This is a genomic window from Psychrobacter sp. CX97 (assembly GCF_057396285.1).
The window spans coordinates 288357-346027 of the sequence record NZ_JBXYJE010000001.1; the positions used below are offsets into that span (position 1 = coordinate 288357).

Annotated in this window: 45 protein-coding genes and 1 pseudogene (2 of these 46 cut by a window edge); 28 read left to right on the forward strand and 18 right to left on the reverse strand. The window is 40.1% G+C overall.

Going from position 1 to position 57671, the window contains the following annotated elements; translation table 11 throughout:
- From AC2SLL_RS01130 to AC2SLL_RS01145, 4 genes are all read left to right on the forward strand, one after another.
- On the forward strand, positions 1 to 1061 hold the 3' portion of the coding sequence (locus AC2SLL_RS01130) for a vWA domain-containing protein (RefSeq protein WP_486529827.1). Its footprint begins 193 nt before the window's first position; 1061 of the gene's 1254 nt are visible here — the last part of the coding sequence; its start codon lies off the left edge, out of view; it ends in the stop codon at positions 1059 to 1061.
- A 323-nt stretch (positions 1062 to 1384) separates the two neighbouring features.
- Entirely contained in the window at positions 1385 to 1747 is a 363-nt protein-coding gene (locus tag AC2SLL_RS01135; protein WP_486529828.1) for a septum formation family protein, read from the forward strand.
- A 201-nt stretch (positions 1748 to 1948) separates the two neighbouring features.
- On the forward strand, positions 1949 to 3115 hold the full coding sequence (nspC, locus tag AC2SLL_RS01140; RefSeq protein ID WP_486529829.1) for a carboxynorspermidine decarboxylase: 1167 nt from the start codon (positions 1949 to 1951) through the stop codon (positions 3113 to 3115).
- A 310-nt stretch (positions 3116 to 3425) separates the two neighbouring features.
- Positions 3426 to 4697: a saccharopine dehydrogenase family protein gene (locus AC2SLL_RS01145; protein WP_486529830.1), complete on the forward strand. Its 1272-nt coding sequence runs from the start codon at positions 3426 to 3428 to the stop codon at positions 4695 to 4697.
- A gap of 163 nt (positions 4698 to 4860) precedes the next feature.
- Here the strand turns inward: AC2SLL_RS01145 and AC2SLL_RS01150 are convergent, their stop codons facing one another.
- From AC2SLL_RS01150 to metG, 6 genes are all read right to left on the reverse strand, one after another.
- The gene (locus AC2SLL_RS01150; protein WP_486529831.1) at positions 4861 to 5655 is read right to left on the reverse strand and encodes an ABC transporter ATP-binding protein; all 795 of its coding nucleotides are present in this window, start codon (positions 5653 to 5655) and stop codon (positions 4861 to 4863) included.
- A gap of 155 nt (positions 5656 to 5810) precedes the next feature.
- Positions 5811 to 6707 carry an ABC transporter permease gene (locus AC2SLL_RS01155; RefSeq protein WP_486529832.1) on the reverse strand — a complete coding sequence of 299 codons (897 nt, stop codon included), beginning with the start codon at positions 6705 to 6707 and terminating at the stop codon, positions 5811 to 5813.
- 532 nt (positions 6708 to 7239) lie between these two features.
- Entirely contained in the window at positions 7240 to 8274 is a 1035-nt protein-coding gene (locus AC2SLL_RS01160) for an ABC transporter substrate-binding protein (protein WP_486529833.1), read from the reverse strand.
- Between the two features lie 185 nt (positions 8275 to 8459).
- Positions 8460 to 9500 carry an ABC transporter substrate-binding protein gene (locus AC2SLL_RS01165; protein WP_486529834.1) on the reverse strand — a complete coding sequence of 347 codons (1041 nt, stop codon included), beginning with the start codon at positions 9498 to 9500 and terminating at the stop codon, positions 8460 to 8462.
- Positions 9501 to 9630: 130 nt separating this feature from the next.
- Entirely contained in the window at positions 9631 to 10623 is a 993-nt protein-coding gene (locus AC2SLL_RS01170; protein ID WP_486529911.1) for an ABC transporter substrate-binding protein, read from the reverse strand.
- Between the two features lie 350 nt (positions 10624 to 10973).
- Positions 10974 to 13085, reverse strand: a complete 2112-nt coding sequence (gene metG, locus AC2SLL_RS01175) for a methionine--tRNA ligase (RefSeq protein ID WP_486529835.1) — start codon at positions 13083 to 13085, stop codon at positions 10974 to 10976.
- A gap of 380 nt (positions 13086 to 13465) precedes the next feature.
- Here metG and AC2SLL_RS01180 point away from each other — a divergent pair, with 380 nt between their 5' ends.
- The 3 genes from AC2SLL_RS01180 (at position 13466) to AC2SLL_RS01190 (ending at position 16378) form a co-directional block, all read left to right on the forward strand.
- Positions 13466 to 14806 carry a short-chain fatty acid transporter gene (locus AC2SLL_RS01180; protein WP_486529836.1) on the forward strand — a complete coding sequence of 447 codons (1341 nt, stop codon included), beginning with the start codon at positions 13466 to 13468 and terminating at the stop codon, positions 14804 to 14806.
- Between the two features lie 147 nt (positions 14807 to 14953).
- Positions 14954 to 15655 (forward strand): CoA transferase subunit A, encoded by a 702-nt coding sequence (locus AC2SLL_RS01185; RefSeq protein WP_486529837.1) that lies wholly within the window; start codon positions 14954 to 14956, stop codon positions 15653 to 15655.
- A gap of 78 nt (positions 15656 to 15733) precedes the next feature.
- Positions 15734 to 16378: a CoA transferase subunit B gene (locus AC2SLL_RS01190; protein WP_486529838.1), complete on the forward strand. Its 645-nt coding sequence runs from the start codon at positions 15734 to 15736 to the stop codon at positions 16376 to 16378.
- A gap of 339 nt (positions 16379 to 16717) precedes the next feature.
- Here AC2SLL_RS01190 and AC2SLL_RS01195 read toward each other — a convergent pair whose 3' ends face one another.
- A complete protein-coding gene (locus AC2SLL_RS01195) occupies positions 16718 to 17047 on the reverse strand; it encodes a DUF2310 family Zn-ribbon-containing protein (RefSeq protein ID WP_486529839.1) in 330 nt (109 codons plus the stop codon).
- Between the two features lie 233 nt (positions 17048 to 17280).
- On the opposite strand from AC2SLL_RS01195, the gene apbC reads away from it, so the two are divergent.
- From apbC to AC2SLL_RS01275, 16 genes are all read left to right on the forward strand, one after another.
- Entirely contained in the window at positions 17281 to 18558 is a 1278-nt protein-coding gene (gene apbC, locus AC2SLL_RS01200; protein WP_486529840.1) for an iron-sulfur cluster carrier protein ApbC, read from the forward strand.
- 292 nt (positions 18559 to 18850) lie between these two features.
- Positions 18851 to 19426: a dCTP deaminase gene (gene dcd, locus AC2SLL_RS01205; protein WP_486529841.1), complete on the forward strand. Its 576-nt coding sequence runs from the start codon at positions 18851 to 18853 to the stop codon at positions 19424 to 19426.
- Positions 19427 to 19734: 308 nt separating this feature from the next.
- Positions 19735 to 20373, forward strand: a complete 639-nt coding sequence (ndhC, locus tag AC2SLL_RS01210) for an NADH-quinone oxidoreductase subunit A (RefSeq protein WP_486529842.1) — start codon at positions 19735 to 19737, stop codon at positions 20371 to 20373.
- 10 nt (positions 20374 to 20383) lie between these two features.
- Positions 20384 to 21052, forward strand: a complete 669-nt coding sequence (locus AC2SLL_RS01215) for a NuoB/complex I 20 kDa subunit family protein (protein ID WP_486529843.1) — start codon at positions 20384 to 20386, stop codon at positions 21050 to 21052.
- Between the two features lie 187 nt (positions 21053 to 21239).
- Positions 21240 to 23021 (forward strand): NADH-quinone oxidoreductase subunit C/D, encoded by a 1782-nt coding sequence (nuoC, locus tag AC2SLL_RS01220; RefSeq protein ID WP_486529844.1) that lies wholly within the window; start codon positions 21240 to 21242, stop codon positions 23019 to 23021.
- 96 nt (positions 23022 to 23117) lie between these two features.
- Entirely contained in the window at positions 23118 to 23627 is a 510-nt protein-coding gene (gene nuoE, locus AC2SLL_RS01225; RefSeq protein ID WP_486529845.1) for an NADH-quinone oxidoreductase subunit NuoE, read from the forward strand.
- Between the two features lie 44 nt (positions 23628 to 23671).
- Entirely contained in the window at positions 23672 to 25270 is a 1599-nt protein-coding gene (gene nuoF, locus AC2SLL_RS01230; protein WP_486529912.1) for an NADH-quinone oxidoreductase subunit NuoF, read from the forward strand.
- Positions 25271 to 25286: 16 nt separating this feature from the next.
- On the forward strand, positions 25287 to 28373 hold the full coding sequence (gene nuoG, locus AC2SLL_RS01235) for an NADH-quinone oxidoreductase subunit NuoG (protein WP_486529846.1): 3087 nt from the start codon (positions 25287 to 25289) through the stop codon (positions 28371 to 28373).
- A 1-nt stretch (position 28374) separates the two neighbouring features.
- A complete protein-coding gene (gene nuoH, locus AC2SLL_RS01240; protein ID WP_486529847.1) occupies positions 28375 to 29433 on the forward strand; it encodes an NADH-quinone oxidoreductase subunit NuoH in 1059 nt (352 codons plus the stop codon).
- 149 nt (positions 29434 to 29582) lie between these two features.
- Positions 29583 to 30131 carry an NADH-quinone oxidoreductase subunit NuoI gene (gene nuoI, locus AC2SLL_RS01245; protein ID WP_486529848.1) on the forward strand — a complete coding sequence of 183 codons (549 nt, stop codon included), beginning with the start codon at positions 29583 to 29585 and terminating at the stop codon, positions 30129 to 30131.
- Positions 30128 to 30853 carry an NADH-quinone oxidoreductase subunit J gene (nuoJ, locus tag AC2SLL_RS01250; RefSeq protein ID WP_486529849.1) on the forward strand — a complete coding sequence of 242 codons (726 nt, stop codon included), beginning with the start codon at positions 30128 to 30130 and terminating at the stop codon, positions 30851 to 30853. The genes nuoI and nuoJ overlap by 4 nt, the downstream gene beginning before the upstream one ends.
- Before the next feature lie 134 nt (positions 30854 to 30987).
- Positions 30988 to 31341: an NADH-quinone oxidoreductase subunit NuoK gene (gene nuoK, locus AC2SLL_RS01255; protein WP_486529913.1), complete on the forward strand. Its 354-nt coding sequence runs from the start codon at positions 30988 to 30990 to the stop codon at positions 31339 to 31341.
- A gap of 4 nt (positions 31342 to 31345) precedes the next feature.
- Positions 31346 to 33220 (forward strand): NADH-quinone oxidoreductase subunit L, encoded by a 1875-nt coding sequence (nuoL, locus tag AC2SLL_RS01260; protein WP_486529850.1) that lies wholly within the window; start codon positions 31346 to 31348, stop codon positions 33218 to 33220.
- A 1-nt stretch (position 33221) separates the two neighbouring features.
- A complete protein-coding gene (gene nuoM, locus AC2SLL_RS01265; protein WP_486529851.1) occupies positions 33222 to 34967 on the forward strand; it encodes an NADH-quinone oxidoreductase subunit M in 1746 nt (581 codons plus the stop codon).
- Positions 34967 to 36442 carry an NADH-quinone oxidoreductase subunit N gene (locus AC2SLL_RS01270; RefSeq protein ID WP_486529852.1) on the forward strand — a complete coding sequence of 492 codons (1476 nt, stop codon included), beginning with the start codon at positions 34967 to 34969 and terminating at the stop codon, positions 36440 to 36442. Before nuoM ends, AC2SLL_RS01270 begins: the two co-directional genes overlap by 1 nt.
- 147 nt (positions 36443 to 36589) lie before the next feature.
- Positions 36590 to 37501 carry a ferredoxin--NADP reductase gene (locus tag AC2SLL_RS01275; protein ID WP_486529853.1) on the forward strand — a complete coding sequence of 304 codons (912 nt, stop codon included), beginning with the start codon at positions 36590 to 36592 and terminating at the stop codon, positions 37499 to 37501.
- A gap of 186 nt (positions 37502 to 37687) precedes the next feature.
- Here the strand turns inward: AC2SLL_RS01275 and AC2SLL_RS01280 are convergent, their stop codons facing one another.
- From AC2SLL_RS01280 to dnaQ, 7 genes and pseudogenes are all read right to left on the reverse strand, one after another.
- Complete coding sequence (locus AC2SLL_RS01280; protein WP_486529854.1) at positions 37688 to 38032, reverse strand: hypothetical protein; 345 nt, start codon at positions 38030 to 38032, stop codon at positions 37688 to 37690.
- A gap of 65 nt (positions 38033 to 38097) precedes the next feature.
- Positions 38098 to 38457: a DUF3144 domain-containing protein gene (locus tag AC2SLL_RS01285; protein WP_486529855.1), complete on the reverse strand. Its 360-nt coding sequence runs from the start codon at positions 38455 to 38457 to the stop codon at positions 38098 to 38100.
- A 98-nt stretch (positions 38458 to 38555) separates the two neighbouring features.
- On the reverse strand, positions 38556 to 39722 hold the full coding sequence (metK, locus tag AC2SLL_RS01290; RefSeq protein ID WP_486529856.1) for a methionine adenosyltransferase: 1167 nt from the start codon (positions 39720 to 39722) through the stop codon (positions 38556 to 38558).
- Positions 39723 to 40277: 555 nt separating this feature from the next.
- Positions 40278 to 40973 carry an endonuclease III gene (gene nth, locus AC2SLL_RS01295; RefSeq protein WP_486529857.1) on the reverse strand — a complete coding sequence of 232 codons (696 nt, stop codon included), beginning with the start codon at positions 40971 to 40973 and terminating at the stop codon, positions 40278 to 40280.
- Between the two features lie 173 nt (positions 40974 to 41146).
- Complete coding sequence (locus AC2SLL_RS01300; RefSeq protein ID WP_486529858.1) at positions 41147 to 41974, reverse strand: RnfABCDGE type electron transport complex subunit B; 828 nt, start codon at positions 41972 to 41974, stop codon at positions 41147 to 41149.
- Positions 41975 to 42168: 194 nt separating this feature from the next.
- Complete coding sequence (locus AC2SLL_RS01305; protein ID WP_486529859.1) at positions 42169 to 43851, reverse strand: hypothetical protein; 1683 nt, start codon at positions 43849 to 43851, stop codon at positions 42169 to 42171.
- A 202-nt stretch (positions 43852 to 44053) separates the two neighbouring features.
- Positions 44054 to 45738: pseudogene (dnaQ, locus tag AC2SLL_RS01310) on the reverse strand (DNA polymerase III subunit epsilon); the annotation flags it as partial.
- 375 nt (positions 45739 to 46113) lie between these two features.
- Here dnaQ and AC2SLL_RS01315 point away from each other — a divergent pair.
- Both AC2SLL_RS01315 and AC2SLL_RS01320 read left to right on the forward strand, forming a co-directional pair.
- Positions 46114 to 46674 (forward strand): hypothetical protein, encoded by a 561-nt coding sequence (locus AC2SLL_RS01315; protein ID WP_486529860.1) that lies wholly within the window; start codon positions 46114 to 46116, stop codon positions 46672 to 46674.
- 18 nt (positions 46675 to 46692) lie between these two features.
- A complete protein-coding gene (locus tag AC2SLL_RS01320; RefSeq protein WP_486529861.1) occupies positions 46693 to 46998 on the forward strand; it encodes a hypothetical protein in 306 nt (101 codons plus the stop codon).
- A 259-nt stretch (positions 46999 to 47257) separates the two neighbouring features.
- On the opposite strand, the gene AC2SLL_RS01325 is transcribed toward AC2SLL_RS01320, so the two are convergent.
- The 4 genes from AC2SLL_RS01325 to AC2SLL_RS01340 all read right to left on the reverse strand — a co-directional run bounded on the left by AC2SLL_RS01325 (position 47258) and on the right by AC2SLL_RS01340 (position 55198).
- Positions 47258 to 49093, reverse strand: a complete 1836-nt coding sequence (locus AC2SLL_RS01325) for an efflux transporter outer membrane subunit (protein WP_486529862.1) — start codon at positions 49091 to 49093, stop codon at positions 47258 to 47260.
- Positions 49093 to 52332 carry an efflux RND transporter permease subunit gene (locus tag AC2SLL_RS01330; protein WP_486529863.1) on the reverse strand — a complete coding sequence of 1080 codons (3240 nt, stop codon included), beginning with the start codon at positions 52330 to 52332 and terminating at the stop codon, positions 49093 to 49095. The genes AC2SLL_RS01325 and AC2SLL_RS01330 overlap by 1 nt, the downstream gene beginning before the upstream one ends.
- A gap of 29 nt (positions 52333 to 52361) precedes the next feature.
- A complete protein-coding gene (locus tag AC2SLL_RS01335; protein ID WP_486529864.1) occupies positions 52362 to 53807 on the reverse strand; it encodes an efflux RND transporter periplasmic adaptor subunit in 1446 nt (481 codons plus the stop codon).
- Positions 53808 to 54163: 356 nt separating this feature from the next.
- Positions 54164 to 55198, reverse strand: coding sequence for a polyprenyl synthetase family protein (locus AC2SLL_RS01340; protein WP_486529865.1), 1035 nt, complete (start codon positions 55196 to 55198; stop codon positions 54164 to 54166).
- A gap of 623 nt (positions 55199 to 55821) precedes the next feature.
- On the opposite strand from AC2SLL_RS01340, the gene rplU reads away from it, so the two are divergent.
- The 3 genes from rplU to lolA all read left to right on the forward strand — a co-directional run.
- Complete coding sequence (gene rplU / locus AC2SLL_RS01345) at positions 55822 to 56133, forward strand: 50S ribosomal protein L21 (RefSeq protein ID WP_486529866.1); 312 nt, start codon at positions 55822 to 55824, stop codon at positions 56131 to 56133.
- A 123-nt stretch (positions 56134 to 56256) separates the two neighbouring features.
- Positions 56257 to 56514 (forward strand): 50S ribosomal protein L27, encoded by a 258-nt coding sequence (gene rpmA, locus AC2SLL_RS01350; protein ID WP_486529867.1) that lies wholly within the window; start codon positions 56257 to 56259, stop codon positions 56512 to 56514.
- 514 nt (positions 56515 to 57028) lie between these two features.
- On the forward strand, positions 57029 to 57671 hold the 5' portion of the coding sequence (gene lolA / locus AC2SLL_RS01355; RefSeq protein WP_486529868.1) for an outer membrane lipoprotein periplasmic chaperone LolA. The gene runs 80 nt beyond the window's last position; only the first 643 of its 723 coding nucleotides appear in the window; the start codon lies at positions 57029 to 57031; the stop codon falls past the right edge of the window.

The window sequence follows — 57671 nt, forward strand, 5'->3', positions numbered from 1 at the left end:
TGATTAAGCTGTGTATGGTCAAAGATGAGCGCCATTTTGATAAATTTGACCGTGCTATGGCCGATTACTTTGATGGTGTGGATAGCTTAGATATTGACGAACTAATGGCTAAGCTTACCGATGTGCCAAAAGAATGGCTCGATTTAAAGCTTGATCCTAAGAATTTAACCGAAGAACAGCGTCGGCTGCTAAAAAAATATGGCTCATTAGAAGAGCTAATGAAGGCTCTTGAGGAACGCTTAAAAGAACAAAAAAAACGACATCAAGGGGGGAGTAAGTGGGTTGGCACTGGAGGAAGCTCACCGTTTGGGGCATATGGTGATCATCCAGAAGGGGTACGAGTTGGCGGTGAATCCCGCAAACGCAGTGCAGTCAAAGTATGGGAGCAGCGTAAGTATCGAGATTTAGATGATGATAAGCAGTTGGGCACCCGCCAGTTGCAAATGGCGTTGCGTAACTTACGCCAGTTCGCACGTACGGGAAGTGCTGACGAGCTTGATATTAAAGAAACCATCAAGCGTACTGCCAAAAAAGGCGTGCTCGACATTCATATGCAGCCAGAACGACGTAACCGAGTTAAGGTGCTGATGCTATTTGATGTTGGGGGTAGTATGGATGCGCATATTGAAGCTTTAGAAAAACTGTTCTCGGCTGCAAAAAATGAATTTAAAACTTTAGAGTTCTTCTACTTCCATAACTGTTTATATGATTATGTATGGAAAAATAATCAACGTCGTCATGCTGAACGCACCCCAACCATGGAGCTACTACAGAAATACGGTAGAGAATATAGAGTCATCTTTGTCGGTGATGCCTCAATGTCGCCTTATGAACTATTTTCGGTAGGCGGTAGTGTTGAATATATGAATTCAGAACCTGGAGTCATTTGGTTAAAGCGGGTTGTTGAGCACTTTGATAAGGTGGCTTGGCTAAATCCAGAGGACAAAACCTATTGGCATTATACACATACCATTGGCGAGATTGACAAGTTGATGGACGGTCATATGTATCCGATGACGCTGCATGGGGTAGAAGAGATGACAGGTTATTTGGCAAGGTAGTATCAGCTTAAAGCCTTGTCTATTCTCTTTAAAAGTATGCATGGTATTTAATTTAAATATATCGGCCACTTTACCCATTATAAATAAGACATAAGTTATTAGTAACACCAACTTATCAGTAAAATAGAGTAAGGAATTAAAGTTGGAGAAATCTAAAAGGATTCAAGGCGTGCAGTATATGTCGTCTTTTTTTATTATCTCATTAATATTAGTAGGGGCACTGACAGGCTGCTCACAAGAGAATGGTTCTCAGACTCAAAAAGCTGAGGAATCGTTATTTTAAAAATGAAGTAGGTTACCACATTAATAGCCTAAAGATCGGTATGTGTTTTGATGATGCTAGCGAAGAAGACACCATTACTGATGAGAATCAGAATATTGCCGCTAATAACTTTCCTATCCTTGCATGTAATGCCCCACATGATAATGAGGTGTACTATATTTATAACTTGCCAGAAGCAGAGGACTATAACGAAACTGAGGCGCTAATTGAGCGTATGCTGGATGTGTGTGAAGATAAGTTTAAAGGCTATATTGGTAAATCCTATCAAGATTCTTATTACGAGATGTCAGTATTAACACCAACGATAAAAAGCTGGCAAGAGGATGATAGAGAAGCGGTTTGCTATGCTTTTCATCCCGAGGATAAGAAACTTTATAACTCTTTAAAAGATATCAATGAGTAAGTATAGACTTTCTCAAGATTGTTTAAATATTAGTAATCCCCAAATAGTATCGAAGAGGTTTTAGAAGAGCCTCTTATCAAATTAGGGTCGAACTTAGATTAGCCGTTTAAATTAGACAGCCGATATTATGTCTATTACGAGGCTCTATTCCAATTGGCCTTATTAACGGTTTTCATTCCTTTTGTTTTTTTAGGAAAAAATATGCTAAATACCCCTTATTATCAAATTGATATTACTGATTTAAAGCAAAACTTAGCAATCGTTAAGCGTCTTTGCGACCTCTCTGGCGCCAAAGCGTTATTAGCACTGAAATGTTTTGCCACTTGGGGTGTATTTGATGAGATGAAGCCCTACTTGCATGGCACAACCTCATCATCTCTAAATGAAGTGCGATTGGGTAAAGAAGAGTTTGGTAACGTTGTTCATGAAGATGGCAGTGTTGAGAAAAAAGAGACTCATGCATACAGTGTTGCCTATAGTGCCGATGAAATTGATGAAGTGTTAACCTACGCGGATAAAATTATTTTCAACTCTTTTAATCAGCTCCATGCCTTTAAAGATAAAGCTAAAGCTCAGGGCGTCCCTGTAGGTCTACGCATTAACCCTAAAACAAGCAATTCGTCATTCATAATTGCAGATCCTGCTCGGCCTTTTAGTCGTTTAGGTGAGCATGATATCAATAAAATTAAACCTGTAGTTCCCGAGATTACTGGTGTCATGATTCATAATAACTGTGAAAATGAAAGTTTTGAAGCGTTTAATGCGAGCCTTGATGATATTGAAAACAAGTTCGGTGCTCTCTTCCACGAGCTGCAATGGGTCAGCTTAGGTGGGGGCATACACTTTATCGCGCCTGACTATCCGTTAGAAAAGTTGGCAGATAGGCTGAAAAGCTTTAGCGAGAAATACGGTGTGCAAGTGTATTTAGAACCAGGTGAAGCCTGTATTCACAATGCTGCCAAGCTGGTTACCACTGTCGTAGATACCCTGCATAATGGTAAGCCACTTGCAGTCGTTGATGCGTCTATTGAAGCGCATATGCTTGATTTATTAATTTACCGTGAGACTGCACCTTTGGTTGAGGTCAATGAACAGGCTTGTGATATTGCTTCAACAGAGACAGATTCTAGTACCATTATATATGGTAAGTCTTGCTTGGCCGGCGATATATTTGGCGAATATGCCTTAGATACGCCATTAAGCATCGGTGACACCGTTGCATTCGGTAATGCGGCAGGTTACACCATGGTAAAAAAGAATTGGTTTAATGGCGTGGCAATGCCTTCTATTGTAATCTGCAATGAGCAAGGTAATCTTAAAGTACAAAAAACCTTTGGCTATGATGACTTTAAAGCCAGTCTGTCTTAACAGAACGGATAAAGTAAATTACCCGTTTATTGTTTAATACACTTTAAACAACAAAAACTATTAGGATTGACTTACACAAAGCTTACTATAAATGTCATGATAGATACCAGATTGGTTAAAAATTGAATATTAGCTAATTTGCAGTCGCATTATTGTGTATTTGACATTATAATGCTGCGTTTTTAAATTTCGGGTGCGTGGGTTTTCCTATTTCTTCCTTTTTAATTCACGCACATCATTCACGGCGTCAACTCGTACCCTTTATATTAACTGACTAAGGTATGTTGACCCACTAAGGAGGATTTCCAGATTGACTTCTAATACAACCAAAACCCCCAAGCGTAATGTACTCATAATCGGTGCTGGCGGAGTGGCTCAAGTCGTTGCACACAAATGTGCTATGCATAATGATGTACTAGGTAAGTTGCATATTGCCTCACGCACCAAATCAAAATGTGATGAGATTGCAGCCAGCGTGATAGAGAAGGGTAGTTTCAAACAAGAAGCTATCTTACATACTCACGAAGTAGATGCCATGGATTCAGACGCTGTTGCAACCTTAATCAAGGACACTGGCGTACAAATCGTGATTAATGTTGGTTCCGCATTCGTCAATATGACCGTGCTTGAAGCCTGTATCAATACTGGTACCGCCTATATCGATACCGCCATTCATGAAGACCCTCGCAAAATATGTGAGACACCGCCATGGTATGGTAACTACGAATGGAAACGCAAAGAGCGTTGTGCCGAAAACAATATTACCGCCATTCTTGGCGCAGGCTTTGATCCCGGTGTGGTTAATGCCTATGCGCGAGTCGGCTATGACATGATGGACAAAGGCTCGGTAACTGATATCGATATTATTGACATTAACGCCGGCAGTCATGGCAAATACTTCGCCACTAACTTTGATCCAGAGATCAACTTTCGTGAATTTACCGGAACGGTATACTCTTGGCAAAACAGCCAATGGCAATCCAACAAAATGTTTGAAGTAAAACGCACCGACGATTTACCCGTGGTGGGCGAGCAAAACAGTTACCTTAGTGGCCATGACGAAATTCACTCATTATCTGCTAACCTCGACGTACCCAACATACGTTTTTGGATGGGTTTTGGCGAGCATTACATCAATGTATTTACAGTATTACAAAACCTTGGCTTGTTATCTGAACAGCCTGTCATGACTGCTGAAGGTCAAGAAGTCGTACCGCTGAAAGTTGTCAAAGCAGTATTACCTGACCCAAGCTCCTTGGCACCTGACTACACAGGCAAGACCTGCATTGGCGATAAAGTCAAAGGTAAGATTAATGGAGTCGATAGTGAAGTCTTTATCTACAATGTCTCTGACCACAAGGACGCATACAACGAAGTTGGTAGCCAAGGTATTTCATACACTGCTGGCGTGCCCCCTGTTGCTGCCGCCATGCTTATCGCGACTGGCGAGTGGGATATCGGTCATATGGCAAATGTTGAAGAGCTGGACGTCAAACCTTTCATTAATTTATTAAACGATATTGGCCTGCCAACCCGTATTCAAGATAATAAAGGGGATAGAGCTTTACAGTTCGAACTATAAAATTTATTTTTATCAGTAACAAGCAAGCCTAACTGAATTAAACTGCACCCCATAAGTTGGACACAACTTATGGGGTGCAGTTCATTATTGAAGGGGTTATTTGACTATAAAATTTACTCAACAATAGGCTTTTGCATATTAAGCGTATATCAAGTAGTGAGAGTTAACTCAAAATTAAACTGTCATCTTCAACTTTTTCGCCTCGGGTTTGCTCAAACATGTCCAGTAAATCGTGCACGGTCATACCTTTACGTTCATTACCTGCTACATCTAATACCACTTGTCCTTGATGCAGCATCACTGTGCGGTCGCCATGGGTTAAAGCCTGTTGCATCGAATGCGTTACCATCATAGTGGTCAAATTATTATCAGTGACAATCTTGTCAGTAAGCTCTAACACGAAAGCGGCAGTCTTAGGATCGAGAGCAGCCGTATGCTCATCCAGTAATAAAATTTTTGAGGGTTGTAGCGATGCCATAAGCAAGCTTACCGCTTGGCGCTGACCCCCTGAAAGCAATCCCATTCTATCCGACAAACGGTTTTCTAACCCCAGTTTTAAGATAGATAACTTTTCACGGAATAACTCACGGTTATTATTGTTAAGGGCGAATTGCAAGCCACGTTTTCCGCCACGTTTATAAGCCAACGCTAGATTTTCTTCAATGGTTAAAGCTTCACATGTGCCTGCCATAGGGTCTTGGAAAACTCGGGCCACCCAGTGTGCTCTTTGGTGAGCCGTTTTTCTAGTGACATCAAGACCGTTCAGCAATATAGAGCCACTGTCTACACGTGTTGTACCGCTAACTGCGTTCAAAAACGTTGATTTACCTGCACCATTCGTCCCAATGACTGTGACAAACTCACCTTCGGCGATATTCAAGCTGATGCCACGAAGGGCAGGGTTTTCGATTGGTGTACCTGGGTTGAATGTTAACCTAAGATCATTGGCTTCCATCATAGGACGCTATCCTTTTAATTTAGAGGCTTTTTTAGTAATGTTGCTAACCACTTGGTACTAATAACAATAATACTAAAATATAAACTCTGAATTTAATGTGTGATTATTGGTGTATAGTCAAAGTATTCATAATACGATTAATCGGTTTGGTTAAATTACGTGCGTTTACCACGCATTAACTTTGACTTAATTGAGGGTAATTGCAGGGCAATAACCACCAATAGGGCAGTGATTAAATTTAAATCTTGTGACCCAAAACCAATGCTACGCAGTAAATCACTAGACAAAGCTACCTGAATAAATAACTTATAAATAACTGCCCCTAAAATAACCGCAAAAGTAATTAACCAAATGCGCTTTGCAGGAATAATAGTTTCTCCAATAATTACCGCTGCTAAACCAATAACAATCGTACCGATTCCAATAGAGATATCTGCTCCACCTTGAGTTTGTACAAACAAAGCACCACCTAAAGCAATGAGGGCGTTTGATATTGCCATACCGACAACCGTCATGACCGAAGTATTAATACCTTGTGCTTGTGCCATGCGCAGGTTAGATCCCGTAGCGCGCATTGATAAACCAGACTCAGTACTAAAGAACCAATCTAAGAATAACTTGGCTACTATAACCACCCCGCCGATAATTACGCAGCGCACCCAATAGCCATTTTCATTGGTAACAAAGGGGCTGAAGACAGTTTCCTCTCCTAGCAATGGCAAGTTTGGCGCACCCATGATACGTAAGTTAACTGAGTACAGCGCAACCATTACTAAAATACTAGCAAGCAGCTGCAAAATGCCAAGTTTCACATGTAGCCAAGCCGTTACTATACCAGCAAGCGCACCAGCAATCATACCCAAGCCGCAGGCAATCCATGGATCAATACCCGAGACAATAGAAATACCGGCAACAGCTCCCCCTAACGGAAAGCTACCATCCGCAGTAAGGTCAGGGAAATCAAGAGTACGAAACGAAATGAGTACGCCAAGGGCTATTAAGGCGTAGATAAGACCACTTTCGAGAGCCCCAAAAAAAGCAATGAGAGACATAATATATAATGACACCGCTTAGGGTTTAACCAGTTGTCTAATAGAGTTGTATAATAAATTTACTGACTGGCATAGAAGCTGGTTAAAGTAGATTTAACAGATTAAATGATCTGCGCTTAAAATAAACCAATGAATATTATCGCAACGAAATTTTTCAATTGTCGTCATAGTAATCATGAACCTATACCAAAGATTAGCTATTAAGTCTAAATAACTATAAGTCTTAATAACTATAAGTCTTAATAACTATAAGTCTAAATAACTATAAGTCTAAATAACTATAAGTCTAAATAACTATGCTATTAAACAATAGGTATCATATTGGTTTAAGGTGTTGAGCTTAAGAATATCCAGTAATTCATATATTTCTCGCAATATTGCTAAACCTAAAGATTTACCTAAGGCATATATAAAATTACAAAATAAATATTTTACAGATAAAAGAAGATTTAATAAACAATTAAAGCATATGATGAGGCCTTTGTACTTTTATATAAATGAGGACTCATCTGATATCTATAAAAACATTAGGCTATTCAATAATCTTGTCGGCTCTATCAATGACTGACTGTGGTAATTTAAACCCTTGTTCAGCAGCATGATTAGGGCTTACAAATAAACTTAAGTTTTCAGGAATGTAAGTAGGAATACTACCTGGACTTTCCCCATTTAAGATACGGCTGACAATCTTGCCTGTCTCACGTCCTAAATCGACATAGTTAACACCTAATGCAGCGGCAGCACCACGCGATACAGAATCAGTATCTTGTGCAATGATGGGTATTTTACTTTCGGTGGCGACTTGCGAAAGCGACTCAAAAGCAGAAACCACACCATTGTCATTAGACACATAAATCATATCCACTTTATCAGCTAAGCTAAGAGCAGCTTGATGAATCTCATTACTGCGCTGTGCAGGAGCGTCATGGATAGTGATGCCCATCGGCTCTAAGCGCTCTTTTAAGTTTTTGAGGATAACAGTTGAATTAACTTCACCTGGGCTATATACATACCCTACATCTTTCAAACTAGGAATAATCTCTTTCATAAGCGCAATTTGTGGCTCATAGGGCATCGCATTTGTTGCGCCAGTAACATTGGTCCCTGAGGCTTCTAAGCTCGGGACAAGTTTAGCGGTAACAGGGTCAGTTACGGCACTAAATACAATAGGAATAGTATTGGTTGCCGAGGCCATTGATTGAGCGGAAGGGGTGGAAATAGCAACAATTACATCTGGTGCTTCGCCAATATATTGTTTTGAAATCTGACCAGCAGTAGCTGGGCTACCTTGTGCACTTTGAAACCTTATTTCTAAGTTCTCTCCTTCTACAAATCCTTGATCTTTAAGCTCTGCTATGACACCTTCACGAACGGCATCAAGAGCGGGGTGTTCAACAATAGCAGTGATGGCCACCTCTTTGATATCGGCATCTTCACTCACTGATGTTTTGGTATCTGTTTTGGATTCAGTAGAGTCTGTGGAGGGTTGCTGATTACATCCAGCTAACATGGCAGTTAATAATCCACCGCACATTAAGGTTTTAACAAATCCATTTGTCATAATCATTAATATAATCCTAAAAAAATATAATCCTAAAAAATTCAATAAATATTTTAGGAAGTATATGACATCTATCAAATACTTCCAAATAAAAAAAGCCTAGGTCATTTTGTAAGTGCATATCGTACTTAGCGATTAAAAAAATCAGCATTACTCGAGGCTTAATTGAATAATCACTTAAAGAAACTTTCTTATTCGATGACTTCTTTAGCGCTATCTATAAGGTCTTTTGGCAATTCTATACCGACTTCATTTGCATTGGCTTTACTAACATATAAATCCAATGACTTTGCCGTATAAACTGGAATGTCTCCCGCTTTCTCGCCATTTAAAATACGGCTAACAATGGCACCAGTTTCACGACCAAGGTCATGATAGTTGACGCCCAATGCAGCAATAGCACCACGCTCAACGGAGCCTGTGTCAGAAGCAATCAAAGGTATCTTACTTTCGCGGGCCACTTGATAAAGTGACTCATATGCAGAAACTACATTGTTGTCTGTAGAGGTGTAAATGACATCTACTTTATCAGCGATACTACGTGCTGCCATAGCGATGTCATTACTTTTTTGAGCGGGGGCTGAATGTATAGTAATACCCATTGGGGTCAGCTTTTCAGTGAGGTTTTTGAGTACTATGGTCGAGTTGACTTCACCTGGGCTATAAACATAACCGACATTTTTTAAGTCTGGAATAATCTGTTTCATCAAATCAATTTGTGGTTCGTATGGTAGGGCATCAGATGCGCCAGTTACGTTTGTACCAGACCCCTCTAAACTGTTTACGAGTTTGGCTTCAATAGGATCGGTTACGGCAGAAAACACTAATGGAATAGAGGTGGTAGAGGCTGCAACTGACTGAGCAGAAGGCGTTGCAATAGCCACAATAACATCAGGTTCATCACCAACAAATTGTTTGGCAATCTGACCAGCAGTGGCAGTATTGCCTTGAGCACTTTGGAAATTAACCTTTAAGTTCTTACCTTCTATATAACCGTCTTCGGTCAATTTTTCAATAACACCTTTACGCACTGCATCTAAGGCAGGGTGTTCAACAATCGCGGTAATTGCGACTTCTTTCACGTCAGTATCAGCAACGACGGTAGTGTCTGCATTTGAAGTTGTATCATTCGATTGTTCAGTATTATTTGCTGGCTGATTGCATCCCGCTAAAATTGCGGTAGCGACTCCGCCCCACATAAGGGTTTTGACAAAGCGATTTGGATTGAACATGGGTTGATCTCCTAAGTAAATAGCCAATAATTTAGAATATAAATTATTGGCGTTTGTATAAATTTGAAGTCATCCTGACCTCAAAAAAGTTGCTGATTAAAGAATATCAGATTTTTAGTAAATTGGTAGTTTATTTATCATCAACATTAATCGCTTCTTTAAATAATGACTCGTCAAGCTGAATTCCTTGTTGGGCTGCATGTTTGGGACTAATATAAAGTGTTAACTTATTCATAACCGCTGGTTTAATCTCAGATGTCGCTTCGCCGTTTAATACACGATATACCATATTACCTGTCACTCTACCAAAGTCATAGTCATTAACACCAAGGGCAGCTGTAGCACCTCGCATAACACTAAATTCATCTGATGTAATAATCGGTATATCTAGCTCATTAGCGGCAGAAGCCATAGACTCAAAAGCGGATATAACATTGTTGTCAAGTGAGGTGTATATTACGTCTGCACGCCCATCTAAACTGCGGGTTGCCATGGCAACATCAGTAGGACGGTTGGCAGCAACGTCAAGAATTTTAAGTCCACGTGCAGGCGCTGCTTCTTGTAGTTGCTTTAACACAGCAACTGAGTTTGCTTCCCCAGGGCTATATACATAGCCAATAGTCTTGGCGTCTGGTACTATTTTTTGAACCAGATCTAAAGGTGGATCTATGGGAAACTGACTCGATAGACCTGTCACATTCGGTTGAATCGGCACATTGTTTTTATCAATTAGCTTAGCTGCTACGGGGTCAGAAATAGCGGTGTAAATCACAGGTATTGTGGTTGTCGATGCAACAACAGACTGTGCTGAGGGCGTTGATATTGCCACTATAGCATCGGGCACATCGCCCGCAAATTGTTTGGCGATTTGTCCAGCAGTTGCGGTATTACCTTGTGCACTTTGGAAGTTAACCTTTAAGTTTTTACCTTCAGCGTATCCCTTATCTGCAAGTTGTTCAATAATGCCGCGGCGTATTTCATCTAATGATGGGTGTTCAACAATTTGAGTAATGGCAACGGTCTTTGATTTTTGACTATTATTTACACTTGCTGCAGATACTTCAGCCGCTGTATTTTCTGCTTTGTCTGAACACCCAGTGAGTCCGGCCACCCCTAATCCCATGCTAATCGCTAAGAGACTTTGACAAATTTTTTTAAAGGAGGGTTTTTTAGTCGTTGAGCCAAGTTTTGATAGGTTAGATGTTGTGAACATAGATTGGCGGGAATTTAATAGCATATAAAACTCACTAAATTATTTAAAGTTGAAAGGTTTGAATTTTTAAATTTTTGAAAGAGATAGAGTTAAGATCTAAGGGTATTAGGATACAATCATGTACTAGTATAGTAGAACATAAGTTTGAATATTTTACAATAAAAAATCGGTGCTTATTTTCTAAACACCGATTGAATTTAAAGGATCTAATCTAAATAGGCCAGCTCTTAAAAACGCCTGTGCAATATGTGATCTGTGAGTTAAGCGAGCTTATTACCTACTTGACACGCCTCAGGTAGAGTGATGACCACTAAGCCAGTTTTAGGGTCGCCCGATGATAAAATCATACCTTCTGATATGCCAAATTTCATTTTGCGTGGTGCAAGGTTCGTCACACAAATCACTTTTTTATCAGTCAACTGCTCAGGCTCATAAAACTGCCGAATGCCACTAAACACATTGATTGGCTTATCTCTGCCAATATCTAACGTAAATTGTAGCAATTTGTCTGCGCCTTCAACATAGTTACACTCAAGCACTTGAGCCACGGTCATCTCAACTTTCATAAAGTCATTGAAGTCGAGGAATTTCCCTTCAGTTGAAGCTGCATTGACTTTAGATTTAGCACTGTTGTTCGACTGAGCACTGCTATCGGACTTAACAGTATTTTGAGGATCAATAGCTGCCAAGTCCTGCTTTGACTCTTCAACCATAGCATCAATTTGTGCTTGCTCAATACGTTGCATAAGGGGTTTGAACTTATTAATTTTGTGGTCTAACAACAACTCATTACGGCTTTCAAAGCTTAAGTCCTCGATATTTAAGAAAGCTTTGGCGTTATTCGTTAGCTCTGGCAAAACAGGCGCTAAGTAAACCATTAATTGGCGGAATACATTTATCGCCACTGAGCAGACGTCTTGAACCTCTTGTTCTTTACCTTCTTCTTTTGCCATTGCCCAAGGTTTTTTGCTATCAATGTATTCGTTTGCCTTATCCGCACACTGCATAATTAGGCGCATGGCGCGGCTGAACTCTCTATTTTCATAAGCAGTGGCAATCTCTTCGCCTGTGCGCATCACATCATTTAATAGCTCAGGCTCAGCACAGGTTTCAGACAACATGCCGTCATATTTTTTGACAATAAAACCTGCACTACGGCTAGCGATATTGACCACTTTACCAACCATATCAGAATTAACTTTTTGCATAAAATCAGCAAAATCTAGGTTCATGTCTTCTACTTTATCCGATAGCTTTGTCGCGAAGTAATAGCGCAAGTATTCAGGGTGGAGATGTTTATCAAAGGTTTCAGCTTGAATGAAAGTACCGCGTGACTTACTCATTTTTTCGCCGTTGACCATGAGGAAACCGTGTGCAAATACGCCTGTTGGGGTGCGGTATTCAGCACCTGCTAACATAGCTGGCCAAAATAAAGCATGGAAGTAGACAATGTCCTTACCAATAAAATGGTATAACTCAGTCTTATGCTGATTTTCTGCTAACCAATAATCATCAAAGTCGAGTTCTGGGTATAGTGGGTCTGTAGAACCCCGACGCTGTTTGCAAAGATTTTTGAAGCTAGCCATATAACCGATAGGTGCATCTAGCCAGACATAAAAATATTTATCAGGTTCATCGTCTGGTGTATCAGGAATTTTAAAACCGAAATAGGGTCCATCTCGTGAAATGTCCCAGCTTGCTAAGCCTGCTTCAAACCATTCTTGCAGTTTGTTTGATACCGAGGATTGAAGTCGACCTTCGTCTTTAGTCCATTGTTGTAAGAAGGTTTCAAACTCTGGCAAGTTGAAGAAATAGTGTTTAGATGTCTTTAAGACTGGGGTAGCGCCAGATAAGGTAGAGTACGGATTTTTAAGTTCAGTGGCATTGTAAGTCGTGCCACAAACTTCACAGTTATCGCCATATTGGTCTTTGGCACTACATTTAGGACATTCACCTTTGACAAAACGATCGGCTAAGAATAACCCTTTTTCTGGGTCAAATAGTTGTTCAACATCTTTGGTTGAGATGTGACCTTCGGCATTTAAACGGCGATAAATTAATTCAGAGAACTCTTTGTTTTCATCCGAATGCGTCGTGTGGTAATTATCGTATTCAATTAAAAACTTAGCAAAGTCAGATTCATGCGAGTTTTTAACTTCTGCTATGAGCTGTTCAGGAGTAATCCCTTTTTCTTCAGCTTTAAGCATTATGCTTGTCCCATGCGCGTCATCCGCACAAACATAAGTTACCTGATGGCCCTGTGCTTTCATTGCTCTGACCCAAATATCAGTTTGAATATGTTCTAGAAGATGACCTAAGTGGATATTGCCATTGGCATAGGGAAGGGCACTGGTAACAAGAATATGACGCACAAAACCACCTATAAAGTTTATTGATTTTAGAAAGACTGTTAAGAGAATTGTCTGAGTTTATAATGTGCGACTATGATACCGCAAAAGGCATAAAAATGGGAATTTACCTACCGATGTTTAATAGGATATATCACTATAGAGTTTTAGCGATTTAAACAGTGCTGCGATTAATTAAGATATTTAAACAAGTTGAAAAAGTTGTAATCATTGACAGCTTGTTTAATTAATGGCTTGCAGATTAAAGACATTTATAACTTAAAACCAAGCTTAATATGACCCTAGTATTCTAAAATTTACTTTTTTAAGCTACCATAAGGGCTTTGTTCTTATAACTTAATGTAGTGCTGGAACAAACAATAAGTTTAACATGGAGGTTTCTTATGTTTCAGATAATCACTAATGCCAGTGTACAATTGGTTAACCGGTACCTTCCTTCACCCTTTGTATTTTCTATTTTCTTAACTTTAATTGCTTTTATTGCTGGTATCACGTTAACTGGTCAAGACCTATTGACTATGGCAGGTCATTGGGGAGATGGTCTGTGGTCATTACATGGTTTTGCAATGCAAATGGCCTTAATTTTAGTAACGGGTTACGCTTTTGCCAATGCCCCTATTATTCAGCGATTGTTAGACCGTATTGCTGGGCAAGTTACGTCGCCCTCAACGGCAATCGTCATTTCAACGCTCGTGGGTCTTGCAGGTTCATGGATTAACTGGGGTTTTGGGCTAGTAGTTGGAGCGATTTTTGCTAAGTCATTGGCCAGAAAAGTGCCAAATGTCGATTATCCACTATTGGTTGCCGCTGCATATTCTGGTTTTTTGATTTGGCATGGCGGCTTCTCTGGCTCTATACCTTTGACATTGAGCTCAGGTGGCGAAAACTTACAAACATTGTCAGGCGGTATATTGACGGAGGCGGTGCCTTTATCGCAAACGATATTTGCCTCATACAATTTAATTATACTTGCTGCTTTAATCATTGTTCTGCCACTGCTAAATCGATTCATGCATCCCAAAAACCCTACTACAGTTGATCCTGCTTTAATAAAAGTTAAGGCATATATCCCCCCTGAAAAGATTACTCTGGCACAAAAGATTGACGACAGTCGTATCATTGCGCTTTTGTTGTTGGCCATGGGAGTGCTGTATTACATCAATTACTTCGCAAATAACGGATTTAACTTAGGCTTAAATATTGTTATCGGACTATTTTTATTTATTGGATTATTAGCGCATGGCACATTAGAGCGTTATTATCGTGCCGTGAAATCGGGAATAGGAGGCATCGCAGGGATTGTATTACTGTTTCCATTTTATAGCGGTATCATGGGGATTATGACGGGCGCTAATGCAGAAGGGGTGTCGATTAGTACTCTAGTTACTGAGTTTTTTGTCAATAATGCCACCGCAGATAGCTTTCCTATATTTGCATTTTTGAGTGCAGGCTTGGTTAATATTTTCGTCCCATCGGGTGGGGGACAGTTCGCAGTTCAAGGTCCAGTCATGATTCCCGCTGGGGTAGCTCTAAATGTTAGCCCAAGCGTTACGGCAATGGCTATTTCATGGGGAGATGCGTGGACTAATATGATTCAACCGTTTTGGGCACTACCATTATTAGGTATTGCGGGTCTAGATGCTCGGGCTATTATGGGATATTGTCTGATTGTACTGGCTGTCTCAGGTGTGATCATTGCGGGTGCTTTTTGGTTATTGGTGTAGTGTAATTACTCTCATAATAATCTATGATAGATATATTGTAGATTATTTAGAACGTTATGACATGAATATATGACTGCTGACACTATTATTATGTCAATAACGCATTCAAGTTTAATAATGTATGTTGATTCAACCAAGGAGAGAAAAATGAGTCAATCAAAAGTATATGATAGCGCCGAATCAGCACTGAAAGACATCATCCAGGATGGACAAACTTTGGCTATCGGTGGATTTGGCCTATGTGGTATTCCTGAAGCCCTCATCTTTGCCCTTAGAGACACTGGGGCAAAAGAGCTGACCTGTATTAGTAATAATGCAGGCGTAGATGATTTTGGTCTTGGGCTACTGTTGCAAACCCGTCAAATTAAGAAAATGATTTCATCTTATGTTGGCGAAAATAAAGAGTTCGAACGCCAGTTTTTAGGTGGGGAACTTGAAGTGGAGCTTACTCCGCAAGGTACATTGGCAGAAAAACTGCGTGCCGGTGGTGCGGGTATTCCAGCATTTTATACGGCAACTGGTGTGGGCACGCAGGTCGCTGAAGGTAAAGAAACCCGTGATTTTGAGGGGCGTACTTATGTACTGGAACATTCACTTACTGCTGATGTCGCTCTTGTTAAAGCGCAAAAAGCGGACAAAGCCGGCAACTTGATTTTTAATAAAACGGCGCGAAATTTTAACCCAGACTGTGCCATGGCCGGCAAGATTACGGTAGCAGAAGTGGAAGAAATAGTGGAAATCGGCGAGCTTGATGCCGATGAGATTCATTTGCCGGGAATTTTCGTTCAACGGGTTATTTTAAATAGTCATCCTGAAAAGCGTATTGAAAAAATTACGACAAAGCAATAGTGATAATAAAAGAATAACAGTAGCGTCTTAAGAGGTTTAAATACATAGCGTTTTAAATATTTAGGAAGGAGTAACATCATGGCATGGACAAGAGAGCAAATGGCCCAACGGGCGGCACAAGAATTACAAGATGGATATTATGTCAATCTAGGTATCGGACTTCCCACATTGGTTGCCAACTATATCCCAGAGGGGATGAATGTTTGGTTACAGTCGGAAAATGGATTGCTAGGCATTGGTGAGTTTCCTACCGAAGACAAGGTTGACCCTGACTTAATCAATGCGGGTAAGCAAACCGTAACCGCTAAGCCGGGCGCAAGTTTTTTTGGGAGTTCTGATTCCTTTGCCATGATCCGCGGTGGTCATGTCAATTTGGCTATTCTTGGAGCAATGGAAGTCTCTGAAACGGGAGATTTAGCCAACTGGATGATACCCGGCAAGATGGTCAAAGGCATGGGCGGTGCAATGGATTTGGTAGCGGGTGTCCAGCGTGTCATTGTGTTGATGGAGCAAATTAACAAGCATGGCGAACCAAAAATATTGGCTGAATGTCAGTTGCCTCTGACAGGTAAGCAAGTCGTCGATCGTATCATTACTGAGATGGCTGTATTGGATGTCGCAGACACGGGTGATGGAAGGCTGGGGCTTAAACTAGTAGAGCTTGCAGACGGCGTGAGCTTTGAAGAGCTACAAAAACATACACCAGTGCCTATTATCCAATAGTTCTACCCCGTTATCTTTGAGTGTAAAGATCAAAACTTGAGTGTTTTTGGTAGCTAGGCGATGGTTCCTGTAATGCAAAATAGCTACTATATATATGTATGAGCTACTATGTATAAATAGCTATAGCTAATTCAATGTTATGATTGCTAAATGAGCCGACAAGTATGCTTAAAATAAACTTGTCCTGTGCTTGACTCCAGTAAAACACTCTCGACAATTTCGAGGCGGTTCACGGTTGGTTAAGGATGATTGGGGTATTATTTTTATCTCTATGCTTGATAGGTTTTATAAGCTTACCACAAAGTATTTATTATACGGTTAGTCCTCGCTTTCATCCGACTAATTTTGGCTCAACTCACTTACCAAGCGACTATCATCGCTTTTAAAATCGATATAGCGATAGGTATTGGTAGGCAATAGCCAATCCTGCCCTGTGAGCGGACATTTTTGTGCCATATCTTCTGCCTGTGTCCAATTACGGTAATTCATCAAAAAATAATAAGTGGGTACACCTGTGCTTTGTTCAATGATACGGCACAATTCTCGACCTATTTTGCTATGTTCAGAATTGGGATTTTGCATTTGTTCTAAGGCAAAGGATTCACTTACTGGTTGAGAACCAAGCCATAAACGGTATAACGCTTCAGCCTGACAATACCATGACCACACATTATCATAACATCGTGATGGAATGGGATAGCCTTAGTGCCTCTATTACTAATTAAAGGTTGTTAATACAGAGTCTAAGATTTCAAATGAATTGCGTTGTTTTGAGCGCACGGTTTAGGCTTTATAATAACTCAATGATATTAAAGTGGTTTTTTTTATTATGTCTTGTTGGTTATACTGGCTGTTAGGTGCATCTAATTGCCAGTTTACAAACGTCATGTCAAGGGGCATCAATGTTTAACTTTATAACAAAGTCCAAAAATAAAAATAACAGCCTGCATAGGGACTCTCAGCCAACTGATGAGTTGCAATCTGCTGTTGAAAAGGTCTTAAGTAGCTATAACTCTGGTAGTCCATTTAAGAGCAGTAATCAAAACATTGAGCTGACAAAATTTAGCCACCAAGCCAATTCAGTTACGGTTGATTTGCGATTGCCAGCGGAGGTTAATCCAGAAGAGTTGCAACGCTTACTTGGTTTGGAATTACAGACATTTGGTATAAATGAAGTGAATCTTAATGTCAGTTTACCACCTCAATCTTCCCATAAAAATGTTCACTCAAGTAATGCATTGTCCACTTCATTTGTCTCTTCTAGTAAAGGCAGTGGCAAAGCACTGCCAAAAACGATTGAGGTAACAGCGAGTAAGGCAGGTGAGTCTAATGAACCGCCCATTACCAAACGTGCCCCTACACAAGAAAGCTTACAGCCGCATCCTCGTATAAAACATATTATTGTGGTTGCTTCAGGTAAAGGCGGGGTGGGCAAATCAACCACGACGGTTAATATTGCTTTAGCCCTGCAAAAACTGGGTAATCGAGTTGGCGTATTAGATGCTGATATTTATGGCCCCTCTATGCCCAGTATGCTTGGCGTTGAAGGCGTAAAACCGCAGCTTGAAAATGAACAGTTTGTGCCCGTTGACGCACACGGTTTAGCAATGCTGTCTATCGGTAGTTTATTGGAGGATGATAATACGCCAGTGGCATGGCGCGGGCCTAAGGCAACTGGTGCGCTAATGCAGTTGTTTAATCAGACCAATTGGCCAATGCTGGACTATTTAGTCATTGATATGCCACCGGGCACGGGTGATATTCAATTGACGCTAGCCCAGCGTATACCTGTAACGGGTGCGATAATTGTGACTACGCCACAGCATATAGCCTTGATGGATGCGCAAAAAGGTATTGAGATGTTTCATAAAACCAGTATCCCTGTTATTGGTGTGGTTGAAAACATGGCATTACATACCTGTTCTAACTGTGGGTATACGGATGCTATTTTTGGTGAAGGTGGCGGCGAGATGATAGCCGAAGAATATCAGGTACCTTTATTAGGTCAGTTGCCACTAGTAAGTGGTATACGTGCTCAAGCTGATAAAGGTGAGCCGAGTGTCATTGCCAATAATGGGGCAGGCGATGACTATGCAAGCTTCTATATTGAAATTGCAAAAAGAATTGAAACCAATATTGCAAAGTTTGCCAAAAAACGGGATGACGGACGTATTTTTTAACTGAGTTCTATTATTCTAAATGCTATTACTAATACATAATCACTGTCTAAATGATACCCAAGAAGCCCTACAGAAGCGCTTGAGAAATATGATAAAACAATATAAGTAGATAACCCTGTAAATTTCAAATGGAATTACTTATAATCACCGCTACTTGTTTTACTCGACTTAGTCTTATTTAACTCAGTCTGATTTAGCTTGGTTTATCATAACTTAGTGTGTTTTAACTTGGTTATGTTAGTTAAGTAACGTTCGAGTAAAAAATAATATCTTTAAATATTAAGGGTTTCGTATGTCGATAAAGTCTGACCGTTGGATTCGTAAAATGGCCGAAGAACATGGCATGATCCAGCCATTTGAGTCAGGTCAAGTGCGTTTTAATGAGGCCGGCGAAAAGCTGGTCAGTTATGGTACATCAAGCTATGGCTATGACGTACGATGTGCGCGTGAATTCAAAGTATTTACCAATGTGCATTCAGCGATTGTTGATCCCAAAAACTTTGATGAAAATAGCTTTATCGATATTGTGGGAGATGAGTGTATTATTCCACCGAACTCTTTTGCTCTTGCCCGTACAGTTGAATATTTTAAAATTCCAAGAGATGTGTTAACCATCTGCCTCGGTAAGTCAACATACGCTCGCTGCGGAATCATTGTTAATGTAACGCCGCTTGAGCCTGAATGGGAGGGTCACGTCACGTTAGAGTTTAGTAACACAACAACTCTGCCGGCGCGTATTTATGCAGGAGAAGGCGTTGCACAAATGCTTTTTTTCCAATCAGACGCTGATGATATATGTGAAACAAGCTATAAAGATCGAGGTGGTAAGTATCAGGGTCAAAAAGGGGTTACGTTACCACGAACATAGAGTTACTGTTAAATAAATGATATAATACCGATTCCAAATGTATCAGTATGTTAAAGTTTCTCAGTTTATCCTAGTGCTAACTCAACTGCTAAGAAACATAATATCGTTAACCTCGAGAGTTGTTGTGTTATTTGTCCTTATAAATAATGAACTTTAAGTTCAGTTTTAATTTAGATTTTAGTTTAAAAAATAAGTATAGTAGCTTTTTCAATTTCGCCAGCCAATATATTTTCTTAGCATTAAATGAGTGACCTGCTTTCGCTGTGGCTCATACATAAGTTGATATTAGCGAGTGAGGAGATTCATCAATGACGTCCGCCTTTAACTGGTCAGCATTAGCTTTTATCCTAGCTGCCATTGGTTTGGTGTTATTTATGCTCGTTGTACCACGATTATTGGGTGGTCGGTCACAAGGTGCAGAAAAAGAAGAAGTCTTTGAGTCGGGTGTTGTCGGAGCTGGCAATGCCCGAATTCGTATGTCTGCTAAATTTTATCTGGTGGCCATTTTTTTCGTTATCTTTGATTTAGAAGCCCTGTACCTATTTGCCTATTCTGTATCTGTCAGAGAGGTTGGCTGGGTTGGCTATGCTACTGTGGTTGTCTTTGTCGTTGAGCTATTAATTGGTCTGATTTACGCATTAGGTATTGGAGCTTTAAATTGGGCGCCTGCTGATAAGCGTCGTAGAAAAGAGCGTTTAACAGCCCCTCCTTTAGGTTTTAACTTGGCTGATATTACTAAGTTTGATGGTATAGAAGAGCTACATACTGATCCAACAGGTAAAGTACCTGCCCAATCTTCTGGTCAAGTTAATGTATCGAATGACATTGCGATAAATAAGCGCCATTTAGCTAATATTGACCATATTAATACCACAGGTACTGTTACCTCAGTAGATTTTGCTAACCAGACTCATACCACTTTACCTTCTGCTAAATCATCTTCCTAAGGGTTATATCATGAAATATACACTAACCCGAGCCAACCCCGATGCTGATAAGTTTCCAGCGCAAACCCGTACTACTGTCAGTGACCCCATTGAAGATGAGGTCAATCGTAATGTATTTATGGGTAAGCTTGAAGATATGGTGCATGCTTCAGCGAACTGGGGTCGTAAGCACTCGCTTTGGCCGTTTAACTTTGGTACGTCTTGCTGTTATGTAGAATATGCCACTACTTTGACGGCTGTTCATGACTTATCGAGATTTGGTGCAGAGGTTATTCGTGCTTCGCCCCGCCAAGCAGATGTGATGATTGTTGCTGGCACCTGTTTTGTCAAAATGGCACCCGTTATTCAGCGTTTATATGAACAGATGCTTGAGCCGAAATGGGTTATTTCCATGGGTGCTTGTGCCAACTCGGGTGGTATGTATGATATTTACTCAGTGGTACAAGGCGTAGACAAAATTATTCCAGTTGATGTATATGTGCCCGGTTGTCCTCCGCGTCCAGAAGCCCTTATACAGGGTCTAATGTTACTGCAAGACTCCATCACTAAGGAGCGCCGCCCATTAGGTGCATTTGTCAACGACAAAGGTATTTATCAGCCACAAATGCAGCCTGAACGTGATCGCAAGCAGGCGGATCGCATTGCAGTGAAAAACTTGCGTAGCCCAGATAGTATTTAATAGGTATGGTATTCATTGATCAGGTTTTAGTTTTAATATTATTAGAGGTGAGGTAATAAGTTTAAATCGATATTTTGACTGTTTTGCGTTACCTATAACCCGTGTATTATTAATAATAACTTAACAGTTGCAGTGTCATTATGTAATGTCATTAAAAGTTTTAAAAACTCTGAGGTAAGCGGTAACCATGGCAACGGTAGAAGATAAAAATAAATCAGAAAATATAAATCAGACTCAGTTACCCGTAATACGCGAGCTTGGGCATAAGTTTTCTGGTAAATTTGTGCAGCAACATACGGTCGAAGCAATGCCGACTATTTGGGTGGCACGTGAAGACTTACTCGATGTATTGTTGTTCTTACGTATGCTGCCAAAGCCTTATGTGATGCTTTTGGATTTATCAGCGATAGATGAACGTTTACGTCAGCATCGTGATGGCCTTCCTGACAGTGACTTTACTGTGTTTTATCATTTGATTTCACTTGAACGTAATAGTGATATTCGCGTTAAAGTTGCTTTATCTGAGGATGACTTAAAAGTTCCTACGGCTACTAAGATATGGCCCAATGCAAATTGGTACGAGCGTGAAGTATGGGATATGTTTGGTATCGTATTCGATGATCATCCTCATTTAACGCGTATCCTACTACCAAAATATTGGGAAGGACATCCACTTCGTAAAGAGTATCACGCACGTGCGACCGAATTTACACCCTATTTTCTAAATGCTGCTAAGCAACAATTCGAACAAGAGAATCTAAGATTTGTCCCAGAAGAGTGGGGGATGAAACGCTCAGGGCGAGATGAGGACTTTATGTTCTTAAACTTAGGCCCAAACCATCCTTCAGCTCATGGTGCATTCCGCCTAGTATTGCAGCTGGATGGTGAAGAGATTATTGATTGCATTCCAGATATTGGCTATCACCACCGCGGCGCTGAAAAGATGGCGGAGCGCCAAACATGGCATTCATTTATCCCATACACTGATCGCATCGACTATCTTGGTGGGGTTATGAATGAGTTGCCCTATGTTATGGCTGTTGAACAAATGGCCGGTATTAGCGTGCCAGATCGAGCACAGACCATTCGGGTAATGATGAGTGAGTTTTTTCGTATTACCAACAATTTGCTCTATTTTGGTACTTTTATTCAAGATGCAGGTGGTATGACGCCCGTCTTTTATATGTTTACCGACCGCCAAAAAGCTTATGATGTCATTGAAGCCGTTACTGGCTATCGGATGCATCCAGCTTGGTTCCGAATTGGGGGTACTGCTGCTGATCTGCCTCGTGGTTGGAATCGATTAGTACGTGAGTTTTTAGACTGGATGCCCAAGCGTTTAGATGAGTATGTTAAAGCAGCCATGAAAAATTCTGTGCTCAAAGGGCGTACCCAGAATGTAGCCCAATACGATGCCAAACAAGCGCTTGCTTGGGGTGTGACAGGGGCAGGGCTCAGGGCAACAGGCATTGACTTTGATTTGCGTAAAGCGCGCCCTTATATGGGTTATGAGAATTATGATTTTGAAGTTCCCGTTTTTTATAATGGCGATGCTTATGACAGATGCTTGGTTAAGATTGAAGAAATCCGTCAGTCATTACGTATTATCCGTCAATGTATGGAGAACATGCCGTCAGGGCCTTATAAAGCGGATCATCCCTTAACTGTGCCACCCCCAAAAGATCGTACTCTAAACGATATTGAGACATTAATTAATCATTTTATCTCAGTATCTTGGGGTCCTGTTATGCCCGCTGGTGAATCTTCTATGATGGTTGAAGCTACTAAAGGCATTAATAGCTATTATGTAACCTCTGACCGCGCGACCATGAGTTACCGTACTCGCATTCGCACCCCTACATTTGCCCATTTACAACAAATGCCATCAGTTATTAACGGTAGCTTGGTATCAGATTTAATTATTTATTTGGCGTCCATTGATATTGTGATGGCAGATACGGATAGATAAGCTTTTAGCACTAAAATTGATATCGTCTAAGCATTAAATTGTCCGCTGATACTATTAAGCAATTATTAAGCAATTATTAAGTAAAGGATTGGCACTGTGAAAATCGTGACCGATAAAGCACCAACAGTTGACGTAGCAAGCATTTTAACTGCACAAGAGATTGAGGGAATACATGAGTACATTCATCATTATCCTCAGGCCCGTGCAGCATCACTTGATGCTCTAAAACTGGTTCAAAAACGTAATGGCTGGGTAAATGATGCTCAGGTTAATGCAATTGCAAATCTATTAGATGTGCCAGTGACTGATATTGAGGGTGTGGCCACTTTCTTTAATCGCATTTATCGCTCTCCTGTGGGGCGTCATGTCATTTTAGTATGCGACTCAGTGGCTTGCTATCTAACAGGTTATGAGGCGCTCGCAGTTGAGCTGAAGTCACAATTGGGTATAGAGTTTGGTCAAACTACGCCAGATGGACGATTTACGCTATTGCCAATTTGCTGTTTAGGGAATTGTGATAAGGGTCCTGCTGTGTTAATTGATGAAGATACTTTTGGGCCTGTTGAACCTGATGATGTTGCTGAGCTATTGGAGTATTACTTATGAGTACTGATAGCATGACCCCTAATATGACATCCATTTCTGATGTTATGAGTAAGGCATCTGTGACAGATACAGGTCATAGAAAGCTAACCATTGCTGAGCAATTCGCTAAGCGTAAATCGGGTAAAGCCCCGAGCCAGCTTAATGAGCAACGTATTCCCATATATGGCGACAAAGAGAAAGCTACAATTGACACAAAGCCTTTAACGTGGCGATTGGCTCATCACGATGCCATTTTAGATTTGGAAACCTATCAATCGTTGCAAGGATTTGAAGGTCTAAAAAACGCCTTAAATAAGCCTGCAAAAGATGTGGGGAATATGATTAAAGCGGCTAACGTGCGTGGTCGAGGCGGTGCAGGTTTTAACGCAGGTTTAAAATGGTCATTCATGACCCCACCAGATGGGGGAGCGAGATACCTAATTTGTAATGCCGATGAGATGGAGCCGGGCACGTTTAAAGATCGCCTATTAATGGAGCGTCTCCCTTTTCAATTGATTGAAGGTATGCTTATTACCGCACATGCTATCGGCGCAACGGATGGTTACATTTTTATCCGCGGCGAATATATTATTGCCGCTGAACGATTAATGAAGGCTATTGATGAGTGTCTTGCGAACAACTTACTTGGCTCTGATATTTTAGGTAGTGACTTTAGTTTTAATCTACACGTCCATACAGGTGCAGGTCGCTATATTTGTGGAGAAGAAACGGCACTGATTAACTGTCTTGAAGGCCGCCGAGCCAACCCACGTACTAAGCCGCCTTTTCCACAAGTATCGGGTGCTTGGGGTAGACCCACTGTTGTCAATAACGTAGAAACCCTAAGTAATATGCCTGCAATTATGGTCAATGGTGTGGATTGGTATCAGTCTTTGCCAAATGAAAAGGGCAACAGTGAAACACCGGGTACCAAGCTATTTGGCTGCTCGGGGTTGGTCAATGACCCCGGTCTATGGGAATTACCATTTGGCTATACTGCACGAGAAATCATTGAAGATTTTGCTGGGGGTATGAAAGAGGGTAAGCGTCTAAAAGCTTGGCTGCCAGGAGGTGCATCCACTGATTTTCTGACTCCTGAGCATTTAGATACGCCAATGGACTTCGATCCTATTCAAAAAGCGGGTAGCCGTATGGGAACTGGGCTAATAATGGTAGTCGATGAGTCTCAAGACATGGTGTCACTGCAAAGAAATCTACAAATATTTTTCCAACGAGAATCTTGTGGCTGGTGTACGCCATGTCGTGATGGTTTACCATGGGGTGTAAAACTGATCTCAGCAATCGAAAATGGTCAGGGTCAAAAAGGTGATGTGGAAAAGCTTGAAGGCTTAACTCGTGACTTATGGTTAGGAAAGACTTTCTGCGCGCATGCACCAGGTGCTATGGAACCATTGATGAGTGCGCTTAAGTATTTTCGCCATGAATTTGATAATAAAATTATTACCAAGGTGCCCACCGAAGCTGATATTGAAACCTCACAGTGGGCAGAGTCAGAAATAAAAAAAGTGATGTCAGATGTGGTTAAAAACAAGCTTTCAAGTAGTGCAGGTGCAATCACTAAGAAAGATCTAAATGATGCCACAAAGTCAGGTTCAGAGGATGCGAAAAATAATGCACCTTCTAATCCTAGCGACGTGAAGTAGAGGAGTGTAAATAGGCATGGCGGTCATTCATATTGACGGTAAGCAGGTCGAAGTTAATGGAGCAGACAACCTTTTAGAGGCATGCCTGTCATTAGGTATCGATGTGCCTTATTTCTGCTATCACCCCGCATTGGGTTCTGTCGGTTCTTGCCGCCAATGTGCTGTAAAGCAGTTTCAAAATGCTGAAGATGCGAAATCTGGGCGTGGGCGTTTGGTCATGTCTTGTATGGTTGCACCAACAGATGATATGTATATTTCTGTAGATGACAGTGAGGCCAAGGCATTTCGTCAATCTATTGTCGAATTCTTAATGACTAATCATCCGCATGACTGTCCTACTTGTGAAGAGGGTGGACATTGTCATTTGCAAGATATGACCTATATGTCAGGTCATCATAAGCGTCGTTACCGATTTACCAAACGTACGCATCACAATCAAGAGCTAGGTCCTTTTATTGCCCACGAGATGAATCGCTGTATCGCTTGTTATCGCTGTGTACGTTACTACAAAGATTATGCAGGTGGTGAGGATTTAGGCGTTTATAGTTCTAACAACCGCGTTTATTTTGGTCGTGACAAAGATGGCCAGTTTGAAAGTGAGTTTTCTGGGAATTTGACAGAAGTATGCCCAACAGGTGTATTTACTGATAAAACACACTCTGATAGATACAATCGTAAGTGGGATATGCAATATGCCCCAAGCATTTGTCATGGCTGCTCAGTGGGTTGCAATATCTCGGCAGGTGAACGATATGGCGAATTGCGTCGCATCGAAAATCGTTATAACGGCGAGGTAAATCGTTATTTTTTATGTGATTTAGGTCGTTTTTCCTATGGTTATGTCAACCGTGAAGATCGCCCAGTAAACCCTATTGAATATATTAACAATAAGCGAGTTAAGATAAATGTAGATTACGCTTTAGATGAAGCCGTTAAGCGTATTAAAGGCAAAAAAATTATCGGTATTGGCTCATCAAGAGCAAGCTTAGAGACCAATTATTCATTAAAAAAACTTGTAGGGTATGAGAATTTTTCTACTGGATTAAACAGTCATCAACAACAGTTAGTCGATAAGTGTATTGAAGTTTTAAACACACAAGGGATTCATAATCCTAGTCTCGCTGAAATTGAAAGTTATGATGCCGTATTTATATTGGGTGAAGATATCACTCAAATTAGCCCCAGAGTGGCATTAGCTGTGCGTCAAGCGGCTAAAAATAAAGCGCTAAAAATGGCAGAAGCATTAAAAACCCAACAGTGGTTAGCAGAGCCTGTAAAACGAATTGGACAAAAGGAGCTTAGCCCTGTTTATATTGCCGATGTCGTGCAGACTAAGCTTGATGACATTAGTGAAGGAAGCTGTGTGGCAACCCCTGAAGATATTATCGCCCTTGGTTTTGCGGTTGCTGAGACAATTAAACATCTGCCTGATAATTTAAATGATAACCTAGACCTTATTCAAGTTGCTGATGCTCCATATAAAGTAGAGTCAGGAAATGAGTCTGATCCAATACAAGATTTGGCTAAGCAAATAGCTTTAGATTTAGTGACAGCGGATAAGCCATTAGTCATATCAGGAACGAGTTTATTTAATGTCGCCATTATTGAAGCTGCTGCACAGGTAGCTCAAGCCTTAACAGATAAACGCGCAGCCATCAAAGCCTATGAGATCGAACAAATTGAGATACACAACGCCAAAGTCCGTGCTCAAAGTGCAGAAGAGCAACCAGAAGAAGACAAAGAGCTGGATGCGAAAACGGATAAAAATACTGGCAAAGATAAATTAGAACGCCAGCCTGATCAGGCCCAAAAATTGGAACTCCAAACGCCTAATGAGCGTTACAGTGATCAGGCCGGACTATACTTAAGTGTTGCCGACGCAAATAGTATGGGAGTTTGCCTATTAGGTGGTGCTCCGATTGAAGAGGTATTATCTACAGATTTCGATGTCATTATCGTTGCAGAAAATCAGTTAACTGATGTCATAGATGTGGATAATCTAGCTGAATTACTCAAGAATAAAACAGTTATTGTGCTTGATCATCAGGCTCTGCATTGGCATCAATTTGTTGACTTAGTTTTACCAGCTGCAAGTTTCGCTGAAGCTGATGGTACGCTCATTTCTAGCGAGGGTCGGGCGCAGAGATTCTTCCAAGTGTACGATCCAAATTATTATAAGCCGATGAACTGCATCAAAGAAGGCTGGCGATGGTTGCATGCTATTGAGACTACCCTTAAAGGTATGCCAGTTGATTGGACCCAGCTTGATGATGTGATAGCTGAGCTGACTGAGACACACCCCAATCTTATGGGTATTAAACAAGCCGCTCCAAGTGCAGATTATCGAATTTCAGGATTAAAAGTAGCGAGAGAACCAAGACGCTATTCCGGACGTACGGCTATGCGAGCACCCATTTCAGTGCATGAGCCTATGCAGCCAAAAGACTTGGATACAGCGCTAACATTTTCTATGGAAGGTTATTCTGGCGATAAAACCGACAGCGCAATGATTCCTTTTGCCCAAGCGCCAGGTTGGAACTCCCCTCAAGCTTGGAATAAATATCAAGACAAAGTAGGCGGTAGCCTTAAACAAGGCGATCCAGGGGTTCGTCTCTTTGATATCGCTGAACAAGATGCCAAACTTACAAAACGTGACTATGTACGTCCTATGTTAACTGCCTCAATAAAAACAAGCCTATTCAAAGGCAAGGCTAAACTGGTGCCTGTTTACAATATGTTTGCGAGTTCAGCGATTGCCAGTCGTAGTCCTGTAGTGGCAGGACAGTTACCCGTGGCTACATTTTATGTGGGACAGGAAGATGCTGAGCATTGGTTATTAAGCAATAATGATTGGTTAGCAGTAACTACAAATGGCTCGCGCATCGAGCTGCCCGTAAAAATCATACCTTATTTAGCCGAGGGTTGTATTGGTTATCCTGTGGGACAAGTACCGATTATACATGGCCATTTACCAGCGTCGATTCATAAAATAGACCCACCTACTGTTACGCATACTGATCCTGTTACTAATAAGCTAGATGATAACTTAGATAACTTAGATGATACATCCCATAATGCTCAGCCAGTTGATCAGGGAGTCTAATATGCAAACCGCTACACAAGTTGCTCGTATCGTTCCTGATGTGCCTGGATTTTTAAGTCAAAGCCTGTCTTTTGAAGCATGGACTGTACTTTTTTTAGTTGCACAATCCCTGTTCATCTTTTTAGTCGTTGTCAGTGTTGCGGCAGTTATGATTATCTATGAACGTCGCATGCTGGCACTTTGGCAAGACCGTTATGGGCCAAATAGAGTTGGACCATTTGGCTCCTTGCAACTGGTTGCTGATATGTTGAAAATCTTCTTCAAGGAAGATTGGACACCTAAATTTGCTGACAAATTCATGTTTATCTTAGCACCAGCGATTGCAATGTTTACCGCACTCGCCTCATTTGTCATTATACCTATATCACCAACGCTCGGTGTTGCCGACTGGAACATTGGCATCTTATTTTTCTTTGCTATGGCTGGTATGGCGGTGTATGCGGTCATGTTTGGTGGGTGGGCGTCAGAAAATAAATACTCTCTATTAGGCGGGTTACGTAGTGCAGCACAAACCATAAGCTATGAGGTGTTTTTAGGTCTCTCGCTAATGGGTGTGGTGGCGTTAACTGGATCATTTAATTTACGTGATATCGTAGCGGCACAAACCGGAGGGTTTTGGAACTGGAATATATTTCCCCAATTTCTAGGTTTTTTAACGTTTATTGTTGCAGGTGTGGCAGTTACCCACAGACACCCCTTCGATCAACCTGAAGCTGAGCAAGAGCTTGCCGAAGGCTATCATGTTGAATATTCAGGTATGAAGTTTGGTATGTTTTTTATTGGCGAATATGTCAATGTGGTGTTGGTTTCTGCATTGATGACCTGTCTATTCTTTGGTGGTTGGGATGCACCAATGAATCTAGGCTTTACTATTTTACCTCCTGCCTTTTGGTTTATGATTAAAACCTTATTCTTTATGACATTGTTTGTGTTGGCTCGGGGTTCGTTGATGCGTCCTCGATATGACCAAGTTATGAACTTTGGATGGAAAGTATGTTTACCCGTGACGTTAATTAACTTGTTAATCACGGCAGCATTTATCTTGATATCGACGAGTTGAAAACATTACTTTCGTTGAATATCTTAAACCATTGAATGGTTAATAAATTTGAGTCGAACAGTTTTATACTTTTAATTCTTATAATTATTAGTCAACTTGCTAATCATTTTGAATCTGCAAAGGACTAATAAGCAATTTGAGAAGTCAACATGTTTAAAACCTTAAAAAATACAGTTGTGGGCATGTTTACTATTGTGCGTTCAATGTGGATGGTTAATAGTCATGCGTTTAGACCTCGAGATACCATTTTGTATCCTGAACAGCCTGTTCCTGTACCGCCACGCTTTAGAGGGCGCATTGTATTAACCCGCGATCCAGATGGTGATGAGCGCTGTGTCGCCTGTAACTTATGTGCGGTAGCCTGTCCAGTTGGGTGTATCTCTTTGCAAAAAGCGGAGCGAGAAGACGGACGTTGGTATCCAGAGTTTTTCCGTATTAATTTTTCGCGCTGCATTTTTTGCGGTATGTGTGAAGAGGCGTGTCCCACGACTGCCATTCAGTTAACCCCTGACTTTGAACTGGGCGAGTATGTTCGTCAAAATTTAGTCTATGAAAAAGAGCACTTACTGATTTCAGGCCCAGGTAAATATCCTGATTATAACTATTACCGTGTTTCAGGCATGGCGATCGAAGACAAACCGAAAGGTGCTGCTAAAAATGAAGCAGAACCTATAGATTTAAGGAGTCTATTGCCATGAGTTGGTTTAATAACACTGCATTAGTTGGTTTTTATGCACTTGGTCTTGTGGCAGTTATTGCTAGCCTCCGTGTGATTATGTTGGCAAATCCTGTTCATGCAATACTCTCTATGATTGTGTCTCTGCTTGCACTGGCAGGCATCTTTATCATCATTGGTGCGCCCTTTGCTGGGGCTCTTCAGGTTATTGTCTACGCAGGTGCCATTCTCGTTTTATTTGTATTCGTCATAATGATGTTAAATTTGGGTGTTAAAAGCGATGCGCGAGAAAGTCGCCGGTTAGATTCTAGCGTCTGGGCAGTCCCAGCGGGTCTTACTTTTATTATTTCTGTTGTCATGTATTACATGATTTCAGTAGGTAATATAGGTAGCGTTGGCAATAGTGTAGAAGCTACTAAGATGATTGGTAGCGGTACTGTGTCAGCCAAACAAGTTGGTATAACACTTTTTACTGAGTACCTATTGTTAATTGAAGTTGCTGCAATGCTGTTATTAGCAGCTTTAGTTGCCGCCTATCATTTAGGTAAAAAAGCGCTTGATGATGAAAATGAAAGTCACAGCAGCCAATTGATTGGCCAAACTAACAATGAGCTGCTCTCTTATGATAACAATGATGTCACAGATGCGGTTGAATATGCCAAGCCTTATCAATATGAGCCTATCGATGCGGCCAAGTATCACATGAATAATAAGGCCAAGAATATTGAGGGAGACAGCGAATGACAAATGCAGCCTCACAAAATTCAACAACGGCATCCATGGGTAATAGTCAACTCAACGATATATCAGTTCAACAAGTGGCGTCGTCTACCGTAACTGAACAGGCTAGTAATATTTTGCCAATAGCCCAAGTTGAGATGGTTGATAGGTCACATAGTGAGATCGCTATCGACAATGGGTCTTTAGGCAGTATACCAATGGAGCACGGACTCATATTGGCTGGTATTATATTTGCCATTGGTTTATGCGGCGTTATGGTACGTCGTAATTTTTTGTTTATGTTAATGAGTTTAGAGATAATGATGTCTGCTGCTGGCCTTGCGTTTATTGTTGCAGGCAGTCATTGGCTCAGTGCTGACGGTCAAGTGATGTTTATATTTATACTTACCTTAGCTGCTGCTGAGGCCTCAATTGGACTGGCAATTTTATTGCAGTTCTACCATCGCCGTGGTCATTTAGATATCGATTCGGCCAACGAGATGAAAGGATAATGTCATGAGTCTATTACCATTAGCTTTTATCTTTCCTGCATTTAGCTTTTTGATTTTGGCCGCTTTTCGTGACAAATTATCGGAGCAGCAAGCAACGTGGCTTGGTGTTGGTAGCATGGGCTTATCCGCACTATGTGCGCTATTTGCGGCAATCAATTATTTATCTCAGTATGATCCAAGCACGATCATTTATATCCCATTATGGACATGGCTACAAGTCGGCGACTTTGCCCCTGCATTTGGTCTAAGCTATGATGGTTTGGCTCTAACCATGACAGGCGTTATCACCGGTATCGGCTTTTTGATCCACCTTTTTGCCTCATGGTATATGAAGGGTGATGTTGGTTTTGCTCGATTTTTCAGTTATATGAACTTATTTGTCGCTAGCATGCTATTACTGGTTTTGGCAGACAATTTATTGCTACTATATTTAGGATGGGAAGGCGTTGGTATTTGTTCATATCTACTTATTGGGTTTTATTTTCAAGACAGGGCGAATGGACGTGCTGCGATAAAAGCATTTACTGTGACACGAATCGGTGATGTGTTCTTGGCTTTTGGACTATTTTTGCTATTCCGTGAATTTGGTACGCTAAATATACAAGATATTATTACCACTGCACCAACATTGTTTGAGACCAATAATTCAACTTTAGTATTAGCCACCATGATGCTTGTGGGTGGGGCTATGGGTAAATCAGCTCAAATACCTTTGCACACTTGGCTTGCAGATGCAATGGCAGGGCCTACTCCTGTTTCAGCATTAATCCATGCAGCAACTATGGTAACTGCCGGTGTGTATTTAATTGCTCGTATGCATCCTTTATTTATGTTAACGCCCGGAATACTTCTTTATTGGGTCGGTGGCGTGGGTGGTATTACATTAGTCGTTGCCGGCTTATGTGCGCTGGCTCAAACGGATATTAAACGCATTTTAGCGTATTCTACGATGAGTCAAATTGGATATATGTTTTTAGCCTTGGGGGTGGGAGCGTGGCAAGGTGCTATCTTCCATCTCATGACTCATGCCTTCTTCAAGGCTTTATTGTTCCTGTCTTCTGGTGCGGTAATTATTGCGGTACATCATGAACAAAATATTTTTAAGATGGGCGGGTTACGCAAAAAAATCCCGCTTGTTTTTTGGTGTTTCATTATTGGTGGCGGGGCATTAGCAGCGATACCGTGGATAACTGTTGGCTTTTATTCTAAAGAAGCGATTCTTTGGGAGGCTTATGCAGCCGGTCATCAAACCTTATTTTACATGGGCGTATTTGGGGCATTTTTAACTTCACTGTATACCTTCCGTATGATTTGGTTTACCTTTTTTGGTCTAGAGAAAACGCCTGCTCATAAATTAACAGGTCTATCTTATCAAATCCCGCTTATGGTATTGCTTGTCTTATCGACAGCTGTAGGCGCATTAATCTCTCCACCTCTTCAAGGGGTACTGCCTGACAGTGTGGGTCATATTTTAGAGCTAAATGGTAGTGCTCATGCGAAGCATACGGCAGAATATATTGCCATGGGTTCTATGGGAATAGGTTTTATTGTTGCTTATCTATTGTATGTAGCAAATAGCAGTAAACTGATTAACAAATTCAAATCATCACGGCTAGGCAGTGCCATTAATTATTGGTGTTATCACGGCTTAGGCTTTGATGCACTATACGACTTGATTTTTGTAAAACCGTTTTTATTCATTGGTAAATTACTAAAAGTTGATCCTGTTGATAAATCATGGAATATTCTACCAGCAATGGCTTCTGTTGGTAATAAAGTATTGACCATGACACAAACAGGTTCACTTAGAGGGTATGCCGCAAGCTTTGGACTGGGGATGGCAGTGTTACTGATACTTGTCATGATGACGGTGGTTTAAAATGACAGAAACTCAATTAGCTTGGATGTTGCCGGCACTTATTGCGATACCGTTTATATCTGGTACGCTATGTTGGTTAATAGAAAAAGTAAACAATCGTCTGCCACGTTGGATTGCTTTGATTGGCATGATAATTACTTTTATATTGACGCTTGTCTTGTGGAAAGAGGGTGGCTTTGCTGGGTTAAGTGAACAAGTTTTAGCACCAACCGATAAATTGCCCTGGTTCGCCGAATTTAATTTACCGTGGATAGATGCTTTTGGCATTCGATTTCATTTAGCAATGGATGGGCTTTCCTTACTCATGGTTGCACTGACAGCCTTTCTGGGTATCATGGCTGTGGGGTGTTCATGGGGCGAAATCCAGCGCCGTGTTGGTTTTTTTCATCTCAATTTGTTGTGGAGCTTGGGCGGTGTTATTGGTGTCTTCTTAGCCATCGATTTGTTCTTGTTTTTCTTCTTTTGGGAGATGATGCTTGTTCCCATTTATTTCTTAATTGCGATTTGGGGTCATGACTCGATAACCGGTAAGACTAAAGAGTATGCAGCAACTAAATTCTTCATATACACGCAGGCGTCTGGACTAATCATGCTGATTGGCATATTGGTGCTGGTTATCATAAGTTATACTCAGTCAGGTATCTGGAGCTTTAACTATAATGATTTACTTGGTACTAGACTAGGCGGATGGGAGTATCCTGTGATGCTCTGCTTCTTTATTGGCTTTGCGGTTAAATTGCCGATTATACCATTTCATGGTTGGCTACCAGATGCACATGCACAAGCACCAACAGCGGGTTCTGTTGATTTAGCTGGTATTCTAATTAAGACAGCAGCATACGGTTTAATTCGATTTGTATTGCCTTTATTTCCAGAGGCTTCTCATCAATTTGCGCCAATCGCGATGACATTAGGTGCTATAGGTATATTTTACGGTGCTTGGTTGGCGTTTGTACAAACTGATGTCAAACGTTTGCTCGCTTATACAAGTATTTCGCATATGGGGTTTGTGGTACTCGCTATTTATGCAGGTACTTTAATTAGCCTGCAGGGCTTAATGGTACAAATGATTGCGCACGGTCTGTCTTCTGCTGCATTATTCATCATGGCAGGTCAATTATATGAACGTTTGCACACTCGAGAGTTGCCACTAATGGGAGGCATGTGGGGTCAATTCCGTTATTATGCACCTTTACTAATGTTCTTCTGTGCTGCCTTACTCGGTATTCCAGGCACTGGAAACTTTATTGGTGAGATTCTTATATTATTAGGTTCATTTGAACATTATCCTATATTTGTGATTGTCGCTACATTCAGTTTAGTATGGGCTGGTTTATACTCCCTTATCTTGATTTATCGGGCATTGTTTGGCGAGCTAAATCATCCTAGATTAATCAAAGCTAAGCATACGGCTGCTGCCACCATTACCTCAAAGCAACCACTGACCTACGCTGCAGCAATTGAAGCAGAAAGTGAGAGTGCCTTAGATCAAATAGTACTTGCTAAAAATCCAACTGATATAGTGGAAAAACCACACAAACCAATTGTGCTATATGATTTGAATAAGCGTGAACTGGCGTTACTCCTAGTATTGGCCGTTGGTTTGGTTTGGCTCGGCTTGTATCCTCAACCTGTTTTGGACACATCGAGCCATGCAATGCAGTGGATTCACAATGCTTATGCTTACTCTGAAGTTTTAAACTTTGATAACCTATCTTCATTGAATGGCATAGGGGAGGCTCGCTAATGACTGATCTTACTTCAAATGCTTGGCAGGCCCTTTTACCATTTTCTCCCATTCTTATAGTTTCAATTACCTTACTTATTGCCATGTTAGGGATTACTATAAGGCGTTCACATTTTGTGACTGGAACGATAAGTGTCTTAGGACTAAATGTTGGTTTGGTAGTATTAATTGGCCAGATAATGGGCTGGTTTTTGGTTCCCCATAGTCGCTCAATGGATACTATGTATACAGTCGACCCTTTCGCACAATTTAATATGGTCGTTATTTTTATTTCTGCCTTGGCATGCTGTACCTTGGCGTATCCATATTTTAGAACCTTCAAAGACTATAAAGAAGAACTTTATTTATTGATGTTACTTTCAACTATTGGTGCTTTGTTAATGGTTTGCGCCCATAACTTGGCCTCATTTTTTATCAGTCTAGAGCTGTTATCGGTGCCTTTATATGGAATGTTAGCATATACATTTATGCGAAGCAGGTCATTGGAGTCCGGTCTTAAGTATTTGGTACTTTCAGCCACAGCGTCAGCAACACTGCTAATGGGTATGGCGTTTGTTTACGCTTCGACTGGTACGTTAAATTTTAAAGAAATAGCCACTGCACTAACAATGGTTAGCGATGCTCCTTTGATGATTTTGGGTGCGGCGCTGATGGTATTTGCTATTGCTTTTAAATTGTCAGTGGCCCCTTTTCATATATGGACACCTGACGTTTACCAAGGTGCTCCAGCACCAGTCGCAACTTTTCTTGCGTCAGTAAGCAAAATTGCAATGATGGCCTTAGCCATTCGGTTTTTCCTAACCACTACAATAATAACGATGCCTTCTGTCATTATGCTGTTGACTGTTAGTGCCACCCTATCCATATTAGTGGGTAATATATTGGCACTCAAACAGACAAACCTAAAGCGCCTGCTTGGTTATTCCTCAATTGCGCATATGGGTTACGTGTTAGTGGTTATCCTGAGTATTGGTCCTGGTGCCTATTCGATATCAAACATGTATATGGTCATTTATGCCTTAACATCCTTAGGTCTATTTGGCGTCATTACCCTAATGTCTAGCACCTACAAACAGTCAGGTGAAGCATCAGAGCTACATCATTATCAAGGCTTATTTTGGCGCCGCCCAGTATTAACAGGGGTTATGACTATTATGTTGTTATCTATGGCAGGAATTCCGTTAACGGCTGGATTCGTAACTAAGTTTTTTGCAATTGTTGCTGCGGTTCAAGGAATGCAATGGTTCTTAGCAGGCATGATTATACTAGGCAGTGCAATTGGATTATATTATTACCTTCGTGTTATGCTTACCTTATTCAAACGACCAAGTAAAACGATGGAGTTTGACGCTAGATGGCATTGGGGTATTCAAGTAGGTGGGTTAATGGTAATTGTGGTAACCCTTACCGTCATATACTTTGGTATATTACCTAATGACTTCATCCTATGGTCCGATCATTCCATAATTTGGTAAGTATTTGATATTTAATATCTTTTAAAGTGTTTTTAATGTTGGTAGCGTCTGTAAGATTTAACCAACACCGTTAGCTTTAATGGTAGATACAATCAAATTTAGCGGTTTTTTTAAGAACATTTGTGTGGTTAGGTCTAAGTGGTACTTATGAGTGATAATTCAGATAACATAGCTAGAGTTAAGGTACTGAGTAAAACCAGTTGGACTCCTACGCTGTTTAGCTTTACCGTAACCCGTCCAAAAAGCTTTAAGTTCACTGCTGGACAGTTTGTACGTTTGGGGGTTAATCCAAGTCGGCTTAACTTCCATAAAGTCACAAATGGGTTAAACAATACTGATTTGAACAGTACTGATATAAGTAGTACTGGTGTTAGTGACGATCAAGCCAATAGTAAATTCAATTCTGATAATGATAATTCTGCCATAGATGAAGATATCTTTAGAGCATACTCCATTGTGTCATCTCCCTATGATGAGGTACTGGAGTTTTTTTCAATTGTCATACCTGACGGTGCATTTACATCCCAATTGCAACACCTACAAGTGGGCGATGAGTTATTACTCAACACGACACCGTTTGGTTTTTTAACATTAGCTCGTTATCAGGAACCTGCCCCTAAAGACTTATGGCTATTAGCTACTGGAACTGGACTAGCACCCTTTTTATCTATGTTGCAAGATTTAAAGACTTGGGAAAATTATACGCACATCATTCTAGCATATAGTGCGCGTACTCAAAGTGAGCTTGCCTATGTCGATAGGATTAACAGATTAGTTGAAGACTTTGCTGCTCTTGTAGATAATCCTGCCAGCTTCACGTTTGTGCCCATCGTCACACGTGAGGTCATTAAAAGTGCATTAGATAAAAGATTGCCAGAGTTATTAAAGACTGGAGAGCTGGAAGGTTTTGTTGGTCGTCAGTTGGATCCTAATTCTTCACATGTCATGCTATGTGGAAACCCTCAAATGGTTGAAGATACCAAAGAGACTCTGAAAGAGATGGGATTGATCATGAATCGACGTGGGGTAGGAAATATTGCTGTTGAGAATTATTGGTAAATTTATTCGGGTAACGCGGTGTATTTAGCCACTTTATACATGATAGGTCTTTATTGAATTGGTAGGACTGTTATTACATTAGCTATGTCTATAATTAAATTAACGTCCAAATAGAAACCGCATATAGATTTAGCTATATGCGGTTTTTCTAACTTAATTATAGTGTTTTAAACGTAATGCAACAGTCTAATTAATAGGGCATTCGCCTTTCTCATAACTTATTAGTTCCGGAATATTTGAAGCTGAACAAGCGTTGCCAGCCGTTATTCTCGATACCGTACCATCAGTATTTTTAATTGTTGCACATACAGGATCATAATGCATGGTACACGCTCTTTGCGAAGGGCCTAAATCAGATGGATTCTCTATAGTAATGCCTTTATATGACTCAGGAGGTGTGTGCTGTTTAGAGGTCACACCATTAGTACATCCCGATAAGAAGATGGCTATGAGTAAGGTAGTATAAGTCAGGGGTTGTTTTGACTTTTTTAATACTAATGCACTTGGGTTATGAGGTCTAAAGTTCAACATTTGAATGCCAATAAGGTAATGATGAAGTAGCTGTTAGTTTGTCACTAATTAAGCATAGAAAGATACTACTTATCCAATTGTACATACTTATCAAAGTTTTGTACGTAATCATCAATATTGTCACTCAGCATTTGACGGTATTGTGAGGTATAAAACTCTAAGATTTCATTTTTCTCTTTAGCAAGGTCTTCTCCTTTCACAAAACCAATAGAAGCAACTGATGAGCTGTAACGTGCCGCCGCATATAATAGTGAGGCGCCTACTTGACCAGAATGTGCCTCTTTGCCAAGCTGGCTATTTGCTAATTCAATAATAGCATCAGCACGTTTGTAAAATGATTCAATATCAGCTGGAATCTCAATATCATTGGACTGATCAGCAATATGAAGACTGTCTTCAGTATGATTTAAATTTTGGTTTGTCATAAGTATCCTACGCATTAGTCTAAGTTATTAATAAAAACAACCGAAGTGTGCTGCACATTTAAAAGTAAGACTGCTAATAGCCAAAATTATGAGATAGCTTAAATATTGGCATCTGCTTTTAAGATGTCTGCTTTATCTGTTTTTTCCCATGTAAATGCAGTCTCACTTCCCGTGCGACCAAAATGACCGAATGTAGCGGTTTGCTGATACATAGGTTGTAGAAGATTGAGCATATGAGTTATACCGTAGGGGCGCAAGTCAAAATGAGTACGGATAAGCTCAATGATGGTTTCATGACTTATCTTGGAAGTACCAAATGTGTTTACAGCAATAGATGTTGGTTGAGCAACCCCAATCGCATAGCTAATTTGCACTTCACAACGGTCAGCTAAACCTGCGGCAACAATGTTTTTTGCGACATAACGACCTGCATAAGCCGCACTACGGTCTACTTTTGAGGGGTCTTTACCACTGAAAGCACCGCCACCGTGACGGGCCATACCGCCATAGGTGTCAACTATAATTTTTCGACCGGTTAGACCGGCATCACCTACGGGGCCACCAATAACAAACTTGCCAGTTGGGTTGATATGGTAGCGTGTATGTTTGTGAAGTAGGTTAGTGGGTAAAACCTGCTTAATAATCTCTTCCATAACCGCTTCTTGAAGCTCTGATTGAATAATGCTTGGGTCATGTTGCGTTGATAAAACAACCGCATCAATGGCAGAGGGAATACCGTTGGAGTATTTTAAGGTTACTTGAGCCTTGGCATCAGGACGTAGCCATGGTAGATCACCTGAACGGCGTAGCTCTGACTGACGCTCCATTAAGCGATGAGCAAACTGAATGGGCGCAGGCATTAGTACGTCCGTCTCATTACTGGCATATCCAAACATCAAGCCTTGATCTCCAGCACCTTGATCTTCGGGGTTTGAGCGGTCTACCCCTTGAGCAATTTCAGGTGACTGCTTACCAATCATATTAATAACTGCACAAGTATCGCCATCGAAACCTAAGTCAGAGTGATGATAACCGATACCATTAACAGTATCACGTACAATGCGTTCAATATCGATATTAGCTGTCGTCGATATCTCTCCAGCTAAAACGACTGCCCCAGTCTTAACCAATGTTTCACAGGCCACACGTGCGTGCAAATCCTCCCTCATGATAGCATCCAGCAAAGCGTCTGAGATTTGATCAGCCATTTTGTCAGGATGACCTTCGCTAACAGATTCTGAAGTAAAAATTTGATAATCATGCATAGTAGAATTGTCACTTATTTGCAGGCGCTGTCTTAACAGTGATGTCATTTGTTGTATATATAATAAACATAATATGACAGACGGAAATAGGATTAATAGAAAATGGTCTATATATTACCTTGAATCATAGTAAAACTCTAGTATGGTTACTGTCTAATAGTGAAATTGATTAATATACGGATTTAATGTTGCTAATGAGAGGCGAAATAATCTTAAATTTCACTAGATACGCATCAATAGCCTCTTGGAGCCAACTTTGTCACTCTTTATCCATATAGTAATAATTATCCATAGAGTCATAATTATCAGGAATATCTAAAACGATGAGTGGTTTATTATTAGAAGTTGTTCGAGAATATTCTTTAATGAACTTTTTATGCTTATATCCCATAATGAAGATAATATCTAACCATAGGATATCGCCCAAAGACAATAAATGGCGTGCAGACCTATATATTTGCGCTTAACGTACGTAGTAATCAGGGTGTTCTCTATAAAACATTTCAGCCATTGGGCTACGCCATTTACTTTTCGAATAAACAAAGAGTAGATTCATCAAAGCTCTATAAACTTAGACTTGTCTTTAAACATGCATTCTTCATAAACAGGGCATTTGCCGCACTTTGGAGTCCTAGCTTGGCAGGTATATCGACCATGCAAAATTAAATAATGATGAGCATCCACTAAAAAATCTTCAGGAACACGTTCTAGTAGCTTTTTCTCAACCGCCAGTACCGTTTTTCCAGTAGCCAGCCCTGTACGATTACTAACCCTAAATATATGGGTATCCACCGCCATAGTAGGTTGTCCAAAAGCAGTATTTAAAACCACATTGGCTGTTTTGCGACCGACTCCAGCAAGTGCTTCTAAGTCTTTACGAGTATCTGGTACTTGACCATTATGTTTTTCAATTAAATCGTGACAAGTTTTAATGATGTTTTTAGCTTTAGAATTAAAAAGTCCAATTGATTTTATGTATTCTTTTAGGCGGTCTTCGCCGAGCGATAAGATAGCTTCTGGGGTATTAGCGATAGGGAATAATCGTCTAGTTGCGATATTAACACTAACATCAGTGGCTTGAGCTGATAACATAACCGCAATCAATAACTCAAAAATACTGCTGTATTCAAGTTCGGTTACGGGTTCATCAATTGTAGCAGCAAGCTTTTCAAAAAAAGCACGTACATCACGATTGGGTAGCCGCCGTGAGGCTGGGGTATTTGCTGTTTTATGCTTAATGGTTTTACTCATAGTAACTCTAAATAGTAAGGCCAAATAGTAAGGTCAAATAGTAAGGTCAAATAGAAAATCTAAATATTGACGCTTCATAGTAAGTTTTAACTAGTAACTATTGAATAGCCAAGCTACTGGCGGCCAATCAATACGGGTAAGAGGTAGCACTATTGTAGATTATAAATAAAATTCTAGTTGATAAAGCTGTTGAGTTGATCTTTTAAAGAATCTAGCTCTGCTTGTTTTTTCTGGTTATAACGAACACTCAATTGTTTTTCTAATTTTTTAATTTTGGTCCGAATCTTGGCCGTAGCGATAGTTGCCTTAGCTTCGGCCTCATTAATATCTAAGCTTTTATGTGCCGCATTACCCAGCTTAGTTTCAACCATACTGGTAACAGGTTTCGCATGCGCACTATCTGACATGTGCTCAGCTACACGATTCAAATGTGTGTGGTAGCGAGTGCGCAAGTGTGCCTGTTCTTGATTTCTATATTCGATAGTGTCAAATTCGGCCCCTCTTTTGATTTCAACTAAATCAATACAGTCGACAGGGCAGGGTGGTAGGCATAATTCACAACCCGTGCATAAATCTGTAAAAATGGTGTGCATATGTTTGCCAGTGCCTACTATCGCATCAACAGGGCAAGCAGGAATACATTTTGTACAGCCAATACAGTCGTCTTCCCGAATAATAGCACGCACTTCATTCGGGCGCTGGGTGTTCGGATTAATAGGCCACTGAGAAGGACGCGCTATTAAGGCGTTGCGATCTAAAAGATGAGCAATAGCATCCGTTACAGGCTGACCACCAGGTACACACTTATTATGAGGCTCATTATTCTTTACTATCGCAACAGCATAGGGCAAACAGCCATCTGCATGGTCGCATAATCCACACTGAGTTTGAGGTAATAGAGCATCAACTGCCGCAATTTTTTCACGGTCTTGCTTATCCATAGAACTAAGGTTTAAACGCTTAAATAAGATAGGAAGGTTGTCTAATCTTTGTGTGCTCATCGCTTGTATTATCATCAACAGTTGATTGTTATTGAATAAGTAAGATAGTCTATCATAACCGTTTACTGTGGGTATCTATATCAAAATAACGACAACGCCAAGTTATCGTTATTGACTATTCTTTAGCTTGAAAGTTTTTACAATTGTGTGCGTTTAATAGCTATTGAAATATTTAGGCTTATTAACAGAGGTCTCTATACAGCCAATAATTTATTCAGGCTGTCAACACTGACCCGTAGGGCACGGTAGCCTACAGGTTGAGATTTTTCATATCCATTTAAATAGTAATCAATGCTGAGTATGATATCTGCGATTTGCGCTAAAATAATATCGCCGATGGGCGTTTTAGAATCTATAACTTTAGTTTCCATAAACTTGGCCAAGCGGTTTAGTATGGTATACCCATCCGATAAATCCAGAAAGTAGAGCGCACCAGAAACTTGCTTAATCAAGGTGGGTATCTCAGAAAGTATTGATATATCACTATAATCACTTTCAATATAATCGTTAATAATATGTTCAATGGTAGTAATAATAATTCGGCTTTCTTTGACTAACGTCTCGTAAGCCGTGTTGAGTTGATATGCTGAAATCTTTGAATTATGAAGGGGCTGCATAATAGCGCCAGGAGTATGAGACTTAGCCAAATATACGGCAGCATTCTCACTGATCATCAATGATCCCAGTAGCTTATCGAAGTCTTCAGAGCTTGGTGTATCCCATTGACTAACTTCTTGCGCTGATGCTTTCAATGCGGCCGCGGCTTCATTCAGATTGATGAGATGTAAAGTTGAAGCCAAGGTGTTTAGCTTGACTGAAATTTCTTTGGCATCCTGTTTTGTAGGGTTTTCACTTTCCCCTCGTACAAATGCGTCAACACGCTCTTTAATGATATCAATACTATTTTGGATCAGTTTATTTATTGTATTTGCAACTTCGCCATCTGGACCATATAGGTAGTACTTCATTTGGGTAAGCTGTTCATCATTTAAACGAGTTGAATCAATTCTCCGCTTAATACCTTGAGCCAATTCATTTTCACGAGAGCAGGCAAAGCTAATTAAGTTTGCAAATTCACTATTATTAGCCGATAGGTAGCCATTAAACTGTTGTTCTAAAAATATGAGAGTTCTCTTTTGTGAGTCATTTAAAGGTAAAATAGAGCTAATATTATATGTTACGGCTTGGGCAGCTTGCCAAAATAGCTTATCAGAATGCTTGGCAATTAAACGACAAACATTACTCATAGTTTCAAGTTTTTGAGCGTCTTTATCCGCTAATTTACCGTTCTTATTCGCTAAAGCAACCTCTAATCCGGCTCTATAGCCCATAATTAATGGCTGTGAATTTATAGGCAAACTTTGAATAGCCTCATAATGAGCTTCTGGATCTACAATTGATATGTTTGAGTAGTCAGAAGTGATAAACGTTTGTTCGTCGATTAAATTACGACCAATATTGGCATTCAATTTGTTTATCACTGGAACTAATAAAGTAGGTTCTATGGTTTCCTTTAAAAGTACAAATTCTATGTACCGCCCTAATGTCATTACCCCTTCAGAAATGTTAAGTATTAATTCTTCATTGGAATTATCACCCTCATCATAAAGTTTGCGAATACTGATAGCTAAAACATTCGCTAGTTCGCTAACGCCGTATAATGCAATTAGTTTTAATACCGAAGATAGTTGTTTAAACATATCAATTGAATCGATCAATAAAGGGGCTTGCTCTTGATCGTCATAAAACTCACTGAGGTGGGTTTCTGCATTTTTTAACGTAACTTTAATTTCTGGTATTAATAGATAGAGTAGTGGTAAATTAAAATTTGTAGCGCTTAGCGGTTTAAATGATATATTTTTTTGGCTAAATGGCATAAAATCGCTTCCAGTGCTAGGTAATCTATATTACCGAATAAGTATCATGTTTATAATATTAGGTCTTTATGAAAAGACTGGTTTTTAATCTTTCAGCTAGTTTAACAGCTCCACTAACGTCATAGTTGTTTGGTTGCAAACAGTGATGGAGATCTGCTTCGTCAGTAATTTGCGACAAGCAATGAACCTCTTGTAAGATAGATAAATTGGGATTATTAGCGATTAGACTAGCTACCCAATTAAAATGTTGAATAAAGTTGGTTTTGGCGACAATGAGTTTATCAGCAAGATGGCTAAAATCAGTATGTGAGCCGCCGCCTTCACTTTGTGCATCCTCATCAATAGCAAGTGAGACTTGCCCACCTGTCATAGCAAGATATACTTCAGCTAAAATCTCAGCATCCAATAATGCCCCATGAAAAGTACGGTCCATTTTACCGACATTTAAACGACGCACAAGCGCATCAAGTGTGTTTTTTTGACCAGGATATTGCTGCTTAGCCATTACCAACGAGTCAGTTACCGTAACTTTATCAGCAAAGTCTGTAAGCCCAACTTTATCAAACTCCATTGATAAAAATGTCATATCAAAAGGGGCGTTATGAGCAATAATTTCTGCACCACTCATGAAATCGTATAGTTTCTGCGCTACCTCATCAAATGTAGGTTTATCTGCTAAGAATGCTTCTGTAATACCATGAATACGTATTACTTCATCATCCATACCACGTTTGGGGTTAATATAAACGTGTAGTTTTTCGCCAGTAAATTTGCGATCAACAAGTTCTACAATACCTACCTCAATCACTCTGTCGCCCTTAAGCGCATCAAGACCAGTAGTTTCCGTATCCATAATCAACTGGCGACCCAGCTCTCCTTTATGAGTTGGATCTGGTAGTAGGGGCTTGAAGTTAGGGTTTGCACGGCTTGTATCACCATCAAATTCGGCAATAGTATCCTCATTATCGAGCTGCGATACCTTTGCAGGTTGCTCAGTTGAATGGGTTTGGTTGATTGCTAAAGCGGAATCTGAGTTCATTTTTCTATCATTAAAATTTGAGTCAAGATGATTGACTCTGGTGTCACCATTAAGCATATCATTTGTAGAGTGTTCTTCATAATCAGTAGCCATAGCGTGTTCAGCCTCACTCTCCAAATCGCTATCCAGATTACTCTCTAAATCAACATCTAAATCATTTTCAAACCCTAAGGGATCAGTAAAAAGCCAGTCATCTTCTATATTAGACTTGGCATCTTGATTAGAGAGGTTAGTGCCAGAAGATGAGTTTGAATGATGTTGGGACATGGGCTGCCTATCAATTTGAAAAGTCTTAGATTGCTGATGATGTTCTTTTACAGAGTCATTTGTTGAACAGTTATTTAGTTTTTTTTTAAAGTATCGGATACTGTATCTGAACCTACAGTATTATCAGAAGACGCTAATATGCCTTTATTAGCCAGTTCATCAGCCTTTTCATTACCGGCATGCCCCGCATGACCTTTGACCCAATGCCAATTGACATCCCTGGCACTTTGTAAGGCATCAAGGCGTTGCCAAAGTGCTTGATTCTTAACTGGCTTATTGGCGGAGGTCTTCCAACCTTTTTTCTTCCAACCATGTATCCACGATGTTATACCATTTTTCACATAACTAGAGTCTGTCCATATCTCAAGCATATCTTGACTAGGGCTTTTTTCAAGTGCAATGATGGCACCCATCAGCTCCATTTGATTGTTAGTGGTGTGCGATTCACCGCCAAAATATTCAATGTGAGTGCCATCACTTAATATTAATAGAGCGCCCCATCCGCCAGGCCCTGGGTTGCCTTTGCAGGCACCGTCAGTAAAGGCAATAGTAGTGTTGGGTTTCGGGTTTAGAACTGACATAAGGGCTCACATAGCTAGATTATAAATGACGAGGTAGGAGACTATAGATTAGTGTGAATAGTATAGCAAAATTTGTCAACTCAATCTGTTTAGCTGAATTATTTAATGCACATTGATAACATCGATTGACAGAAGTTTGCTAGAATGAACGTTGAAATTATTAGATAATTTGGGTGGATATGACAAAGAGATGTCATACTAAAATTACATTTTTTTGAATATATTGCCTTTTTAGTTTAAGGTACTTCTCTTTATTTAAGATGTTGTATATTAAAGTTGCTGTATATTAAAGTTGCTCAGGAATTTATTTTGAATCCATTTACAAAAAGGCAAAAAAAACATGATCCCATAATTTGTAGGAGATATCAGACACTTATGGGAGCTTTTATGCTGTTCATGGGGTTATGTTTACCAGCATGTGATAATTTAGGAAAATCAGATCATAGTGAGTCTAATCACGCGTATGATGAAGTTAAAGATGACGATAAAGATAAGCAGTCATTAAAAGCAAATAGCCGTATTTTTTCTGGCTGCTATACCGTTGATAAATCAGAACCCGCTCAAATCAAGGTTAGTCAGCAAGATAATGGGTTAGTCATGCAAATGAAAGAGCCTTTATCGGCAAAGCGGGTGTGGGATAGCCCAGAGCCCCTTGAGATTTTAGACGTTAACCAGTCTTCAAATTACTTTTCTATCGAGTCAAAAGAAGTGACTCACCTGATTGCAAGACCAGACAAGCTCTTGGTTATCGCTCATGTTGACAGTGCCTTTGCAAATATGGATCCTCTATTGGATAGTGATTATTTAGGGTATATACTTCAAGGCGCAAATACGATCTTTAAAGTTGAATGTGACGACATACATAGTGATGAGGTTGTAGAAGGTAAAATGAGTAACATTACCATCAAAACATTGCCAAATACTAATTCACTGTAGGACTAGGATTAAGATTAGATGGGGTTTTTGAATTATCTACTATTAGGTGCTATTGCTTATGGCTTGGGATGGGCAGTGCGGATATATGTCCTTGAAAACGGGGTAATGCCAAAAGAGCCATATAGTATGAAGCATCCTATTGTAATAAGATATTTGGCTTTATTTTTTTTGTTTATGTTAGTGGTTTCAGCGTTATTGGGTCGCTTTGTTATCGGTCATAATGAAATTGATATTCCTTTTATTGTTGTCAACAGTATCGTGTCTACTTTTGTGTTTTCATTTGGGCTTAGTCCAGATCATGTGCAGCACGATTTACCTGATTAATCGTTAAAATAGAACAATCGCAATCAACTTATTTATGATATCCCAAAGATGAATAATGTTAATGGTGCAATTATTCTTTAGTTGTTCATTTAGATTTTGCGACGCCAATCATATCGTTAGCTATTTATGTTATAGTCACATAGCTGATAAGCAATATATTGTCTAACCCAATTGTTAGTCGCTAAGCAAGTCTTGCATAAATCAAATATAAAAAAGTGAAGCCAGTAAGATGGCTTCACTTTTTTTTAAGTCACAGGTTTTAAGGGGTTATTAATGAGGTACTATTATCATTAGTAGAGCCATCTATAGAGTTAGCTGTGTTACCGGAAGCTGGTGATGAGTCATCTTGTTGTGTAGTGGTTTCAGTTTCTGTTATAAGAGCATCAGGCTTTTTATCGTTATCGAGATCCACCGAATCGACCACTCTGCGCTTGATGACTGTTTTGGTTCTGCCATTTTGCAGAGCGTTTGCCTCCGCTTCAGATACCAATACAGGCGCACTAGCAGCTTGAATAGCTTCTACTGCTTTTTGCTCATTACTTTTAATACTGGCAATATTAGTCAGATTGCGATGTCGTGGCGTTGGAATGGCGTTATTATCAATTAAATTGGCACCACCACCTAATGCTTGGTACAAGTCAATTTGATTGTTCAGCCTTTCTTGTTCAAGGTTTAAGATGGTTTGCTGAGTAGAGAATAATGAACGCTGAGCGTCAAGCACACTTAGATAATCGTCAATTTGAGCAATATAGCGGGCTTCTGAAATATTAAATATCTCATCATAGCTTTTCTGTAAGCGATATTGTGACTCAGTCCTTGCATCCAAAGTAGCCCGCTCCGCTAATACATCGCTAACCTCACGAAATGCTGATTCGATTGTATTTTCATAATTGGCTAAGGCTTGTTCTCGTTCAATTTCTGCAACCTCGTAGTTGGCATCTAATTGACCTGCATCAAAAATCGGTACACTAACTGAGGGGCCAAACGACCAGCCAGCAGCACTGCTTTTAAATAAATCAGACAAATCACTGCTTGAATACCCAAATCGCCCAGTGAGACTGATACTAGGGTAGTAAGAAGCCCGAGCAACATCAATATTTGCTCCAGCAGCTTTAAGTTGATATTCAGCTTGGAGGACATCTGGACGATACAATAGTAATTCACTAGGTAAGCCAGCACTTAGAACTTGCGTGGTAGCAATCGAAGAGACAGCTGGGTCAGGTAGCATATTGTCTGTTATAGGTGCACCGACAAGGTATTTGAGTGCGTTTTTAGCTTTCAAGACACCACTTTGTGCATTTAATACGGCTATTCTTGCAGTTTCCACAGAGGCCTCAGCTTGTAGAGAAGGGGCTTTTGAATCAATACCAGCATTTAAGCGTGCTGTTGTAATACGTAGTGACTCTTCACGGCTGGCTAATGTTTTACTGGCCAGCTCAAGTTGCTTCAACTGATAGCTTAAATTGACATAACTTTTTGCGATATTAGCAATTAAACTGACTTGAGCGGTGTCCCGTGCAGCGGCGGTAGCCAGATAATTTTGTAGCGCTTGATCTTTTAAGCTAGAGATTTTACCCCAAAAATCAAGCTCATAACCTGCCATACCCAGACCAACACTGTAATTATCACTGGTCATGCGTTTATTTGCTTGAGGACTATAGTTTGAGCTGCGTGAGTATTCGCCGTTACCACTTAATGAAGGCAAATCTTTATTATCTGTAATGCGATATTGGGCTTTGGCTTTTTGAATCGCCAAAACAGCTTGTCTCACATCTTTGTTGTTTTCCAGACCAAGTTGGATTAAGGACTTTAGTTTAGGGTCAGTGTAGAAGCTTTGCCAGCGAACCGCTGCTAAACTAGAAGGTACTTTATTATCGCCATATACTTCATAGCCACCGTTTTCATTTAGTGGGATATTGGGTCGGGCTACTACAGGGTCTGTTTGTAAAGGAGGTATGGTGTGACAAGCAGTGATTGCCAATGTCAAAGCAGAGACCCCACATACACGCATCCATCTACTCTTGTATCCTATGCTATTCATATCTTCCACGGTTTTACCTTGTGATTTATTAAATAAGTTTGAAGATGCCATCATTATGTGTTGTCTCCAAAATTAGCAGGGGCAGTACCATCTGCAACACCATTATGAGAATATACGTTAGGTTTTTGACTAGAATGGGTGTCATTTGAAGATGAATTGGAATTACCACCGTTGCTGCTATTTTTATGTTTAAAAATAGAGCGTACCCATACGTAAAACATAGGAATAAAGAATACTCCTAACAAAGTAGCGGTAACAACGCCGCCTACGACGCTGGTACCAATGGCATTTTGACTACCCGCACCAGGGCCACTCGCAAGGTATAAAGGCACCACACCAAAACCAAAGGCAAGCGATGTCATAATAATAGGACGCAACCGTTGTCTCGCTGCTGTCATTACAGCCTCTCGTAATGAATAGCCTTCTTCTTGGTGCTCTTTGGCAAACTCAATGATTAAGATAGCATTTTTAGCGGACAATCCAACCACTGTTAATAGACCTACCTGTAAATATATATCATTGGCAAAATCTCTAAACCATGTGAATAGTACAGCACCTAATACCCCTAATGGTACCACTAAAATAACAGAGAAGGGGATAGACCAGCTTTCATAAAGTGCTGCTAGACATAAAAAGACAACCAAAATTGAGAGCGCATAAAGCATAGGTGCTTGTGCCCCAGATTTTTGTTCTTCAAGTGACAAACCTGTCCACTCAAAGCCAATACCTTCAGGAAGCTGTTCAACCATTTTTTCCATAGCATCCATAGCCTCACCAGTACTAACGCCTGGCGCTGCACTACCCTGAATATTCATAGTGGGAAAACTGTTATAACGATTCAAACTGGGCGAGCCTGTCTGCCATTCGCTACTTGAAATACCTCCTAGTGAAATCATATCACCTGAGTTATTACGTACATACCATTTATTTATGTCTTCTGGGTTGGTTCGGCTATCTGCTTCGCCTTGTACGAAAACCCGTTTGATACGCCCTCTATCAATAAAGTCATTCACATAGGCTGAACCCCAGGCGGTAGACAACAAGCTATTAATATCTGTCATGGCTATGCCATAAGCGGCAGCTTGTTCATGGTCAATATCCACTTTGAATTGAGGGGCATCTTCTTGACCATTGGGGCGTACACCTACAACCTGATCATTTTGTGCAGCCATACCAAGTAGCTGATTACGGGCAGCAAGCAATCCTTCGTGGCCTATATTACCGACATCCTGCAACATTAAGTCAAAACCACTAGCGTTGCCAAGTTCTGTAATGGCTGGCGGCACAATAGCTCTTACCAGTGAAGCTTCATTAATACCAGCAAAATATTTATTAGACCTTTCTTGAACCGCTTGAACCGTGTTCTGTAGACCGGTTCTGGTTTCCCAGTCTGAAAGACGAATAAATGCTAACCCCATATTTTGTCCTTGTCCGGCAAAGCTAAATCCGGCAATGGTAAATACAGCCGCAATATTATTTTCTTCTTCAGTTTCGTAATAACCGCGAACCTTATCAAGAACATCTTGGGTTTCGTCTAAAGTAGATCCTGTCGGTAGCTGGACCAAAGCCATCATGATACCCTGATCTTCTTCAGGCAAAAATGAGCTTGGTATGCGCAAGAATATAGCAGCCATGATACCTATAATGGCGGCATATCCCACTAAGTATAACCATTTAAAGTCAATACTTCTGCCAATAAAACCTTCATAAGAACGACTTAACTTATCAAAGCTACGGTTAAACCAGCCGAAGAAACCTTTCTGCTCCTTATCTTTATCATGAGATTTACCTCTTTTTAATAAAGTGACACATAAAGCAGGTGTAAAAATAAGCGCTATTACTGCTGATAGAACCATGCTAGTAATTAAGGTAATTGAAAACTGACGGTAGATAACACCCGTTGAGCCACCAAAGAATGCCATAGGGACGAATACAGCGGAAAGAATCAAGGCAATACCAATCACGACTTTACTAATCTCGCCCATAGATTGCAAGGTTGCCTCTTTAACCGAAATATCAGGATTTTCTTCCATAATACGTTCAACATTTTCGACAACAACAATGGCGTCGTCTACCAGCAGACCAATGGACAACACCATAGCAAACATGGTCAGTACGTTAATACTAAAGCCTGCGATATACAGGATGGCAAAAGTACCTAATAAAACAACTGGCACTGCTAATGTTGGAATAATAGTGGCGCGCCAGTTTTGTAAAAATAGAAACATGACTATAAATACAAGTACGATAGCTTCTATAAGTGTTTTAACTACCTGTTCAATGGACAGAACAACGAATGGTGTGGTGTCGTATGGAACCACAGCGGTAAGACCAGGCGGAAAGTTTTGTTCTAACTGTGCCATTCGCTCGCCAACTAATGCCCTCGTTTCGAGAGCATTAGAACCTGGTGCTAAAGAGATACCCATACCGGCGGATTCTTTACCGTTAAATAGAGCATTGACACTATAGTTCTCACTGCCAATTTCAACTTCAGCGACATCCCCTAAGTGAACTTGTGCACCTGTGTTGTCAGTTTTTAATAAAATATTCCTAAAATCTTCTGGTGTTTGTAAAAGACTTTGTACAGTGACAGTGGCGCTAATAACTTGTTTTTCAATATTAGCAGGCGCTTGTCCTAGCTGACCAGCAGACACTTGGGCATTTTGTGCTCGAATGGCGTTTACCACATCACTAGGCATCAGGTTAAAGCTACGTAGACGTGTGGGGTCTAACCAAACTCGCATGGCATATGAAGAGCCAAAAAGACGAACGTCGCCAACCCCTTCAACGCGACTGATTTGATCAACTACATTTGACGCCACATAGTCAGCAATATCCGCGCGATCCATATTGCCGTCTTCGGACACAAAGGCTTGTACCATCAAAAAGCTACTAGAAGATTTGTTTACATTGACCCCCTGACGCTGAACGGATTCAGGAAGAGAGCTCATTGCTGCTTGCAGTTTATTTTGGACTTGGACTTGTGCTGTGTCAGGGTCTGTGCCATTTTCAAATGTTAGAGTGACTGTGCCTCCTCCATTTGATGAACTTGACGATGACATATACATCAAGCCGTCAAGTCCTTTCATACGTTGCTCAATGACCTGAACAACTGAGTCCTCAACCGTTTGTGCATTTGCGCCTGGATAGTTGGCGCTGACGTTAATAGTAGGCGGTGCAATGCGGGGATACTGTTCAATTGGTAGATTAATAACAGATATGATACCTACCAACATAATTAAAATGGCAATTACCCATGCAAAAATAGGGCGGTTAATAAAATATCGTGACATGATTTTTTCCTAGTCTGCCTATTTTTGGATTAGTTTTCAGACTCTGTGTTGCGTCCGTTTCCCTTTTGACCAGTTTTAGCGTTAGGCGCTACAGGACCTACGGATTTATCTGAACCAGGGTTGACTGGCCCTTGATCCTGTCCAGAATTTGGCGCAACCGGCCCCTGACCTAGTCTAGGGGCATGAGATATTTCCGAATTTTCGGTAGAGGATAATTTGAAGGGTTTGGTAACCACTTCTTGTTTAGGCTTCACTTTAGACCCGCCAATAACCACCAAGTTTTCACCCGCTTTTAAACCCTCAGTCACAATCCATTTCCCTTTATAGGTACCGTTTACAGAGACTGGGCGGATTTGAGCCTTATTATTAGCATCAACAATATACACTTGTGTATCGCCCTTCGGGGTTCGAATTAGGGCACTTTGAGGGATTAAAACGGCATTATTTATTAGCCCTTGTGTCATACGGGCTGTAACAAACATACCAGGGATTAAAATATAATTATCATTTTTAAAGACTGCCCGTAAAGTAACTGAGCCTGAATCTTTATCAACCTTAGCTTCCGCTAATGATAACTGTCCACGAATAGGATAGGTTGAGCCATCTTCCAAAACAAGTTCAACAGCGCTGCTTCCAGGTTTTAAAGCACCGCTGGCTTGCTGTTTCTTAAGCTTAAGCAGATCTGATGAGGATTGACTAATGTCAACATATATCGGATCTAGTTTAGAAATGGTGACTAAAGGATTGGCTTGATTAGCATTGACTAAAGCACCTGCTGTTACGGCAGAGCGGTCTGTTTTTCCAGCAATAGGCGCGCGAATAATAGTACGGTTTAGATTTAACTCACTTCCTGACAGTTGCGCTTTTGCCGTATTAACCGCCGCTTCTGAGCTGGCGATATTCGCTTTTGCTTGGTCAACAGCGGCTTGGGCGCTGGCATATGCGGCTTGGGCCGTTTTATAATGAGTTAAAGCTTGGTCATATTGTTGCTGTGAGATAGCTTTTATATCAACCAATGGTTCAAGTCGTTTTAAATCAGTTTGTGCTTGTTCGAGTTGGGCTTGTTGAGAAGCTTGATTGGCAAGCGCATTATTATAAGCCGCTTTAGCCGTATTAACATTTGCATTCGCTTGCTGCACAGCAGCAGTGTTAGCGGCTTGAGCCGACTGATAATTTTCAACACTTAATTTATATAAAGGTTGCCCCTTGCTGACCATACTGCCTTCACGGTATAAAATTTCATCAACTATCCCCGTTACCTGCGGGCGTACCTCGGCTTCCTCATAGACCACTGTACGACCAGAAAATTCGTGTATTAATGGCACAGTTTCAAACTGGACAGGGACTACATTTACCGTTACTTTTGGCATCTGTTGCTGAGCAGTGGTAGATTCATTGTTTCTATTATCACAGCTAACGAGACATAAGCCAGAAACTGCTAAACTTGCAGCTAAGAATAGGCGAGTTTGATACATAAGTTCTATCCTTTGATAATTCACTACACATTGTAGCAATGAAAGGTTATAAAATTTTAAGGAATTATTTAAAAATTGTAATGTTAGGTGTTAGCAAGGTAGAAATTTTAGACGCTGCAAAATTTGTATAAAAACTTTTAAAATTAGACGGATAGGTTAAATGAAAAGCCACAGATAAGTGGCTTTATAAATAAGATAAACAAAGAATGGATTACTTATACATGATCTAAGTCAGGTTAGAGTAATTGTTTTTAGCTTTTACATAAATCCACATCGCATTTAAAGCACGATGATAGCTATGTCATCTAGTAAATATCATATAATGAGGCATTATAAATCTTAATATGCTCAATAACTTACACAAGACGAGAGCTGGCAAGCTCAGTAAGTTGCCATAACCCATGACGATATTTATTCTCAGGTAATTGAGCTAAAGCTTGTTGCGCTAGACGGGTTTCCTCTATTGCACGATCTCTACAATAGTCCAAAGCCCCAGTTGATTTTACCAAATCGATAAGCTGTTTAGCATTATCTGCTTTGCCTGTTTGAACCGCAATTCTAAGGGTGTTATATTTTTCTTTATCAGATTCTTTTAAAATTCTAAGAGCGACTATAGTTGGTAATGTTGGCTTACCTTCTGCTAAATCATCTCCTAAGTTTTTACCCATAACATCACTGTCTCCACTATAGTCAAGCACGTCGTCAATGATTTGAAACGCATTACCAAAATGTTGTCCAAAATCCTTGAAGGGCTGCATAAACTCCGGTTTATTCTGCAAAATTGCCACACCACACGTTGCCATCATAAACAACCGTGATGTTTTACCATCTATAATACGCATATAATCATGTTCGGTAGCAGCAGGATTATGCTGATGTTGTAGCTGTAAAACTTCGCCTTCAGCAATATCACAAGTACCGTCAGAAAATAGCTTTAGTAATGGAAGGCTCTGAAAATCGACTAATAAATTGAAAGAACGTGCAATTAAATAGTCTCCAACTAATACTGCGGTAGGATTATCCCACGCGGCATTCGCGGTTGGTTTACCACGGCGTAGACCTGATTCATCAATCACATCATCATGCACTAATGTGGCTGTATGTAGCATCTCAGTAATTGCCGCTAAATGCATAGCCTCATTCGATGGGCTATCATGGCATAGGCGAGAGCATAAAAGTGTTATCAAAGGTCGCATGCGTTTGCCACCGGCATTGATAACGTGTTGAGACACACTCATTACTAATTGCACTTTCGAGTTTAAACTGCCAAAAACTTGCTTATCCATAATGGCGAAGTCATTGGCAACGATTTTTTGAATGTCTTTATAACTGAGTGATGAATGACAGGATGGAGATGTGTCAGTTACGGGGTTTGATTTTATAAGAGTCATAGTTAGTCAACTGCAGCAAAAATAATATAATAAACAGTAATAAAAAGTAAAAATAATAGGAAATGTATTAAAAGCTAAAGCTATAAACATATAAGAGTTTCAATAGCAAAACATAGCCTGCCAACTGATTTATAAAAATTATCTATATAAACTCATTACCGACAATCGGAAAACATGACTAATAAAATTTTGCATCATTTAGCATCTAGGTATTAGCATTTGGCATATAGGCAAATGTCAAAATTTTATGTAATAACTCTAAACTATTGTGATTTTATATCTTCACGACTCACACTCTGATCATGTGAGTTACTGGGTAAGATTATAGCGTTTGAATGCTCTACTACCAGTCAAAGTTTTAAATAATTTTACAAGCATCATAGCATAGGCTTAAATTTCAATCATTACTTGCATTTTAAATCATTAATGCGTAGAATTCTGTCTTCATATTTAAAGCTTATATAACTTGTTTGGTTTAGCATAAAGCGAGCCTTTGAGTATATGAGCTATTTTTCTGTAACTTTCCCTGTCGTGTTCGTAAGTCAGGCAAAAGCTGAAGCGTTATTAATCATTTTTATCAATGTATTGATAGCCACGGCACACGGGTTAAACGGAGTCATAAGATGTACGCAGTTATTAAAAGTGGTGGTAAACAACATCGTGTAAGCGTTGATGAGCTACTGAAAGTTGAGCTTCTTAAAGCTGAGAAAGGCGAAACAATCAAAATTGACGATGTATTAATGGTTGTTGATGGCGAAGATTATAAAATTGGTCAGCCAGTTGTTGAAGGCGCTAGTGTTGAAGCTGAAGTAGTAGAGCACGGACGTGGTAAAAAGATCCGTATCGTTAAGCACAAACGTCGTAAGCATTATCATAAAGAGCAAGGTCACCGTCAGTGGTATACGCTTCTTAAGATTAAAGCAATTAACGCTTAATAATCAGTTTTCATCGTTATCGATCGATATTTTATTTAGCGTTATAGCTTCACACATTAAGCGGTTAGTAAAATATCAATATCGTTTTAAAGTTTATAATTTAGTCTCACAAGGAGATTTCTCATGGCACATAAAAAAGCCGCTGGTTCCACTCGTAACGGTCGTGACTCTAACCCAAAAATGCTTGGTGTAAAAGTATTTGGTGGTCAAGAAGTTGTTGCTGGTAACATCATTGTACGTCAACGTGGTACTGAATTCCATGCTGGCGCAGGTGTTGGCATGGGTCGTGACCACACTTTATTTGCACTAAATGACGGTGTTGTTAAGTTTGCTACTAAAGGTAAATTTAATCGTCGTTATGTTATGATAGAAAATGCATAAAAATGTTGGTGTTATTTACGAATCTAATTATTTATAACGCTGGTAGATAATTCCAGTTTATGATTAATAAAAGCTCTGTATCCTTAAAGGTTGCAGGGCTTTTTTGTATGCCTGCATAAGTGAATGATGATTATGACAAGCCATTATTTTAACCAAAAATTACCAGCACATAATTACTATAAGAGGTTTCGAAGAAAAGATGGTCACTAAGTCAAAGGTTATAACCTCAATATTCAAGGTTATAGGGGCAAATAGACAAGTCATAAGTTACAAAGTTTCTATAAATAAATGCCGAATTAAGATACAGTAACAAGCGAGAAGTTTTATTTGCATTTATCATCTAGTCACGTAATAAAAAAACTGGCACTATGCTTACAAGTTAAAGAGAGAGATGCATAGCTTAATTTATGTAGCTTATATTTAATAAATGTTTAAGAGTATTGATTCTAGTTTATAGATAGATATCAGTTTATATTTATCTCATTTGATAATCTTAGTTTTAAAGGATGGTGTAATGAATACTAACATTAAATTTATAAATACACAGGCATCAACAAGCCTTACTAAAAAGTTGATGAGCTCCGCTCTAGCAGGTGCTATTCTTCTTGGGGCTCCTACATTAGCGGTTAGTCAAGCAGCTCAAGCAGCCGAGGCATCAGATAATTTAACAGCCGCAAAAAGATTAAATCAACTGCTGGTAAATACCAAAAGTATGACAGCCAATTTTAAACAAACGACTAAGGGAGCGAGTAGTACTAAGGGCGGGATAAGTGCCCAAAATGGTACGTTTTCAGGTACGATGAGTTTAAAGCGTCCAAATAATTTCCGTTGGAATATTACCTCACCTTCAGAGCAGCTGATTGTAACCAATGGTAGCCATCTATGGGTATATGATAAAGATTTAGAGCAAGTGACGCGTCAAAACACAGACAATCAAGTCGGCAATACGCCAGCTTTATTGCTGTCTGGCGATCCTAGTAAAATCTCTAAAAACTTTAAAATTACCCAGCCAAATGGTAATAAAAACTACTATGTACTTTATCCAAAGTCTAGTAATGCTAATTTTAAAAACCTAGCGATTAGTTTTAGTGGAGGTAAGCCTGTCATGATGGTACTCAATGACTCATTGGGTCAAGTCACATCGATTAAATTTACTA

What these genes read in the sequence shown, in the direction of transcription:
- apbC (WP_486529840.1), top strand. Translation starts at nt 17,281, where the DNA reads ATGTTTAACTTTATAACAAAGTCCAAAAATAAAAATAACAGCCTGCAT.
- AC2SLL_RS01325 (WP_486529862.1), bottom strand. Translation starts at nt 49,093, where the DNA reads ATGATGGCATCTTCAAACTTATTTAATAAATCACAAGGTAAAACCGTG.
- nuoL (WP_486529850.1), top strand. Translation starts at nt 31,346, where the DNA reads ATGAGTCTATTACCATTAGCTTTTATCTTTCCTGCATTTAGCTTTTTG.
- AC2SLL_RS01320 (WP_486529861.1), top strand. Translation starts at nt 46,693, where the DNA reads ATGGGGTTTTTGAATTATCTACTATTAGGTGCTATTGCTTATGGCTTG.
- AC2SLL_RS01330 (WP_486529863.1), bottom strand. Translation starts at nt 52,332, where the DNA reads ATGTCACGATATTTTATTAACCGCCCTATTTTTGCATGGGTAATTGCC.
- ndhC (WP_486529842.1), top strand. Translation starts at nt 19,735, where the DNA reads ATGACGTCCGCCTTTAACTGGTCAGCATTAGCTTTTATCCTAGCTGCC.
- AC2SLL_RS01270 (WP_486529852.1), top strand. Translation starts at nt 34,967, where the DNA reads ATGACTGATCTTACTTCAAATGCTTGGCAGGCCCTTTTACCATTTTCT.
- AC2SLL_RS01335 (WP_486529864.1), bottom strand. Translation starts at nt 53,807, where the DNA reads ATGTATCAAACTCGCCTATTCTTAGCTGCAAGTTTAGCAGTTTCTGGC.
- AC2SLL_RS01185 (WP_486529837.1), top strand. Translation starts at nt 14,954, where the DNA reads ATGAGTCAATCAAAAGTATATGATAGCGCCGAATCAGCACTGAAAGAC.
- nuoM (WP_486529851.1), top strand. Translation starts at nt 33,222, where the DNA reads ATGACAGAAACTCAATTAGCTTGGATGTTGCCGGCACTTATTGCGATA.
- rplU (WP_486529866.1), top strand. Translation starts at nt 55,822, where the DNA reads ATGTACGCAGTTATTAAAAGTGGTGGTAAACAACATCGTGTAAGCGTT.
- AC2SLL_RS01180 (WP_486529836.1), top strand. Translation starts at nt 13,466, where the DNA reads ATGTTTCAGATAATCACTAATGCCAGTGTACAATTGGTTAACCGGTAC.
- nuoK (WP_486529913.1), top strand. Translation starts at nt 30,988, where the DNA reads ATGGTTGATAGGTCACATAGTGAGATCGCTATCGACAATGGGTCTTTA.
- AC2SLL_RS01155 (WP_486529832.1), bottom strand. Translation starts at nt 6,707, where the DNA reads ATGTCTCTCATTGCTTTTTTTGGGGCTCTCGAAAGTGGTCTTATCTAC.
- nuoI (WP_486529848.1), top strand. Translation starts at nt 29,583, where the DNA reads ATGTTTAAAACCTTAAAAAATACAGTTGTGGGCATGTTTACTATTGTG.
- AC2SLL_RS01340 (WP_486529865.1), bottom strand. Translation starts at nt 55,198, where the DNA reads ATGACTCTTATAAAATCAAACCCCGTAACTGACACATCTCCATCCTGT.
- AC2SLL_RS01315 (WP_486529860.1), top strand. Translation starts at nt 46,114, where the DNA reads ATGGGAGCTTTTATGCTGTTCATGGGGTTATGTTTACCAGCATGTGAT.
- AC2SLL_RS01285 (WP_486529855.1), bottom strand. Translation starts at nt 38,457, where the DNA reads ATGACAAACCAAAATTTAAATCATACTGAAGACAGTCTTCATATTGCT.
- nuoG (WP_486529846.1), top strand. Translation starts at nt 25,287, where the DNA reads ATGGCGGTCATTCATATTGACGGTAAGCAGGTCGAAGTTAATGGAGCA.
- AC2SLL_RS01215 (WP_486529843.1), top strand. Translation starts at nt 20,384, where the DNA reads ATGAAATATACACTAACCCGAGCCAACCCCGATGCTGATAAGTTTCCA.
- nth (WP_486529857.1), bottom strand. Translation starts at nt 40,973, where the DNA reads ATGAGTAAAACCATTAAGCATAAAACAGCAAATACCCCAGCCTCACGG.
- AC2SLL_RS01305 (WP_486529859.1), bottom strand. Translation starts at nt 43,851, where the DNA reads ATGCCATTTAGCCAAAAAAATATATCATTTAAACCGCTAAGCGCTACA.
- nspC (WP_486529829.1), top strand. Translation starts at nt 1,949, where the DNA reads ATGCTAAATACCCCTTATTATCAAATTGATATTACTGATTTAAAGCAA.
- AC2SLL_RS01275 (WP_486529853.1), top strand. Translation starts at nt 36,590, where the DNA reads ATGAGTGATAATTCAGATAACATAGCTAGAGTTAAGGTACTGAGTAAA.
- AC2SLL_RS01300 (WP_486529858.1), bottom strand. Translation starts at nt 41,974, where the DNA reads ATGAGCACACAAAGATTAGACAACCTTCCTATCTTATTTAAGCGTTTA.
- nuoC (WP_486529844.1), top strand. Translation starts at nt 21,240, where the DNA reads ATGGCAACGGTAGAAGATAAAAATAAATCAGAAAATATAAATCAGACT.
- AC2SLL_RS01165 (WP_486529834.1), bottom strand. Translation starts at nt 9,500, where the DNA reads ATGTTCAATCCAAATCGCTTTGTCAAAACCCTTATGTGGGGCGGAGTC.
- AC2SLL_RS01135 (WP_486529828.1), top strand. Translation starts at nt 1,385, where the DNA reads ATGTGTTTTGATGATGCTAGCGAAGAAGACACCATTACTGATGAGAAT.
- AC2SLL_RS01160 (WP_486529833.1), bottom strand. Translation starts at nt 8,274, where the DNA reads ATGATTATGACAAATGGATTTGTTAAAACCTTAATGTGCGGTGGATTA.
- dcd (WP_486529841.1), top strand. Translation starts at nt 18,851, where the DNA reads ATGTCGATAAAGTCTGACCGTTGGATTCGTAAAATGGCCGAAGAACAT.
- AC2SLL_RS01150 (WP_486529831.1), bottom strand. Translation starts at nt 5,655, where the DNA reads ATGATGGAAGCCAATGATCTTAGGTTAACATTCAACCCAGGTACACCA.
- nuoJ (WP_486529849.1), top strand. Translation starts at nt 30,128, where the DNA reads ATGAGTTGGTTTAATAACACTGCATTAGTTGGTTTTTATGCACTTGGT.
- metK (WP_486529856.1), bottom strand. Translation starts at nt 39,722, where the DNA reads ATGCATGATTATCAAATTTTTACTTCAGAATCTGTTAGCGAAGGTCAT.
- AC2SLL_RS01280 (WP_486529854.1), bottom strand. Translation starts at nt 38,032, where the DNA reads ATGTTGAACTTTAGACCTCATAACCCAAGTGCATTAGTATTAAAAAAG.
- AC2SLL_RS01170 (WP_486529911.1), bottom strand. Translation starts at nt 10,623, where the DNA reads ATGGGATTAGGGGTGGCCGGACTCACTGGGTGTTCAGACAAAGCAGAA.
- nuoF (WP_486529912.1), top strand. Translation starts at nt 23,672, where the DNA reads ATGAGTAAGGCATCTGTGACAGATACAGGTCATAGAAAGCTAACCATT.
- rpmA (WP_486529867.1), top strand. Translation starts at nt 56,257, where the DNA reads ATGGCACATAAAAAAGCCGCTGGTTCCACTCGTAACGGTCGTGACTCT.
- AC2SLL_RS01190 (WP_486529838.1), top strand. Translation starts at nt 15,734, where the DNA reads ATGGCATGGACAAGAGAGCAAATGGCCCAACGGGCGGCACAAGAATTA.
- nuoH (WP_486529847.1), top strand. Translation starts at nt 28,375, where the DNA reads ATGCAAACCGCTACACAAGTTGCTCGTATCGTTCCTGATGTGCCTGGA.